Origin of the sequence: Planktotalea frisia, assembly GCF_001890925.1 — a bacterium.
Classification (GTDB): Bacteria; Pseudomonadota; Alphaproteobacteria; order Rhodobacterales; family Rhodobacteraceae; genus Planktotalea; species Planktotalea frisia.
Genome location: NZ_MLCB01000214.1, coordinates 1 through 57671, shown reverse-complemented (window position 1 = coordinate 57671; position 57671 = coordinate 1). Strand labels below are relative to the sequence as shown.

Genomic DNA, 57671 nt, shown 5'->3' with positions numbered 1-57671 from the left:
GCCGACCACAAGCGTGCCGAGTATCAAAGGTGTCGCCACAAGCACCGCATTCTCCGCCATCAACTGAAACATCGCCGCCAATGCCTCAAACGCGCCGTCATAGCGGTTGCGCATGGAGCGTTCGAACATCTCGATGGAAGCATGCGCGAGCGAGACCCACAAAAACAACATGATACCGCCCGTAAGGCCATTGTTGATTGCGGCCGCCATACCGCGCCCTGCCCGACTGCCAATCACTTGCCAGCCGACGACAAACGCAAGCACAAGATTGATCAAGTTGAAGTTGCCAAAGGGTTTGTCTTCTTCGAACAGCTCTTTGATTTGTTCCGAAACAATCCATGCTAAAACAGCGAGACAAAGAGCGGCGATAACGCGTGCGGCTGTGGGCATTGTATTTGGCTCTCTTGGCTTAACTTGGTTTGCGAATAGTGATCTGTGTTACGTCGCAGTTTCCGCTGTGAAAGGTCGATGCGCAAGAGGTGAGATAAAAGTTCCACATCCGGCGGAAGCGATCATCAAATCCCATCCCCGCGACAGTGTCCCATTTGTCGTTAAACGTCTCGAACCAACGGCGTAGCGTGATCGAGTAGCTCGCACCAAATTCTTTCGATCGGATCACGTCTAGACCTGCTTTGTGCACCTCTGCTTTCAGCGCACCGGGGCTTGGTAGCATACCGCCCGGAAAGATGTATTTCTGGATGAAATCCACACCGCGTTTATATACCTGCCAACGACGATCTGCGACGGTGATAATCTGTAGCGTTGCTTGCGCACCAGGCTTGAGACGTTCGCGCACTGTCTCAAAATAAACGGGCCAGTACTTCTCACCGACGGCCTCAAACATCTCGATAGAAGCGATACCGTCATAGACCCCTTTTTCGTCGCGGTAGTCTTGCAACTTGAACTCGACAAGGTCAGAAACACCAGCTTTTTCAATGCGTTGCTTAGCGTACTTGTACTGCTCTTCGCTGATCGTCAGACCTGTTACGCGAATGCCGCGTTCTTTGGCTGCGTACTCTGCAAAGCCGCCCCATCCGCAACCGATCTCAAGAACATGATCGCCTGCTTTCGCGCCCATTTCATCAATCATCGAAGCGTATTTGGCCGTTTGTGCATTCTCTGTGCTCTCTTGACCCGTCTCGAAAATAGCGGACGAGTAGGTCATCGTTTCATCGAGCCAAAGCCCATAAAACTCGTTACCCAAGTCGTAATGGTAAGAGATATTCTTGCGGGCCTGCTCTTTATGATTGCGCTGAAGCCAGAAGCGGAATTTCTCCATAAGACGCACTAAACCCATGCCCGGAAATCCGTCGTAAACATCCTCATTGTCCATATGGACGAGGTCCATGAACGCCTGCAAATCAGGGGTAGACCACCAGTCATCAAGGTAAGCATCGCAAAAGCCAAGGTCCCCTTCGCGGATAAGTCGCGCAAAAAGATCAGGGTTTTTGATGTGAATCTCTGCCACAGGGCCTGGATTCTTGCCCTCGGCGCGAAAAACGCGGCCATCGGGCAAGTGAAAATCAACGCTGCCATTGTTCATGTTGTTCGACATCGCGAACACCTGAGTAAAATAGCGCGGCAGGCCCTTTTGGCCGTCAGTGGTCGTCAGAATCATATCACCCCCCAATCGGTGAATCGGCACGTCTTTTCATAAAGGTAGCCCGTTTTTTTATCTTTGTAGTCTTAAAACCCTCGGGCTTGATAGGCATCAAGCGCACGCTGGCGACCTGTCGCTGCGTCAACGATTGGTTGTGGATAAATCGCATCAGGCGTCAGGGCCCAACTTTCAGGTATTGCTTTGAAGAAACTCAGCGCCGTGTCCGGCGGGTTTCGCTGCCCTTCAGCAATCCATGCACGCACGTAACTGCGCTCACGGTCAAATTTATCAAGCTGCGTGACAGGGTTGAACACGCGAAAGTATGGCGACGCATCGGGCCCAGAGCCTGCGGCCCATTGCCAGCCCATCGCATTACTCGCAGGGTCCCAATCGGTAAGGCACTCATCAAACCACGTTTGGCCCACTTTCCAGTGGGTCAGCAGATGCTTGGTCAAATACGAGGCCACGATCATCCGACCGCGATTGTGCATTTTACCCGTCACATACATCTCGCGCATGGCTGCATCGACAAACTCGATCCCCGTGCGCCCTTGCTTCCACGCAATCACATCTGGATGATCCGCATCTGTGTTCCACTTGAACTTGTCCCAATCGGGCTTCCAATTGCTATCAAGAATATGCGGTGTGTGATGCATCAAATGATAGGCAAACTCGCGCCAGACCAGTTCTTTCAAAAAAACCTCGGCATCGGCATCGCCCTCAAGCAGCGCGCGCATCCCTGCGTGCCAGCATTGGTGCGGAGATATTTCACCAAGCGCGAGGTTTTCGCTAAGACCAGATGTGCCAACTGTCGAAGGGATATCACGCATTTCGACGTATTTCGCTACATCTTGCTCTATAAACTCGGCCAAACGGTTTTGAGCCGCATGTTCGCCCACTTGGGCGTGCTGTTCGACAACTTCACCCCCACGACGCATTGCAGCGCCAAGTCGCCAATCCTGAAGCGCTTCGCTTTCGATCTTATTCGCAACCGTTATCTTTGACGGCACAGGGAGCGGCACCTCGACGTCACGATCTTTTACAGAGCGCCAGAACGGTGTGTACACTTTATACATACCGCCCATCTTCGTCTCGACGCTCCATGGCTCGAACATCAGATGCCCACCAAAGCTACGCGCCTCAACGCCGCCAGCCCGCAAGCTGGCCTTCACGTCGGTATCTCGTGCAACGCTTTGCGGATCATACAGTCGGGACCAATAAACACCCTGTGCGTTCGTCTCTTTGATCAAATTCTGAAGCACTTCAAGCGCGGGTCCACTGCGTAGAACCAGCTGCACGTTCAAATCAGCAAGCGTGCGTTCAAAAACCTCCAGCGCTTTGCCAAGACGCCATTTTGGCGCAGCGCCAAGCTTATTCACCAAATCATCTTTGATAAAAACCGCAATAACGGGCGCGCCGCTTTTGGCGGCTGCGTGAAAAGTGGGCTGGTCTGAAACGCGCAAATCACGGCGAAACCAGACAAGAATGGGTTGTTGTGTGCTCACCCGAGCCCCCAGTGTTTGTGTTCTGTGTTATTGTTTTATTAGTTTACGCGGCGGGCAGGTAATTAGATCAAAGAATATCGTCCAAGGCATTCAAAAGCTGATCAATTTCGCCCTTAGAGGTGTAGTGCGTGAAGCTTAGCCGCAGCACACCTTTGCTCAGATCCACACCCATCGCGCTAAGCGGTCTTTGCGCATAAAAATCGCCGCCCCCTGCCATGATGCCGTGTTTCACCAGCTGTTCTGCCAAATCTTCCGCATTGTCTTGGGATGCCAAGGCCACCGTCGGTGCGCGCGAAGAGGCCTGTGCAGGGCCGATGAGCCGCACAGAATTCTTTTCTGAAACATAATCAAGGAGCGGCTGCAACAACACCTCTTCATGCGCGCGCATCAAATCATGCACGCCTGCGCCTTTGTCGGCTGCATTTCCTTCAATCCCATGATGCCACGCCAAAGCGTCGATATAATCCGCCATGCCAGCACTCGCGGCGACCTGCGCATGATCCGGTCCCGCAGGGGTGAACCGCTTGTACAAGCTATCTCCGTTGAAGTGGTGCCCTTGGTTCGGCAACGTCATCCCCAACGCGCGGCGCATTACCATAATGCCCTGGTGCGGGCCGAAAGTTTTATAGGCAGAAAACAAATAAATATCAGGCCCGAGTTCGCCCACATTCGGGATGCCATGGGGCGCATAAGAGACGCCATCGACACAAACAAACGCGCCAGCGGCATGAGCAATTGCGGTAATCTCGGTTATTGGATTGATTTCGCCCACCACATTGGAGCAATGGGGAAACACAACTAGGCGCACCTTTTCGTCGAGCAAATTCGCAAGGGTTTCGGGATCAAGATGACCCGTCTCTGGATCAATCTGCCATTCGCGTATTTCAATTCCGCGCGCGGCGAGACGACGCCAAGGGCCAGAGTTCGCTTCGTGGTCTTGGTTGGTGACAACAATCGCTTCGCCCGGCTCCATAAACTCCGCAAACGCCTGTGCTAGAACATACGTGTTCTGCGTTGTGGATGGCCCGAAAGACACCTCATCCGTATCCACACCCATGATCGCTGCAAGACGCACACGCGCCTCATCCATCTCTTCACCAGCTAAGCGCGAAGCATCATAGGCGGAATAAGGCTGTACTTTGCGTTCGGTATAATACCGTGTCAAACGATCGATCACCGCGCCACATGTGTAACTGCCACCGGCATTCTCAAAAAACGCCTGACCTTGCAAGGAAGCCTGCGAAAAGGCCGGAAACTGCGCGCGCACGAAATCCAGATCGAGTGTCATATATCATCCCCAAAAAATCTTTGATTACACAAACGCAAAAGGCCCCGACGCGCAAGCTGTCGGGGCCTCTTAATCTTATTTAACGCATTGACTACTCTGCTGGCGTTGCCGCCGCGATTTCTGAATGCGTCGTTGGCACGCCGACAGCTTCACGACGACCATCGTTGTAGATCGCTTTGATAAGCGCGATGCACATCAAAACCATCACCAATGAGAACGGCAAAGCCCCGATGACCATCGCGGTCTGGATAGCGCTGGTACCGCCAGAGATCAGCAAACCGCCAACCACTAGCGCCAAAGCACCCCCCCCCAGAACAGGATATGCGGACGCGCCTTAGGGCCCTCATCGCCCGCCGCGTTGATTGTGTTCACGATCAACACCGCAGAGTCTGCAGAGGTCACCAAGAACGTCATCAGCAAAACAACGATCATCACCGCCATCATCCAAGACAAAGCCTGCGAAATCGGCTCGAGCATGAATGCCGTCATCGCAAAGATCTTATCGCCATTCGCAGCGTCCAAGAGTACACCGTTTGCATCACCGTTCAGCTCGAGATCAACTGCTGTACCGCCAGCCCATGCGAACCATACAAAGCACATCAGGGATGGAACGATCATCGCGCCAAGCACGAATTCACGGATTGTACGCCCACGCGAAATGCGCGCGAGGAACAGACCGACGAACGGCGCAAACACAATCCACCAAGCCCAGTAGAACACAGGCCACCAGCCCTGCCACTGTGCAAGTTTGAACGCTTCGGAACCCTCTACTCCATCAGACGCATAAACATTGAAGCTGAGCCAAGGAAGCGCCACGAGATAGTCCCAGATGCCGATGAAAAAGGCCGTCGCACCGAACCATGTCGCACCAAAGATGATGAAGAACCCAAGCAGCAGGATCGACAACACCATATTAATGTTGGAGATCCACTTGATGCCTTTTCCAACACCTGAAAGTGCAGACAGTGTAGACGCACCCATGATCACGACCAAGGCCACGATAATGCCGATTGTCGTCGCCGAACAGTCCTCTGTCGCGAGACCGCCAAAACCGATGCGTGTCAGGCCAGCAACGAATTGCTCAACACCAAAACCAAGCGTTTGCGCAACGCCCAAAATGGTCGCAACAACAGCTACGATATCAATGATGTGACCCAAGGTGCCGGACAAAGCTTTGCCAAACAAAGGCGTCAAAGCTGAGCGGATCGTAAGTGGCAAACCACGGCGGTAGCTAAAGAACGCAAGCGAAAGACCGGCCACCGCGTAACACGCCCAAGCCCCCAGACCCCAGTGAAGGTAAGACCAAACATAAGCCTCGCGCACGTTGTCTTGGCTCAAAGCTGAGTTCACGCCTTGAATAACCGCTGGGTTGTTTTTGAAATGCGCAATAGGCTCTGCGACAGCCCAAGTTAGCATCCCAAACACCGATACCGGCGCCAAACATCATCGAGAACCAAGAGAAGTTACTGAACTCTGGCTTTTCGCCATCTTGCCCAAGGTTCAGACGACCCGCGGTTGGCCAAATCGCAAGACCCAGACAAACGATCACGAAAAACGCAACGACCCAGATGTACCAAGCCGCAAAGTTGTTGAGAATTGCAGCATTCCAAGTGCTCAGCATCGCTCCCGCCTGTACAGGCCAGAAGATGCACCAGACTACGAGTACGCTGATGATTATTTTAGAGACAACGGTAACGTCGACGCTAAACCCGCCGTAAAAACCGGTATCTGCGGTTTTTATCGGAAGGTCCGTGAGAGGAGGCTTCATATGAACATGTGCCTATTGTTCGTTTTTTATTTTTTCGTGGAAAAAGGCTAACACAGCCTTCGTATTTTACGAAAAATTTCGAAACAACGCATAAACCCTTGAAATAAATCGCTTATGCACTGCAAGCAGGTCACTTAGATTAAGATTGATACACCTGCTACGTGCACTCTGTATCCAGAATCGCTCACGCCTCTGGTTGCATTACTTGATCGCCGCAGCAATCGCATCAGCATGGGCTTTGATCGCATCCATATCACCCATTTTACCTGCTGGACGCATCGAAACGCCTTCATGGCGCGGGTGAATGTGAAAATGCAAGTGAAACACTTCCTGCCCACCAGCCGCTTCAGAAAACTGCTGCAAAGTGATGCCATTGGCCCCAAACGCACTCATACACGCATTCGCCACTTTGTTCACAGTGGCCATGCACGCCGCGAGTTGCGCAGGGCTCGCATCCAGAATATTGCGGCACGGCGTTTTCGGGATCACCAAACAATGCCCGTCGCTGCGCGGCATGATATCCATGAAACAATAGGTGTCTTCGTCCTCGTACACCTTGAAACTGGGGATCTCGCCCTTGAGAATTTTGGCGAAAATGTTTTCTGGATCATACTGCATGTGAGGTCTCTTTTCAGAAATTGGGTGTCATGACTTTAGGGGTTGCTGTGCGCACACTGCAAGGGCAAGGCACGCATCATCTGGATCGCACCACCCGTTTCGCGCTCTTCAAAACCGATTTCTCGGTAAAAGCCTTGAGCATGAAGGTTGTGCGCCATAACGCCCAGCGTCAGCCCCGCACATCGATGCAGCGCCGCGTGTTCAGCTGCACTTTGCATCAGCGCGCGCCCGACACCCTGCCCGCGCATAGCGGCATCAACGAACAGATGCTGCACGTCCATCAAACGTCGCGCGAATTGCAACTGCACTTTCTTTTGCAAAGCCGCATAACCGACGATTTGTCCTTCACGCTCAGCGACGATCAGCTTGAGCCAAGGTGTTGGACCAAAACAAAGGAATACAAGATCCTCCACCTCGATCTGTGCAAGATCATCGTGATGCTGCGCCAGATGCGCGATCATTTCCACAATGCGCTGTGCATCGCACGCGCGCGCCTCTCGTGTAGTAATTTGTTCCATACTGTCTCTCTTCTCAAAACCAGAGAGGCATATGCTCCACAAAAAAACCGCCCCTCTGGGCGGTTTCATTCATGCTCAAATGTAGATTAACCAGCCTTGCTATATTGCAAAGCGATAAAACGAATTCATGTGAGCGGTCTGTGTCATGGGTGTTGGATAAATCATCCGCAAGCACCGCGCAAGGGCGATGCTCGCAGTGTGTTTTTACGCGTTCACATCAACAACGACACGGCCTTTGACCTGACCTTTAAGAATATCGCGACCCAAAGCTGGCAAATCAGAGAGCACAGCTGGCTGCACCATTGCTTCCAATTTATCCATTGGCAGGTCCTTCGCAACACGCTCCCACGCGCGCAGACGGTTCTCATAAGGTTGCATAACACTATCGATGCCAAGCAGGTTAACACCGCGCAACAAGAACGGAATAACCGTCGCTGGCAGACCCGCACCACCGGCAAGACCGACAGCGGAAACCGATGCGCCATACTTCATCTGACCGAGTACGCGCGCAAGCATCTCGCCACCGACAGCATCCACACATCCGCCCCACACTTCTGCTTCAAGCGGACGCTTCACCGTCTCGTTCAACTCTTCACGCGCCACGATCTGCGTCGCGCCAAGGCCGCTCAAATACTCAGCAGTCTCTGGACGCCCCGTGACCGCTGCAACCTCATGACCCAAATGCGCCAGGATCGCTGTCGCGACTGAACCAACACCGCCTGCAGCCCCTGTCACCAAAACAGGTCCGTCTTTGATCCCGTGATCCTCAAGCGCCATCACAGCGAGCATGGCGGTGAAACCAGCAGTTCCAACTGCCATCGCTTGGCGCGTGTCCAAACCGCTTGGCAGGGGCACAAGCCAGTCGCCACTCACGCGTGCTTTCTGGGAATAACCGCCCCAATGCGCCTCGCCGACGCGCCAGCCTGTCAAAACGACCTTGTCGCCCGCTTTGTAACGCGCATCATCAGACGCTTCGACAGTGCCCGCGAAATCGATGCCTGGAATATGCGGGTAATTACGTACCAAGCCGCCACCGGGCCCAATGCAAAGCCCGTCTTTATAGTTCACTGTAGAGTACTCCACCGCAACCGTCACATCACCTGCTGGCAGATCATCAAGCGTGATCTGCTCCACAGCCGCGCTGGTCTTACCTTCTTCATTCTTGTTCACGATCAATGCATTAAACATCTCTTATCCCTTCATCTTTCCACTTAAACTTCGGGGTTTGGGGCTGGCCCCAGTCCGACCTCGATCAAATCCAAAACGTCTCCCAAACCGTGACAGGTTGAATGCCTGTCGGCGTGACAACATCCAATTCACTTCCCGCATCCCAATGGGTCATGCGCACCATTCCGATCGCGACGTTCGTCGCAAAATCTGGTGAATACGCCGCAGAACTCACAGTTCCAACCTGACGATCTCCATCCATCAAGGGCCAAAGCCGATCACAGGTTGGAACTGCGTCGCCGTGTATCTCAATTGGGCGTAACTGCTTCACAGGTCCTTCTTTCGCAACCCGCAAAAGCGCATCGCGACCAACACAGCCAATCGCCGTGGACGTGTTGCAGAACTTTCCAAGCCCGCATTCATGGGGCGTGTTGTCGTCGTTCATGTCGTTGCCGTAAGACAGCAAGCCACCCTCGATCCGCTCGATCAGGTTGGGACAACCAGCATACACATCCAAGTCCTTGCCTGCTTCCATAAGTGCATTCCACAAAGGCATGGCAATGTCAGAGCCTTCGACGTAAATCTCGAATCCGCCTTGTTTGGAATAGCCAGAGCGCGCCACAACCAACTGACGGCCTTGAAATTCGAACATGCCATAGCGGAAAAACTTCACGTCTTTCACACCGTCGCCAAAGACACGCGCCATCAGCGCTTCTGCTTTCGGGCCTTGCACAGCGAGCGGCGACACATCGGGCTCATCCACCAACACATCCAAGCGATAGCCGTTAGCGATGCCCTTTACCCACAATAATAGATCACTGTCAGCAATCGAAATCCACCAGCGATCCTCGGCAAGTTTCACCGCGACTGGATCATTGAGCATACCGCCCGTCTCATCAACGATAGGCACGTAATAACACTGCCCCGCATTCATCCCGCGCAAGTCGCGTGGCGTCAGCATTTGCATCAAGCGCGCGGCATCAGGACCGCGCAATTCCACCTGACGCTCGACCGCAACATCCCAAATTTGCACTGCAGATTTCAGGTGGTGATAGTCTTCCTCGACAGAGCGAAAAACCGTCGGCAAAAGCATGCGATTATAAACGGTATAAGCTTTGACGCCTGCGGCTTCGACTCCGTCCGAAAACGGTGTGCGCCGCAAACGGCGCGAAGGAGAGATAAGAGCCATAGGGGCTACTCCGGTAAAAATGGGATATCAGTAGTGTACATCGGCGCGTCAGCGGCGCCGAGCATAGCATGGACCTGTCCACGATGATGGGTTTGGTGATTGAACATTTGCACAACGCACATGGCGCGCGGCTTGCTGATATCGGCCTGAATAGCGCCAGAAAACCACGTAAGGTCGCCCGTCAGATCAAGATGCGTCACACCTTTCGCCCAAGCCACAAAACGCGCATCCGTGCGAAACCGCTCTGTTGACCATTCGGCCAGCGTTTTCGTCGTGTCCGTTGTGTCGGTCTTGGTCAAATCGGTCTCTGCGGGGCCCATGCCACCATCAAAGCGCGAAATCCAAAGCGTATCCCCCCAAAGCAAATGGTTTACTGTGCGAAAGATAGAACCGAAAAACGCGCCGCGATCTGCGCGTAGATCGGCATCTGTCATGCTCTCAAGTGACTTCAAAAGCTCTGCGTTTTGCCAGCGATTGTAGCGCGCCATGAGCAAGCAATACTCAGGCGAGATCATTTTTTGTCACTGCCCCAGTCGATCGGGCAAATCTCGGCAGACTTGCCGCCAAAGTCCCAGATACGACCAAAATCACGGACCTTAGACTTGATGCCTTTTGCAGCAATAATATCCGGCCCCATCCAGTACTTTGAATTCGAAATCATCACCGGATGATCAGGGTTCGCGCCTGTAATCATCTCGATTTCGCCTTGGATTTTACGCCCGATATAGAGACCACGCTTCTTGCCATCGCGCACGATTTCGACCTTCTCGCGCTCTGCATTGACGATGTCGCTGACCAACATCGTGAACAGACCAGTCGTGCCACCTGCGGCGCCAGAGAAAATCTGCAAGAGGCCGTTATACGCTTTGCCAGAGGCGCGCTCGTCCACGTAAGCGGCGACTTTCCAGCCACCTTCCGCCATGCGGCCTGGAATTTCGACCATCAAACCGACGTTGAGGCCGTTCAGGTCTTCACCCTCGTAGTGACCTTCATCAATCGCAATCGCCATCCATGCGTTGCAGTGGCCTTCTGTGGGAGGGTGCGCGCCAAGCGAGACAACGCAAGGGCAGAACAATTCGCACGAGCAGTTCAAGAACAATTCGCCCTTGATCGCCCAATCCGTATGCGATGCCGTGCGCCGCTTTGGGTTGCTCATCCGGCTGTCGATGCGCTGGCTGACTGGCAAACGATCCGCGTCGGGTTTCTTTTTAACTGCCATGTGATCTCATCCTCCCATGAGCGGGGTCCAAAGCAGCACCGCCGCTCCGGCTGCGATCAAGATCGCCCCCATTGGTTTTGTTACGTAATGCCCGATCTGGGGCAGTTTTTCGATGACCATAAAGAACGTAGCGAGGCCCATCCACAAGAGGCTCATCACGCCTCCAACAAAGCCAAGCGCCATAAATCCCCAGCAACAGCCCACGCAGAATGCGCCAAGCCCGAGGCCCATTTTGAGACCGCCGAAGTATCCTGTCTGCCAATGCCCCAAGAAGTAGTTCATCGGACTGTGGCAGACCCCGTGGCAGACTTCCTTGGCTCGGGTGAACTGAAACAAGCCAACGACAATCAGCAATCCACCTGCAAATAACGTAGAATTGGGAATGCCAAGCATATCAATCACGCCGCCGAACAGTAGCGCGAGTTGTACGGCAGCGATAAGGGCCGCAAAGGCCACCCAAGCAATCATGTAGCCAGACAAAATACCCAACCACCCTGCCCGCGTGCCATCTGCGGACGTCATCAACATCTCGTAAGCGCGCAAGGTTGGCACCATCGTCGGCAACATCATAGCCGCCATCATGATCGCCCACATGGAAAATAGCGGGCCAAATTCAGCCATGGGCATTTTCATGTCCATGCGCGGATCCATCGCCGCCATCCGCGCGCCCATTTCGCCCGGACGCCCCAAAAGATCGAGGTCCATCTGCATCGCCATCATATACATCATCCACCACGCAAGGAGGATGATCGTAAAAAAGCCAAGCCAAAGAGTAGAACGGACCATAGCGTGCGGAATCACTTTTAGGTTTCGGTTGCGTTTTTAATGTCAGACATTTAAACGTCAGACAAATGAAAATTGATCCAAATTCCAAATCCGATCTCTCTGCGCAGATCGCCAAAGCGATCCGCGATGCGATTGTGAGTGGCGCGTTGATTGTTGATGAGCGCTTGCCCTCTGAAGCTGAGCTCTCCGAGCAATTTGAAGTGTCACGCGCGACCGTTCGTGAAGCTTTGAAACGCTTGGCCGCGCAAAGTCTGATCCGCACCCAGCGCGGTGCGTTTGGTGGGGCTTTCGTTAATCGGCTGAGCTTTGAAGAAGCGTATGGGCAGCAGATCACAACATCGACGCTTTTGCTGTCGATGAACGCAGTGAGTTTCGAAACAGCGTGCGAGGCACGGTTTGCATTAGAGCGCGCCTGTGCGCCGCTTTGCGCAAAGCGGCGCACACCTGACCATCTAGCAACGATGCGGGCCGAGATTTTTCGCCAATCCCAACCCGGTCTGAGCGATGAAAGTTGGTGCGCGAGTGATGTCGCGTTTCACCGTGCATTGGTGGATGGTGCCGGCAATCCGGTTCTGTCCTATCAACTCGCAGGCGCTGTCGAGGCGATGCAACCTTTGATGAATATGATCACGTTTACCGCGCGATCACGCGAACGCATAATAGCACTGCACACAAAAATCGCTGATTTTTGCGATGCAGGAGACGGCCCTGCAGTTGATCAAACTTTAGAAACGTTGGCAGCTTACACATTGCAGTTGGGTCAAGAAATGGCCGATAAAAAAGCAAACCGTTAAAGCCGCAGTGCAGACAATTTTTTCTAGAAAAATTGCGTGCGCCCTTTGGAGACTTCAATGATTGAAATCATCAATATCATCGTCGCATTGATGACCATCGCATTTGGCGCGTTTGGCTTTCTTGCTCCACGCTATACAGCCTCTGCGCTAGATCTGGGGATCGGCCCCAGCAATATGGGGCTGAGCGAATTGCGCGCATCTGTGGGCGGATTGTTTGTGGCCATGGGGATATTCGCAATCTGGTCAGGCATCCCAATGGCCTATGCGATGTTGGGTGTCGCTTATACAGGTGCCGCAGTCGGACGCTTGGTGTCGATTGTTTTGGACAAACCCCCGTTCAAGAAAGCAATGCTCTATTTTTCACTCGAAGCCGGCCCCGCGGCGTATCTGCTCTTGGCAAACCTTTAAGCGCTACCTATATATGAGATGTCCGCAAGGACTATGGACATAAACGCGCCCGTAATAAGCGGTTCGGACCCGGGGGCGGTACCCGGCGACTCCACCAATCACCCGTTCATTTGACGGCGGAGGGGGTCGAAATAGGATCGACGAACGTCTAAAGGGGTTAGCTTTGTTTCGGCTGGGTGCCACCGTATCGGCCCAAAATGTACAATTGCAAATGACAATCGTGCTCCAATGGCGATGGCAGCGTAAGCTACCGGAACTATTGAAAACTTAAGCCCTACGGTTTAGCGACTTTAGGCGGGGTTCGCAGGTACCTGGCAACAGAAACCTGCACTACTTTTCCCTCTTTTTGGGGCTCTGCCCCCGTCTGATCAAAGATCAGCCTCCCCCGGGATATTTAAGAAGAAGGGAAACAAGCAGGTTAGCGCCCTTCAAAATCGGCGGTGCGTTTGTCGAGGAATGCAAGGACGCCTTCTTTGAAATCGCGCGTTTGACCGCATTTGCCTTGGAGTTTTGCCTCTAGCGTGAGTTGATCTTCAAGCGAGTTTTCAAAGGACGCGCGGATCGCATGTTTGGCTTCGGCATAAGCCGCGGTAGGACCATTGGCCAGATGCGTCGCGCGGGCTTTCCATGTCGCGACGAACTCTGCCTCTGGCACGGCTTCCCAGATCATGCCCCAGCGTTCTGCCTGCTCAGCAGAGATTTTATCCGCAAACAAGGCTGCGCCCATCGCTTTCGCCATGCCCATTTGGCGCGGCATGAAGTAAGTGCCACCCGCATCAGGGATCAAGCCGATCTTGGTGAACGCCTGCATAAAGAACGCTTTTTCAGACGCAATCACCACATCCGCACCAAGGGCGAGGTTGGCGCCCGCGCCAGCGGCCGCTCCATTCACAGCGCTGATGGTGGGCACAGGGCAATCGGTGATCGCCGCAAGCATGGGTTGGTATTCATCGCGCAACGTGCGTTCAAGATCGACGTTACCTGCGTTGGCGCGATCACCCAGATCCTGCCCCGAGCAAAACGCGCGCCCTGCCCCAGTGAGCACCACACAACGTGCTTCGCGCCCACCTGTGCGCACGGCATCGGTGAGTTCCGCGCGCATCTGAGTGCTCAGTGCGTTCATAACGTCTGGACGATTGAGCGTTATAACCGCGATATTGTCCGCGACTGCGTATGTGATTGTTTGATAGTCCATGCTCGTCCTCATATTCAAAACGCGGCGGTGTCACTCGTCTTTGAGCAGCTCAGCCAATCTGTTCTTTTCCGTGTCACTAAGTGCGACAACTTCGGGCTCAGACGCGCCTTGACGCGTGCGCAGATACCCAAAGCCAATCGCGCTGGCTAACAGCAGCATGAGCGGACCCGCGGCCCAAAGCAACCAGTTCGAGCCTGTGACGGTGGGTCGAAGCAACACATATTCGCCGTAGCGGTCCACGATAAAGTCAATCGCTTGCGAGTCACTGTCCCCACCCACCAGTCGCTCGCGCACCAAAAGGCGCAGATCACGGGCCAAGGGCGCTTCGCTCTCATCAATGGATTCATTTTGACACACGAGACAGCGCAACCCTTTCGAGAGGTCGCGCGCGCGTTGTTCCAGCACAGGGTCGTCCAACACTTCATCCGGTTGTACCGCGCTCAAGGGCAGCGCGATGACCATCAAAAGGATTGCAAGCGCCTGTCTCATTGCGCAGGCACGTGTGTTTCACGACGCTTGCGCGCGCCCGCAGCAACGCGGAACCTGCGATCAGACAGGCTTAGGAAACCTCCCAAGGCCATAAGCAACGTCCCTGCCCAAATCCAATTCGCTAAAGGTTTGATATAGGTGCGCAGCGTCCAGCCACCGCCCTGTTGCGGATCCCCGATAACCACATAGACATCACGTAAGAAACGATAATCGATCGCGGCTTCGGTCGTCGGCATTTGCGCGACAGGATAGTTGCGCTTTTCAGGGTTGAGCAGTGCGATATCAACACCATCCTGGCGCAAGATCACATCGCCCATCGTCGAGAGATAATTCGGACCTTGCACTCGTTTTACACCTTTGAGTTCCAGCTCGAATTGTCCAACGGTGAAGGGTTCATCAATCTTGGCGACGCGAATATCCTCGACCTGCCATGCCAAAAGACCTGCAATGCCAAACATCGTCACACCAAGGCCAGCATGGGCAACCGCCTTGCCCCAATCCGCACGCGGGAGACGCAACAAGCGATCCAATTTGCGTTGCGCGCGCATCCAAAGATCAAGAGCAGCGCCAAAGACCACCCAAGCGCCAAGGAACAAACCAAGGGGTCCCATAAGCGAGCGACCCGTTTGCATAACCCAAACCAGCAATGCCAAAGCCAGCGCAAGTCCGAAGACATAGCGCATTTGATGCACGGCCCGCCCGATCTTGCCACGTTTCCACGCAAGTGTTGAGCCAATCGGAAGGATCAAGCCTAACGCAATCATGAACGGCGTGAAGGCCATATTAAAGAACGGCGGCCCGACGGAAAGTTTGCGATCAAAGAACATTTCCGCAAACATTGGCCAAAGGGTTCCGACGAAGACCACAAAACACGAAACGGCGAGCAAAATGTTGTTGCTGACTAACGCACTTTCGCGGCTGACAACGCTAAACACACCTTTCGCTTCCATCGTTGAAGCACGCATCGCGAACAAGATCAAAGCGCCACCTGTGAAAAAGGCGAGGATCATCAGAATGAAAACACCGCGCTCTGGATCGTTGGCAAAGGCATGCACAGAAGTGAGCAGGCCTGAACGTACAATGAATGTACCGATCAGCGAAAAGCCAAAGGCGAGGATCGCAAGCAGGATTGTCCAACTCTTCAGGCTCTCGCGCTTTTCCACGACGATAGCAGAATGCAGCAAGGCAGCCGCCAAAAGCCAAGGCATAAAGGATGCGTTTTCGACCGGATCCCAGAACCAGAAACCACCCCAACCCAACTCGTAATAGGCCCACCAAGAACCAAGCCCGATACCAATCGTCAAGAATACCCACGCCGCGAGCGTCCAAGGACGCACCCAACGGGCCCAAGCCGCATCGACGCGGCCTTCGAGCAAAGCAGCGACCGCGAACGAGAACGCCATCGAGAGACCAACGTAGCCGAGGTAAAGGAACGGTGGATGGAAGGCCAAGCCCGGGTCTTGCAAGAGCGGGTTGAGGTCTTGGCCATCAAACGGCGGGACCGCGAGGCGTAAGAACGGGTTAGATGTGAAGAGAATGAAAGCGAAGAACGCCACTGCGACAGAGGATTGAATTGCTAAAACGCGGGCGCGCAACGTAGGTGGCAGATTGTCGCCAAACCACGCAGCACAAGCGCCAAAGAGTGTCAGAATAAGCACCCAAAGCAGCATGGAACCTTCGTGATTGCCCCAAACGCCACTGACTTTGTAAAGCATCGGCTTGGCGGAATGCGAATTCAACCAAACAAGGCGCAAGGAAAAATCAGATGTCACAAATGCATAGGTCAGCGCCGCAAAGGCAAACGCCGTAAACAAAAACTGCATCTTGGCAGCAGGTTCGGCCACGGCCATCCAGCCGTACCAGTGTTTGTGCGCGCCGATCAGAGGCACAACCGCTTGCACGATTGCGATCAAAAAGGCGAGGATGAGGACGAAATGTCCGAGCTCTGTAATCATAGCCCAAACTATAGGGCGCGCCTTGCATATCGCCAACCGTTTTCGAGCGGAATTGCGGTTCACATTGTCGCGGGTTTAGCCGCGTGTGTTGGCCCAATCCTGCAAAGCCGCGTTATTGGGGAATGCGGTTGTGAGCGGCGGCTCGGATTTGGCGCGTTTTGGCCGTGAGGCGGGCGCGTCTTTCATCGCGTCCAACGCTATGAGATTGCTCAGAACAGTTGGTGTCTGCGCCAGCGAAGCCTCGATTTACTTGTGGAACTGCTGGTTCTTTAACTGATGTCGCGCACCAAAGTAGAACGACACGATTGCCCCTAAAAGCCACCATAGCGGTTCAGGCACCAGTGCAATGCCTTGCATACGCGACGCAAACCAAATCGGGTCTGTTATTGCAGAGACAAACAGCGCGAGCGTTCCAAGCGCCATCGCCGGGCGCGGAATACGGTTCAGTGCATCCATAAAGCGATCAAACAGCCCGCGTTGTTGCAGCGCAAACTCGCCTGCGAACTGCGCCAAAGCATCACCGCGCATCACCGCTTCGCGCGCAGCGCCTTTTTCAGCGTTCTCGACAAAAACTTCTGCGGTGTCACGGATCAGGTTATTCCCGCCACCAAAGACCATCCCAAAAATACGATCAATCAAGCCCATGTTGAAATCCTTTGCTGAAATTCCTGCGATGTAAGGTGATATTTGGCGGACAAGAAACTCTCGGCTCGGGTGATCCAACCGCCTTTTCCCCCTGCCCGAGTGCGCGCATATTTACGGCTCGCCGCGCGTTTATCGGCCAAACGGAAATAATAATTGCGCCGCTCAATCGCATAAGCGTCACTCAAATGATCAGGGGCAGAATCATGCGCGCGCACCGCTGCCGCAATCGTTTGCGGGCCTATGGCACCATCTGCGTTGCACTCAAACCCCATTTTGGAGAGCATGCGTTGCAATATTTTTACCGCATTGCTGCCCGCGTTCACATACATATCAAACACGCTGGCTTGCATTGCATTAGGCAGTTGCGCGATGCGCGGCTTGTCAAAGTAATGCAGGATGAAAATATCAACTGCTTGCGCTTGGCTGAGACGCTTCACATCCGCCTCGCTCACGCGTCCATCGCCGGTCAGATCAAGACCAAGACGGCGCATGGTGTGGATCGTCACACCAAAATTCGTGGCACCACCCAGATCGCTCGGGTCATTCACATAGCCCCCCTCGCGCTGCACAATTTCAGCCGCCAAAGCGCGCACGTCATCGTTTTCGACTTTCGGCATATGCCACATCCCCCATCCTCAGACTCAACTGAAAATGCAGGGTGTATGGTTAATAGAATGCTACAAGTACGATCGCTCTATGCGTCAGGTTCTTGATAAACCCCTTGCGCCTTGAGCGCATCGACAACCTCTTTGGGCATGTAGGTTTCATCATGTTTGGCAAGTATTTCAGACGCTTCAAAGACGCCGTTGATGAATTTACCTTGACCAACCATACCTTGGTTTTCTTCGAATAGATCAGGAAGGACACCTGTGTAGGTCACTGGAATGCTTGCCCCGCCATCGGTCACGGAAAAGCGGATAACCTCACCCACGCCGCGCTGAATAGAGCCTTCTTCGACTAAACCACCAATACGAAACACCTCGTTCGGCTGCGGTGGTTCCGCGATAATCTGGCTCGGCGCGCGAAACAGGTTGATCCCGTCGCGCATCGCATACCCGATAAGCGCCGTCGACAAAGCCAGTGCGACAGTAGCAAGGGCCACTATCTGAATGCGCCGCTTTTTCTTGAGACCTGTCATTGCCATATCGAAAACTCCGAGCCGTTTACGGGAAGCACGGCGCAAGCATCAGCCCGTCCGTCTCAGGCAGACCTAACATCAGATTTGCGTTCTGCAAGGCCTGTCCACTGCTACCTTTTGTCAAATTATCCAAAGCTGCAACAACAATCGCACGTCCTTCGATGCGATCCGAGGCAACACCGATATGACAAAAGTTCGATCCGCGCACATGATGCGTGCTTGGTGTTTCGCCCATGGGAAGGACTTCGATAAATGGCTCCGCTGCGTATTGCGCAACAAGTGCCTCATAAACCGCGCTCGCATCACCAGACACATAGCAAGTCGCCAGAATACCGCGATTCACAGGCAACAGATGCGGCGTAAATTGAATGCGTACCTCGCGGCCAGCTAGTTTGCTAAACTCCTGATCAAACTCACCAAGGTGGCGATGCGTACCGCCAACGGCATAGGCATTATACCCTTCGGACAATTCCGCGTGCAGCAGGTTTTCTTTCAAGCTCCGCCCTGCCCCGGACACCGCGCATTTGAGATCCAGAATGATATCATCCAAGCCGATCACGCCCGCCGAAATCAAAGGGCGCAGGATAAACTGGCCCGTCGCCGCATTACAGCCCGTTCCGGCCACCAAACGCGCTGACCTAATCTCTTCACGGTAAAATTCAGACAGGCCATAGACCGCTTCTTTCTGAAGATCGACGGCGCTATGAGGATTGCCATACCACTCTGCGTAAGCCTCAGGATCACTCAAGCGGAAGTCCGCAGACAAATCCACGATCTTTAGATCACGCGGCAATTTCGCGATTACTTGTTGGCTTGTCTTATGCGGCAATGCGCAAAACGCGAGATCGATGTCGCTGAAATCAATATCCGCGATCTTCACCAGATCAGGCAAATCAAGATGGCGCAAATGCGGGAACACCTGAGCAAGCGGCTGACCTGCTTTGCGTTCCCCCGAGAGCGCTTTGATCTGCATGCTCGGATGCGTGGCGATAAGCCGGATAAGTTCAGCGCCAGTGTAGCCAGAGGCGCCAAGAATTGCGATATTCTGTGTCATGTCATTGGTCTTTCTTAAGAAACTCTGTTCGATCAAGCGGGTTCGAAAGAAATTTCTCGTCGCATAAATTGTGTCGCACGATCACTGACCCGCGCAGGGTCGCCGCTGGTAAAGTAACGATGCGTTTTGCCAGTTCCGATAAAATCAGGACGCCGGTCGATATAATCCGCAAGGCTTTCGGCCACAAGATTGGCTTGTGAATATACTTTCACGCCCTCGCCCAAAGCCGCTTGGAAATGCGTTTCCATCAACGGGTAATGAGTGCACCCCAGAATCGCAGCTTGCGGCGCGGGCATTTTGCGCTTCAACGCGTCCACATGGGAGCGCACCAAAGCTTCCGCCAAAATCATATCACCGTCTTCAATCGCATCGACGACGCCACCGCAGGCCTGCGCTTCGACGTCCACACCAATCGCGCGAAACGCAAGTTCGCGTTGAAACGCTCGGCTGGCCACGGTTGCGGGGGTCGCAAACACCGCGACTTCAGTCACAGCAACTTCGCGCGGTGGCGAGTTATCGCCCCATTCGCGTTCGGTCAAAGCTTCAATCAAGGGAACAAACACACCCAACACCCGTTTACCTGTCGGCACGCCTGCTTCTTGCATTCGGCGTAGCGCAGCGGCAGAGGCGGTGTTGCAGGCCAAGATCACCAAATCGCAGCCGTTGTCCCACAAATATTCCACCGACTTTTTCGTCAGTTTATAAATATCTTCGGAATCGCGCACGCCATAGGGCGCATGGGCGCTATCGGCATAATAGACAAACGGTACATCAGGCAAACGCGCACGCGCAGCATCCAGAACGGTCAGACCGCCAAGGCCACTGTCGAAAATCCCTACTGCCATGATATAACTCCATCAAATGCGCCGTACCTTGAGCGTTCTAATACGCCCGCACCGTTCAGAAATCCATATGGTTATTCTGCCGCTTGTGCCATGTCCGTACCGCCTGCGTTGATAACGCTCAAAAGCTCTTCACGTCGCTTTGCCGCTTTTCGCTCATTGGCTTCTTTTACCATGCCAAACCCGCGGATGGACAAAGGGAGCTCAGCGAGTGCTACAACCGCATCCTGTGTGTGCTCTGTGAGTTTCGGCAAAACCGCTTTCAGATCGCCCTCGAACTGTTTGATCAAAGCGCGCTCCATCTTGCGCTCAGCCGTGCGGCCAAACGGATCAAACGGCGTGCCGCGCAGGCGTTTCATTTTGGCCAACAGCTTGAAACCGCGCAGCATGCCTGCGCCATATTCCTTTTTCATCGGACGCCCATCTGCCCCGATCTTTGTCATCATCGGCGGAGCAAGGTGATAGGTCAGTTTCAAATCGCCTTCAAACGCGGCGGCGGCTTTCTCTGCAGTGCTCAGATGCAAACGCGCGACCTCATACTCATCCTTATACGACAAAAGCTTGTGATAGCCTTTGGCGACCGCCTCTTTCAATGTCAGATTGTCAATTGCATCCACCAGTTTGCGGTATCGATTCGCAAGGCGTTTACCTTGGTATTGCACCAAATGATCCGCGCGAAAGGCTATCTTTTCATCAAGTGTTTTAGGGAGTGAAATAACATTCGGGGCAAGCAGATTATCCACTTGTTCTGGATAAAGCACAGCCCAACGACCTACATCAAAGGCGTAGAGGTTCTTTTCAACCGCAGCGCCATTCAAGCGGATCGCACCTTGCATCGCTTCCAGCGTTAAAGGGATCAAACCACGTTGCCACGCAGCACCAAAGATCAACATGTTCGAGAAAATCGCATCCCCGAGCACAACGCGTGCAAGGTCAGAGGCATCAAACAGGTCAACCCGCTCGCGCAAACGCGCAGTGAGCGAGAGTTGGAGTTGTTCCGAAGGGAGTTTGAATTCCGTGTTGCGCGTGAAATCGCCTGTGATGATCTCGTGGCTGTTCACCACCGCACCCGTCTGGCCTTCTTTGGTGAGACCTAGCGTGGCAGACCCAGCACTCACCACCAGATCGCCCCCGATAAGCGCATGCGCTTCACCCGTCGCGACACGAATGGCCGAAATATCCTCTGGCCGATTGGCAAGGCGGCAGTGAATGTGCACCGCGCCCCCCTTCTGAGCGAGGCCCGCCATCTCCATCATGCCAGCACCCTTGCCATCAAGCTGTGCCGCTTGCGCAAGGACCGCGCCAAGCGTCACAACACCCGTGCCGCCAACACCCGTGATCACGACATTATGCGTGCCGTTGATCAACGGAAGGTCCGGCATGGGCAGATCAGGAAGCGTGAGTTCTGTTGTGGCGGCTTTGCGCGGCGTTGCGCCTTCGACCGTTACAAACGAAGGGCAGAAGCCTTTGACGCATGAGAAATCCTTGTTGCAGCTTGATTGATCAATCGCGCGTTTGCGGCCCAACTCGGTTTCATGAGGCACAATCGAAACGCAGTTTGATTGAACACCACAATCGCCACAGCCTTCGCACACATCAGGATTGATGAACACGCGCTTGTCGGGATCAGGGAACAATCCCCGCTTGCGACGACGACGTTTTTCAGCCGCACAGGTTTGCACATAGAGAATGACAGAGACGCCTTTGGTCGCGGCAAAGCGCTCTTGCACTGTTTGCAACTCGGCGCGCTCATGCATCGCCATCCCGCTCGGAAAGGCGCTTTTGTCGACGTCCTCTTTGTCGTCATAGACAACTGCGACGTTCTCGACCCCCATCGCTGCGATTTCGCGGGCGATACGAGGCGCATCAAGACCACCGTCGTTGCCCTGCCCACCTGTCATTGCGACCGCATCATTGTAGAGGATCTTGTAGGTCATCGTCGTACCTGCCGCGACGGCCGCACGGATCGCCTGGATGCCCGAGTGATTGTACGTGCCATCGCCAATGTTCTGAAACACATGTTCGCGCGTGCTGAAGGGGGCTTCGCCGATCCAATTCGCACCCTCACCGCCCATATGGGTAAAGCCGAGCGTGTCGCGATCCATCCACTGCACCATGAAATGACACCCGATGCCTGCATATGCGCGGCTGCCCTCAGGCACTTTGGTTGAGGAGTTATGCGGACAGCCCGAGCAAAAGTACGGCAAACGCGCTGCAAGCTCTGGTGCATTGTCCGCGCGTCGCGCCTCTTCCAGCGCTGCAAGACCCGCTTTGATACCCGAGGTTGAGCACCCTTCATCTAGCAAAATATCGCCCAAGTTCTGCGCAATCATCATCGGATCAAGTGCTCCGCGCACTGGAAACAACTCTTTGCCGTCGCGCTTTTCACCATAAACGCGCGCGCGTTTGGGATTATCAAACAGCGCCTCTTTTATCTGCACTTCAATCAGTTTGCGCTTTTCTTCAACGACAACGATCAAGTCGAGATCAGCGGCCCATTCGTTAAACCCCTTCATATCTAGCGGCCAGGTTTGACCAATCTTATAGGTGCTTAGACCAATGCGTTTTGCCTCGTCTTCGTCGATATTAAGCAATGACAGCGAATGAATGAGGTCGAGCCAATTCTTGCCAGCTGCAACAAAACCGATTTTGGCACCTGTTTTGCTCCACACCTCTTTGTCCATTTTGTTGGCATAGCTAAACGCTTCAGCAGCTTGGCGTTTGTAATCCGTCAAACGCGCCTCTTGCACATGCCGATCATCGACGAGACGAATATTAAGACCGCCCTCTGGCATCTCAAACTCTGGCTCTACAAAGCTTAAGCGATGCGGATCACCGTTAACGACAGAAGTCACTTCGACCGTGTCTTTCATCGTTTTCAGGCCAACCCAAACACCTGCAAACCGCGACAAAGCATAGGCATAAAGGCCAAAGTCCATCATTTCTTGCACACCCGCGGGGCTGACAATGGGCATATACGCATCAACCAATGCGAATTCCGATTGATGCAGAACCGTGCTGCTCTCGCCCGTATGATCGTCCCCCATAGCCATGATAACGCCACCGTTCTTCGACGTGCCCGCCATATTTGCGTGGCGCATGACGTCGCCTGTGCGATCGACCCCCGGCCCTTTGCCGTACCATAGTCCAAACACGCCGTCGTATTTGCCTTCACCGCGAAGCTCTGCCTGCTGCGCACCCCAAAGGGCGGTCGCTGCAAGGTCTTCGTTCAATCCTTCTTCGAATTTAATGTTGTTTTCGGCCAGCGGCTTTGCCGCGCGTGTCATCTGAAAATCAACAGCTCCTAGCGGTGAGCCACGATAGCCCGTCACATATCCTGCGGTATTCAACCCCGCCGCTTCGTCGCGTGCCTTTTGCATAAGCATCAAGCGAACGAGCGCTTGCGTGCCATTCATCAAAACCTGAGTTTTCTCCAGATCAAACTTATCGTTCAAAGACGTTGTTTGCAGGCTCATATCAGTCCCTCCCAAGACAAATCAGGTTCATTTTTAACCACACGATAGGTCACAATAGCTGACCTTACTAGCAAAATCTCAAGTGACGGCGCGTTGATAAGCTCGGCGCGCTCGTCTAGGAGTGTATAATGCCAGTGAATTTGTACCAGACAGAAAGTTGCCGCAATGGATTGGGATAAGCTGAGAATATTTCACGCTGTTGCGGATGTCGGAAGTTTGACCCACGCAGGGGACAAGCTGCATTTGTCGCAATCTGCGGTATCGCGTCAGGTTCGTGGCTTGGAAGAAAGCTTGAACACAACCCTGTTTCATCGCCACGCGCGTGGATTGATCCTGACGGAGCAAGGCGAGCTGTTGTTTGATGCGACCTCTGCCATGATAAAACGTCTGGATGCTGCTGAGGCGCGGATCAAGGATAGTGAAGAAGAAGTCTTTGGTGAATTGCGCGTGACCACAACAACCGGCTTTGGCTCGCTCTGGCTCGCGCCGCGCCTGCCTCATCTCTACGATAAATATCCCGATCTTAAGATCGATTTGATGCTCGAAGAAAAGGTCTTGGACCTTCCCATGCGCGAAGCCGACGTTGCAATCCGTATGAAAGAACCAAGCCAGGCAGACCTTATTCGCAAACGTTTGATGACCGTTCACATGCAGCTCTATGCGTCGCCCGATTATGTCGCAAAACACGGCATGCCCGAAAGCGTCGAAGATATTGGAAACCGCCGCTTAATCTGCCAGAACCCGAGAACCGTGCAAGTTGGTGCCGGCTTGCAGCTGGTGCAGCATTTGTTGGCCTATGATGTGCCCTCGATGTTGACTGTGAATAACTACTTTGGCGTGCTTCAATCTGTAGTGCACGGACTTGGGATTGGCGTTTTGCCTGACTATGTAACCCAAGATTTTCCGGACCTCGTGCGCGTTTTACCTGACCTGCGCTCTAATGAGGTTCCTGTGTTTCTGGCCTATCCCGAAGAGCTGCGCCAATCCAAACGCATCCAAGTATTTCGCGATTTTGTTCAAGATGAAATCATCGCATTTCGCAAAGCTCAGCGTAGTTCGGCGGAAAACAGCTGAGCAAATTACCCACTTAACCGTTTTAAAACAAAGCCTTACGCAAGCAATTAAAAGTTGAGCAATTGTAGCCTTCCTTTTCCCATGCCGCTTAAGAACACCCCGCATATCCTTGCCATGTTAACGAGTAACTAGGTGAGTATATAAAATGACACGTAAGAAAACGATCGCCGCTTTGGCGTTTTCACTCTGTGCCAGCACGCTTTCGGCACAAACGACGACAGCGCAAAGCACTGTTGTAGGCCAGTCGGGCGACGTCCAATATCCCGTAGAGGTCGTAGGCGCGAACGGCGTGAACTACCTTTGCGAAACAGGGACAAGCGTTGTAAATTCTAACGTTGTGCGTCTTTGCCGCCGTTCTGTGAACGTCACACCGACAGGCGGCACGACTGCTGGCATCACTGGCGGTATAACGGGTGGCGCAGGCCTCGGCGGTCTGGGAACGATCGGCAGCATTGGCGCGGCCCTTGGTGCTGCTGCGGTGATCGGTGCGATCACATCCGCTGGCTCAACATCTGGCACGAACTAAACTAAGTTCAATGTACCATCAAACCTTCGGTTTTGCATGCAAAGCTATCAAGGCACCCCTCGCCTTGATAGCTCATTTTTACTAGGACCTCCGCTCCTATGATCCGTCGTTATTATCTGACGTTGCGCGTAAATGACGCTTCACCCTGCACGCACGCTGTTGCATAAGACGCAAGAAGATCACCTCACGAGGACATTGGACATGCACGACATCAAGGCCATCCGAGAAAACCCGACCGCTTTTGACGGCGCGCTCTCCCGCCGCGGTGACGCTCCTATGTCTGCGTCTTTGCTTGAGGTCGACGCCGCGCGTCGCGCGAAAATTCAAGCCGCCGAAGAAGCGCAAGCAGAACAGAACAAAGCCTCGAAGCTTGTTGGTGCGGCCAAAGCATCCGGCGATGAGGCAGAGTTTGAACGCCTCCGTGCCTTGGTTGCGGAAAAGAAAGCCGCAGTTGCCCAGCTTAACGAAGAAGCCAAAGCTGAAGACGCAAAGCTGACGGACATGCTCGCGCGCATTCCAAACCTTCCGGCGAGCGATGTGCCGGAGGGCGCAGATGAGGACGACAACGTCGAGGTAAGCCTTTGGGGCACACCGAGGAGCTTTAATTTCGATGCCAAAGAGCATTTCGAGCTCGCTGGCGTCTCTGCATCGATGGATTTCGACACGGCCGCCAAGATTTCCGGTGCGCGTTTCGTGATGCTCAAAGGCGCCGTCGCACGAATTCACCGCGCGCTCGCGCAGTTCATGATCGACACACATGTGGATCAAAACGGCTTACTCGAAGTGAACAGCCCCGTGCTTGTGCGCGATGAGGCGATGTATGGCACTGATAAACTTCCCAAATTTGGCGATGACAGCTATCAAACCACCAACGGTTGGTGGTTGGTTCCCACATCAGAAGTCCCTCTGACCTATTCTGTCGCGGGCGATATACTCGAACAAAGCGCACTGCCGATCCGTATGACGGCGCACACGCTTTGTTTTCGCTCTGAAGCGGGCAGCGCTGGTCGCGATACCTCTGGCATGCTGCGTCAACACCAGTTTGAAAAAGTCGAAATGGTCTCGGTCACGCATCCTGACGAAAGCGACGCGGAACAAAAGCGCATGCTTGGCTGTGCTGAGGGTCTTTTGGAAGCGCTCAAAATTCCTTACCGCACGGTTGTGCTTTGCACCGGCGATATGGGCTTTGGCGCGCGCCGCACCTACGACATCGAAGCATGGCTACCGGGTCAGAATGCTTATCGTGAGATCAGTTCCGTCTCGACAACTGGTGATTTCCAAGCACGCCGCATGAATGCGCGTTTCAAGCCAGAAGATGGTGGCAAGCCGCAGTTTGTGCATACTTTAAACGGCTCAGGCCTTGCGGTTGGGCGATGTTTGATTGCTGTGCTCGAAAATGGTCAGCAAAGCGACGGGTCGGTTATATTGCCAAACGTTCTCGCACCATACTTAGGTGGCAAAACCACACTCACAAGCGCAGGTGTTCTCGCGTAACTGCTTGAAAAGACTAAGGCGACGGCTAGTTATCTGTTCATGATGAAAATAACAGCCGCCGCCATTGCCGTTTTGAGTGTCGCCTTTGCGGTCTCGCCTGCGCTCACCGCTCCGTTTTCGGGGTTCACACCAGATCAACTACCGATTCCGCAGGTGGATCCGCCAATCCAACCTGAGGGATATGCGTTTGCGATTTGGGGCGTGATCTATCTTTGGTTGATCATTTCCGCACTATTCGGCCTTTGGAAGCGCGCCGATGACGCTAATTGGCATGAAGCGCGCAAACCTCTTTTTGTCAGCCTCCTCATCGGGGTCCCTTGGATCGCCATCGCAAACGCGAGCGCCATTTGGGCGACCGTTACCATTATCCTCATGGCAATTTGTGCGATTTTGGCACTCATCCGCGCCCCCAAGACGGATCGCTGGCTCTTTCAGGCACCCGTGGGGATCTATGCAGGCTGGCTCACGGCAGCGAGTTGGGTGTCGATTGGCACAACGTCAGCCGGATATGGGATTGTTATCGGGTCATTCGGCTGGGCCTTTGCTGGCATCTTGGGCGCGCTCATTGCAGCGCTGTTTGTATTCCGAATCAGACCAGCGCCAGAATATCTACTCACCGTCGTTTGGGCGTTGGTTGGAATCATTGTCGCCAATAACACGAGCATCATGTCCATCAGCGCATTTGCGGCACTCGGGATAGCAATACTAGTGCAGGCAATACTCAGACGGCAGCGCGCTTAGCGCTGACGTTCTGTGTTTGATTTCATGTGCTTGCGCAGTTTAGACGGCCCAGCCTTCTTACGTCCTTTGAACGGATTAGAGTCGTTCTGCGAGCGCATATATAGCCGGATCGGAGTGCCGGGCATGTTAAAGTCCGCGCGTAAACCATTCACCAGATAGCGCGAATAACTCTCGCTCATTTTGTCAGGCAGTGAACACATCACAACGAAACCCGGTGGGCGCGTTTTGGCCTGCGTCATGTAGCGCAGCTTGATGCGTTTGCCTGCTGGCGCGGGCGGCGGGTGCGCTTCAACCATTCCCGCCAGCCAGCGGTTCAGTGCAGCCGTAGGCACACGCGTGTTCCATGTCTCGTAAGCGCGCATAATGGCGTCATGCAAACGATCCAAGCCACGGCCTGTTTTCGCGGAGACTGTCACCAATGGCGCGCCGCGCAGCTGTGGTAAGAGACGCTCAAAACTCTCGCGTAGCGCACGCAGCTTGTCCTGCTTGTCGTCTTCAATGTCCCACTTGTTCACCGCAACGATCACAGCGCGGCCTTCGCGCTCGGCCAGATCGGCAATGCGCAAATCCTGTTGCTCGAAAGGGATTGCAGCATCCAGTAAAACCACAACCACTTCAGCAAATTTAACAGCGCGCAAACCATCAGACACAGAGAGCTTTTCAAGCTTGTCCTGCACCTTGGCCTTTTTGCGCATGCCTGCGGTGTCGAAAATGCGGATATGCGTGCCAAGCCACTCCGTACGCAGTGAAATCGCATCGCGCGTGATTCCGGCTTCGGGGCCTGTTAGCAAACGATCTTCACCCAAAATCATATTAATGAGTGTGGATTTACCCGCGTTCGGGCGACCCACTACTGCGATTTGCATTGGCTTTTTCGCCGTCGGCATCACAAAGGGCGCGTCTTCGTCCCACTCATCATCTTCGTCCAAACTGACATCAACATCAGGCGCTAGCTCTTGGGCGCGTTCAGCAAAGCCATCGGCGATTGGCATAAGTTGCGAATAGAGATCATTCAGACCTTCGCCATGCTCTGCGGAGAGGCGGATAGGTTCACCAAGACCAAGCGAATAAGCCTCGATCACACCAGCATCCGCCGCGGACCCTTCGCCCTTGTTCGCAGCCAGAACAACATGTGCCGAACGTTTACGCAGAATTTCTGCAAAGACCTGATCCGCTGGGGTCACCCCTGCCCGCGCATCAATCATAAACAGGCAAATATCTGCCATATCGACAGCGCGTTCTGTCAATCGACGCATACGGCCCTGAAGGCTTTCGTCCGTCGCTTCTTCCAAACCCGCAGTATCAATCACGGTAAAGCGTAAATCCGCAAGACGCGCTTCGCCTTCGCGCAAATCGCGTGTGACACCCGGTTGGTCGTCCACAAGTGCGAGACGTTTGCCAACAAGGCGATTGAACAGCGTGGATTTGCCCACATTCGGGCGGCCCACAATGGCGAGTGTAAAGCTCATGAAAAGCTCCAAAGGAAGGTTCAGAGCGCCGCTCTAACCTAGAACGGTGCCTTATAAAAGGGGGCTCGTGAGATGCGTGATGTCAAACATCGCCAGATTAACGCAGTGCGTGCAGCACGCCTTTGGCTGAAACAACATACAAAGTGTTGCCTGCAACCACAGGATTCGTCGTCACGCCACCTGGCACAGCAACCGAGCTCAGCAGTTCACCAGACACAGGGTCATAGCTGCGCACCACGCCATCGTTAGAGCCGACGATCACACGGCCACCTGCAACAACAGGGCCATAGTGCGCAACAATCTCAACACTGCGACGGCGTACTTCTTTGGTGAAGAACGGCAGGCGCGTGCCCCAAATCCGCTCACCCGAACCCGCATCAAGACGCACCAGTTCGTTGCGATCCGTGACCGCAAAGACTGAGCCGCCCGCAGGCCAGACAGGACCAAGTGCGCCGTCTTTGGCGGTCCACAAACGCGCGCCGCTGTCTCTATTCAGCGCAACAATACGACCTGAATAGCTGCCCGCGTAGATCGTATTTCCATCAATCACCGGATCGCCCGTGATATCGCTGACAGTCGTTGCAGCAATACCGCGTCTGCTTCCTGCGACGGTCGCGTCCCAACGTCGTGTGCCGCCTTGGCGGAATGCCGCTTGAAGCTCACCGGTTCCATAAGCGAATACCACAAGGTCCTCACCAACCGCAGGTGCAGGACCACCAGAAACGCGTGCAATGCCGTCAGACCCTTCAAGTTGCCACTCAACACGACCCGAGTCCGCGTTGACGGCCCAGGCGACGTTGTCACCGCCAACCACATAAACCAGCCCGCGCGAGACCGCGGGAGTTCCAGTTGTCGCAGCTAGTAAATCTTGTTCCCAGAGGGTGGCACCGCTTGACGGATCAAGCGCGCGCAACATGCCGAAACCGGAGGTGACGATCAATTTCCCATCACCATACGCAAGTCCACCGCCGCCGGCATCGCTTTCGCGATCACGCTCTGGCGTTAAGTTAACTGACCAAAGCGGCGCTCCGCTCAAAGACACTGCTGTGACGGTGCTTTTCGAATCCATCACAAAAATGCGCCCGTCCGCGATCACGGGATCGGCTGTGATACGGTGGCGGCGACTGTCGCCTGCACCGATTGGCGTGGACCATTGAATGCCTGTCAACTGGCTCGCAAGTGCCGGATGTGGCGTGCGGGTGGCAGGCGTTCCGATACGCTGTTGCCAGTTCGCATTTGCACTTTGGCTTGGTAGCGAAATCCGTTGTGCGACATTCTCTGTCAGCACTCGTTGCTCCGACGTTTCACCGAAGGGCGCACGCAGATCTTCGCGTTTGCCAGGAAGAATAGTGTCATTCTCACCGCAGCCTGCCAGTACAGCAGCCGTCAGCCCTGCCATGATTAGTTTTGCATGTGTCACTGCTCAAAGCCCCCTTTGATAGTGCGACCCGTCTGATGCGGGCTTTTTATGATCGGCGACAAAGCCGCCGAATGCTCAATTTTGTCCGCTCAGAACCTCTGGCTCTGCGCCTAGTGCGATAATGAGTTGAGTTGCGCGTTGACGCAAGCCCGCTGTGACTTCGGCATCAACAACGATGCCTTGAAGCTTTTCAAGCGCAGCTTCGGTGTCTGCGGTTTCAATGTCGATCAGCGCAAGCTGCTCGGTTGCCAACAGCCGCAAGGACGTGCCCGGTGCGCTTAACGCTTCGAGGCGAATTCGGCGATCTTCAACGCTGAGCGATCCGTCGCTCTGGCTTGCCGCTTTGAACGACGCGATCTGGCGGTAAATCTCAGGCAAGCTGCCATCGACTGCGATCTTCTCAAGAGCGGCTTGCGAACCGGCTGCATAATCTGCAGCACCTTGCTCTGCGGCTTGCATCAATGAAACAACGGCTTTTGCGCCTTGGGTTATGTCCTGCCCACGCACCGCTTCAAGGGCTGCGACACGCGCGTCTGGCTCGTCTGCCTCAAGTGCAGCAAGGATTGCATCCCCGGCGGTTTGTGCTTTCGCGCGCGCTTGGGCTTTGCTGTATTCGTTGTAAGCCGCACCACCCACAAGCGCGAGAATTGCCAAAACTGCAATCCAACCATACTTGCGCATATAGCCATAAAGACGGTCACGACGGACCTCTTCGCTGACTTCTTCAATAAAACTATCGGTGTCGCTCATGCGCCTGCCCCCAACTTTTTGCCTCTCATATCGCGATGTCACAGCCCTGCCAAGGGGCCGTCACACCCTTGCCATGTCATGCGCGCACTTTGGCGCAGTGACCCTCGACGCCGAGCTACATATAATATGTTGCGAATGCGCCGCGAAAAAAACTAATCTGAACTCGCGAGTTTAGCGTATAGCCTATAAGACATTGCACTTTGCAAGAACAAGCCTATGTCGGACGCAGATGCCGACGTTGTTTAAAAAGATCGATTTGAGGATAGCCTGCAGATGAAACTCATTCCCTTGATCACCGCAATTTTGGTGACCGGATTTCTTTATTTTCTGGTCTTCGAGCGCGAAGAACTGCTTGCATTTGCTCAAACAGGTACGCCTGAAGCGGCAAAAGAGACGGACGCGACGCCCGAAGCGACGGATGAGGAAAACACATCAGCAATCCGCGTTTTCGCGGTAAAATCGCAAGCTCGCATGGTCGATAGCGCAGTTATTTTGCGCGGTCAGACTGAAGCTGCCCGTTCTGTTGAGGTGCGCGCGCAAACGTCTGGGCAGGTAATTTCCGAGCCGTTGCGAAAAGGAAATTATGTCAACGCAGGCCAGTTGCTCTGCCAGATCGACTTTGGCACCCGCGAAGCATCCCTCGCCGAAGCAAATGCGCGCCTTGCAGAGGCCCGCGCCCGCGTCCCTGAAACACAAGCGCGTTTGGATGAGGCACTCGCCCGTCTTGATGAGGCAAAAATCAATAACAATGCAGCCACAAAACTCAGCGCAGGCGGCTTTGCATCTGAAACGCGCGTTGCTTCGGCACAAGCCTCTGTGCGTGCGGCGGAAGCTGCCGTTGCCTCTGCGACAAGCGGATTAGAGAGCACAGGTGCAGGCATTCAAAGCGCAGAAGCGGCGATCGCCAGCGTTCAGAAAGATATTGATCGTTTGCAGATCACGGCGCCTTTCGAGGGGCTGTTGGAAACAGACACGGCAGAACTCGGCAGTCTTTTGCAGCCCGGAACGCTCTGCGCGACGGTCCTTCAGCTTGATCCAATGAAACTAGTAGGCTTTGTGCCGGAGACGGACATAGACCGCGCCGAAATTGGTGCTCTGGCGGGCGCACGGCTCGCAGGTGGGAAAGAAGTTCAAGGGCGCGTGACGTTCCTGTCCCGCTCAGCTGATCAAACAACGCGCACTTTCCGCGTTGAAATTCAGGTGCCGAACACTGACCTGAAAATCCGCGATGGCCAAACTGCCGAAATTATTGTCGCCGCAGATGGCGCGAGCGCGCATTTGCTGCCGCAATCTGCTTTGACGCTCAATGATGACGGTGACCTTGGCGTGCGCTTTGTGGATGACAACAGCCTTGCTCAATTCGCCAAACTCACCTTGTTACGCGACACATCCGAGGGGGTATGGGTTTCAGGCCTACCTGAAACAGTCAACGTGATCACTGTGGGACAAGAGTATGTCGTTGACGGCGTGCCAGTACTGCCAACCTATGAGGAGCCAAAGCAATGACAGGTATCGTTGACTGGGCAGCCGAACGCGCCCGCATGGTTATCGCCTTTATCGCCCTTACGCTCCTTGCGGGGGGCTTTGCATATTGGGGGCTGCCCAAAGAGGGCGAGCCTGACATCGAAATTCCAGCGCTCTTCGTTTCAGTCCCCTTCCCTGGCATTTCTGCCGCTGACAGTGAAACCTTGCTGGTCAAACCGATGGAGACCGAGCTTGCTGATCTCGACGGTTTAAAATCGCTCTCGGGCACCGCAGCCGAGGGCTACGCGGGTATCGCGATGGAGTTCGAGTTCGGGTGGGACAAGACCAAGGTCATGGCGGACGTGCGCGACGCAATGAATGCCGCGCAAGGTAAATTCCCGCAGGGAGCCGAGACCTATTCTATCAACGAGATCAACTTTTCCGAGTTCCCAATCATCATTGTGAACCTCACAGGAAACGTCCCTGAACGCACTATGGCGAAGACCGCCAAAGACTTGCAAGAACGCATCGAAGCACTTGATGCTGTGCTAGAAGCAGGGATTGCAGGCAATCGCGATGAAATGCTAGAAGTGATCATCGATCCGCTTCGCCTTGAGGCCTATAACGTCACCGCAGGCGAGTTGATCAGCGTTGTTCAAAATAACAACCAACTGATCGCAGCGGGCGAGATTGAATCAGAGCAAGGTTCTTTCGCCGTCAAGATCCCCTCCTCTTTCAATGATCAACGCGATGTTTACGGCCTACCTGTGAAGGTCAACGGCGACCGCGTTGTGACGCTGGGCGATCTTGCAGACATTTCTCTGACCTTTGAGGACCGTGTTGGAACAGCTCGTTTCAACGGTCAAACATCCGTGGCTTTGCAAGTTGTGAAGCGTAAGGGTTTCAACCTGATTGATACGGCTGAGCTGGTAAAAACCACTGTCGAAGAAGCGCGCGCAGAGTGGCCCGAAGCGCTGCAAGCCTCTATCGATGTCGGTACATCTAATGACCAATCGCGCACCGTTGGCTCGATGGTTAGTCAGCTCGAAGGGTCTGTTCTGACCGCTATCGCACTTGTTATGATCGTTGTTCTAGCAGCTCTTGGCACGCGCCCTGCTTTGCTTGTTGGCTTCGCGATTCCAACGTCTTTCCTTTTGTGTTTCGTATTCCTCGCGATCATGGAGGTCACCATTTCCAACATCGTGATGTTTGGCCTGATCCTCGCAGTTGGCATGCTCGTTGATGGTGCAATCGTCGTGGTCGAATACGCCGATAAACGTATCGCCGACGGGACTGGCCCAATGGATGCCTACGTGGAAGCAGCCAAGCGCATGTTCTGGCCTATCGTGTCATCCACTGCGACGACGCTTTGTGCGTTCTTGCCGATGCTGTTCTGGCCCGGTGTTCCCGGTCAATTCATGGGCATGTTGCCTGTGACGTTAATCTTCGTTCTTTCCGCATCGCTTGTTGTTGCGCTCGTTTACCTTCCCGTCATGGGCGGTGTCACTGGTCGCCTCAGCCGCGTGTTCGGAAAAACCTCTGACGCGCTGCGTGCAAACACACCTTGGATCGTGCGCGCGCTTTTGGTTCCGCCTGCGCTCTACACGGTGTTCCTTGGCGCGATGCAGGTCTTGAACCCTGGTTATCTGTTCGGTGGCACGCCCATTGCCGAAGGTTTCGTTGGCGCGCTTCCGGGCGTTGCGCTTTTCCTCTTTGGTGCCTTCGCCGCCTCCGTTACTCTGGGTGCTGCCAAGATCGAACGTCAGCGCACCAAGATCAGAGCAGGTCATCGCCGCACGCTATTTGGTCTGCTGATCAAAGGCATCACCGGTAATCCGATTATGCCTCTTGTGAGCATTGCTGCTGTCGGCTTCTTCGTGATGAGCACATTCAGCTACTTTGGTGAGAACAACAATGGCGTTGAATTCTTTGTGGAAAGCGAGCCTGAGCAAGCGATCGTTTACGTTCTTGCACGCGGCAACCTTTCGCTTTCTGAAAAAGATGCTCTTGTCGCAAGAGCGGAAAAAGTTGTTTTGCAGCATCCCGGTGTTCAAAGCGCATTCGCTTTCGCGGGTGAAGGCGGTCTGAATACTGATGCCTCAGGTGCTGCGACGCCTAAAGAAACCATCGGACAAATTCAGCTTGAAACTATCCCTTGGGAAGATCGCCGTGATCGCCCGGAACTTGATGGTGACTTGGTGATTGCAGAGCTTACCGAGGAATTGCAGAAAATTCCGGGGATCGAGATTGAGATTCTTGCGCAAGCGCGTGGTCCTGCCTCTGGCAAGCCTGTGCATTTGCGCCTGAAAGCTGACAATTGGGATGACCTTTTGAACGCGACGGCGCTCGCACGTGCGCAGTTCAATCAGACCGAAGGTCTCAAGCTGATCGAAGACACGCGTCCCCTACCCGGCATCGACTGGCAGATCGACGTGGATGTGCAAAAGGCTGGTCGCTACGGCGCGGATGTGGCCACTGTTGGCGGCATGGTTCAACTTGTGACGCGTGGTTTGCTGCTTGATACCATGCGTGTGGACAGCTCGGATGAAGAGATCGAGATCCGTGTACGCCTGCCCGAAAAAGATCGCGTTCTTAGCACCCTTGATACGCTCAAAGTGCGCACGCGTGATGGTCTTATCCCACTCAGCAACTTTACAACACGCAAGCCCGTTCAGAAACTGGCAGAGATCAACCGCATTGATCAAAAGCGGTACTTCGACGTGAAAGCAGCTGTGGAAAGTGACCTCACGAAAGAAGTCATCGGCGAAGATGGTGAAACATCTGAAGTTCCAATCAACGCGAACGAGCGTATTGGCATCCTGACAGAATGGCTTGAAACCAACCCGTTCCCCGCAGGTGTGGATTGGGAATGGACAGGCGATCAAGAGGATGAGGCAGAGAGCCAGCAGTTCCTCTCAACCGCTTTTGCAGGTGCGTTGGGTCTAATGTTCATTATCTTGCTGGCTCAGTTCAACAGCTTTTATAACTCCGTTCTCGTTCTGCTTGCTGTGATCCTGTCTACGACGGGTGTTCTGATTGGTATGCTGGTTATGGATCAAGCCTTCTCTGTCATTATGACGGGTACGGGCATCGTCGCGCTTGCAGGGATCGTGGTGAACAACAACATTGTTCTGATCGACACCTATCAAGAATACTCGCGCTACATGCCGCGTCTTGAAGCGATTGTGCGCACTGCAGAAGCACGTATCCGCCCGGTTCTGTTGACAACCATCACGACAATGGCAGGTCTGGCGCCAATGATGTTCGGCCTTAGCCTCGACTTTATTGGCGGTGGTTTTTCAGTGGATAGCCCGACGGCGCTGTGGTGGAAGCAACTTGCAACTGCTGTGGTCTTTGGCCTTGGTATCGCGACGGTTCTCACACTGGTGTTCACGCCTTCGATGCTCGCACTGCGCGTATGGGCGACAACATACATACAGTGGATCGCTCGCTTGCTTGCAAAGCTCTCTATGGGTCGCTCCAGTGCTGCGGCACGTGATTGGGCACTTCAACGCGAAGCACGCCGCGTGAAGTCGCCTATGATCCTGTGGGATGAAGATGAGGACCCAGAGGACGACTATGCGCCAGAAGCGGCACCAAGCATGATTATGGTCTCGCCGCTCAAGGCTGCGGAGTAAGACAAAATTGTAGGGCGCGTGGCTTTGTGCGCCCTACTCTAAATCCAAAGAAAACGCGGCGTCTTTTCTTTGTAAGCAAGATACTCATCGCCAAACCGCGCCTCTAGCCACGGCTCTTCGAGAAAGGGCGCAAGGATATAGAGCACAGCCCATAGCAACAGTGGCAAAACGATCGCGGCATAGGGCAACAAAACTGCCCAACCGAGCATTCCAAACATTGTCGCGACATAAACAGGGTTGCGCGAATACGCGTAAACGGACGTGGTCACCAGTCCTTCAGCAGAGCCAAACGCCTGTTTCCAACCCAATTTACCAGTGAAAAGCAAAGCGCAGCCAAAGCCGAGGATGAGTAAACCACATCCTACAAATGGCAGTGCAAACCCAATTTCCCGCCCCAAGATCGCGCTTGCGGCGACTAAGGGATATACACCCACGCGGAACAGCGCGCGAAAGCTTTGGTGTTGCCAACTCGCTGTTTCTTCAGGTGGCCAATACGAGCCAAGACCCAAACGTGGACCAATCAGCGAAAGCCCTAAAATAGTTAGGAACCCAAGCGACGAAAGCGCGCTCAGGCCCCAAATCATGCCGCCTCTTCGGATTGCTGACGATGCCACAGGCCTGCATAGCGCCCTGACATTTCCAACAGTTCCGCATGGCTGCCCTGCTCTGCAATCTGCCCATCTGCAAGCACAACAATGCGGTCCGCATCCGCAATCGTAGAGAGACGGTGCGCAATCGTGATCACTGTGCGCCCTTCAGCAGCTTTGGCCAAAGCATCCTGTATTTCATGCTCTGTCCCGCTATCAAGCGCTGATGTCGCTTCGTCCAGCAACAAGATCGGCGGGTTCTTCAAGAGCGTGCGCGCAATGCCCACACGCTGCTTTTCACCACCAGAAAGCTTCAAGCCACGTTCGCCCACAGTCGTCTCATAGCCATCGGGCAGCGCCATGATAAAATCATGGATCTGCGCGGCACGCGCGGCATCTTCAATCTCGCTATGGCTCGCGCCATCTTTGCCATACGCAATATTGTAGCGGATCGTGTCGTTGAACAGCACTGTGTCTTGGGGCACCACGCCAATAGCATCATGCAAGCTGGTCTGCGTGATATCGCGCACATCTTGGCCGTCGATCTGCAGGCTCCCGCCTGTGACATCGTAAAAGCGGAACAACAAGCGGCCAATCGTGGATTTACCAGACCCCGATGGCCCGACAATCGCGATATTCTGACCCGCCGGCACATCCAGATCGACACCCTTCAAAATCGGGCGCGTGGTATCGTAGCCAAAATGCACGTCTTTCAGCGACACATGTCCACCAGTAATGTTCAGATCCTTTGCGCCGTCTTTGTTCGATACTTCTGGCGGTTGCTCAAGCAGATCAAACATCTCGCCCATATCCACCAAAGCCTGACGGATTTCGCGATAAACCGTCCCAAGGAAGTTCAACGGCATGGTGATCTGTATCATGTACGCGTTGACCATCACGAAATCACCGACACTCATGGAGCCGTTCTGAACCCCCATCGCCGCCAAAACCATGACGACAACCAAGCCCGTTGTAATCAAGAATGACTGACCAAAGTTCAAAAACGCCAAAGAGTACGACGTCTTCAATGCCGCTTCTTGATAAAGCGCCATTGCGCTGTCATAGCGCCGCGCTTCTCGGGCCTCAGCGCCGAAATATTTCACCGTCTCAAAATTCAAAAGGCTGTCGATCGCCTTTTGATTGGCGTCAGTGTCTTGGTCGTTCATCTGCTTGCGCAGCTTCACACGCCACTCGGTCACAGCAAATGTGAACCAGACATAAAAGGCAATCGTGACAAAAACCGCAGCAAGATACCAAACATCAAACAAGTAGAACAAAATACCCGCGATCATCAGCAGCTCAAGCACCAATGGTCCGATCGAGAACAGCAAAAAGCGCAGCAAAAAGTCGACGCCTTTGACACCGCGCTCGATGATACGGCTCAGACCACCGGTCTTGCGACCAATGTGATACCGCATCGACAATCTGTGAATGTGTTCAAAGGTTTGCAACGCAAGTGCGCGCAACGCGCCCTGTCCGACCTTCGCAAAAACCGCATCACGCAATTGCTGGAACCCGTTCGACATAAGGCGCGCGACGCCGTAAGCGACTGTCAATCCAACAGCGCCCACTGCCAGATCAGGCGCACCGGCATCTGACAAAGCATCGACTGCACGCGCGTATATTAGAGGCGTTCCAACCGCGACAATCTTGGCAATCAAAAGCATCGCCAAAGCGATCACAACGCGTTGTTTAACCCAGAGTTTGTCATCGGGCCAAAGATAGGGCGCAACTCGGCGAATAACCCGCCAGCCTGAAACCCGTTGCTCTTTAGAAAGAGCGGCATCTGTGGGGGTCAATCGTCTCATATCGCGGCGTCCTCAAGTATGGACCTTACAAATAAGCGCGCTGACGCGGAATGACCAGTGAAGGTCAGTCCGGAACTGTGAAAACTTGTCCTGGGTAAATCAGATCAGGGTCCTTAATCGTGTCCGAATTCGCCTCGACAACCCGCGCATAAAGCGTTCCGCTGCCATAACGCTCTTGTGCGATAGCCCAAAGCGTGGCTCCGGGCTGCACGGTCACCGCTTGGATCAGCTTTTCGGGGGCCGTTGCAGCGGCCAAAACCTCGGGCTCTTCGCGTTTAAACGGCGTCTCGACGCGCGCGACCACGTCGCCCGCTTTGTTCAACTCATCCACTCGCAGCGTATAAATACCTGTGTCGACAGCAGGCAAACCCGCTTGCCAATCGCCACTTGCCTCGATTTGTGACGTCGCAACAGGACGGTTGTCCAAATAGACCCGCACGAACTCACCGCCGCCAGTTCCTGTCAAAGCAACATCACCAGCATCATCATATGAGATTGACCCGAGCAAAGCTGTCATCGCATCGGGCTTTGGCGCGTTAGGAGCCTGCAACACGCGCACGCCCTCATCCGTTGCCAAAAGCACGACGGGTCGCTTTGGTTCAGGTTTTGATCCAAGATTAGTTTGCGCAACGATCACAGGTTCTGGCTTCGCTTCCTGCTCCTGAACAGGTTCTGCCTGTGCGGGCTGCTCAATCGCGTCAATCTTTTCGGGAACTTCGGTGATAACGATGGGCGCAAGCACGGCTTTGGGAACATCATTGCTTTCAACCTTAGCAATCACTTCCTCCATAGGCTCCGCTTCAACCTCGACCTTTGGCACACTCGTAACCTCAACAGTTTCAACGGTCTTCACTTCAACGGCCTCGACCTCAACCGCTTCAACGTCCTCAACTTTAGCAACAACGTCAGCAACCACCTGCGGCACTTGCTCCACTACAATTGGCGCGATTATCACTTGCTCGCGCGGTGCCTCGTCAGAGCCATCATCCAACGTCAAAACCTGCGCGTCTTCACTTCCGGGCAACGACACGAAACTCGCAAATTTACCAGATCCGTCCGCTTTAACTTGAGCGACGACATCTTCGTTCAAACGAATGGAAACTGTGCTGCCCGCCTCGGCACTGCCCGCAATCATCGCCGCACCGTCGGTTTCGACCCGCACAACATCAAACTTTGGCGTCTTGGGAACCGCAGCGACGTTGGCCACCTTCGGTGCAACCAATTCCGGTTCAGGCGCAACCACTGCAACTTCAACCTGATCTTCGCTAGCAATCGGCTCGGGCGTAAACGCCCCACTCACATATCCAGCGACAGCAAACGCGCCGACCAAAACAGTCCCCGCCCCGACAGTGATACCCGTTCCCGATGTCAGGAAAGCAAGCTTACTCATTGTAACCCATCTCCGATATGCCCGCTTTTGCAGCAGGATTTGCGCGTGTATAGCAAACATGACATGAGCGGTCAAAACACTGAAAATAAGGATCACGTGATGCATCAACGTTCAATTTGTGTCTTTTGTGGCGCATCCGATGGAAATAGCCCTGCCTATGGCGCGGCGGCTGAGCGACTTGGCACACTGATTGCGGAACACAAAATGCGCCTTGTTTATGGTGCTGGTGATGTGGGGCTTATGGGTCGCGTTGCCCGCGCGGCACAAGCAAACGACGCCAATACCTTTGGCGTAATCCCACAACATCTGGTGAATTGGGAAGTCGGTAAAACCGATCTTACCTCATATATCGTCACCGAAAACATGCATGAGCGTAAGAAAGTCATGTTCATGAATTCAGACGCCATCGCTTTGCTTCCCGGTGGTGCAGGCTCGCTCGATGAATTCTTTGAAGTGCTCACATGGGCGCAACTCGGGCTGCACAGCAAGCCAATCGTGCTGATCAATACCAACGATTACTGGGATCCGCTCCTTGCCCTTCTCGATCATGTAATCGCACAAGGCTTTGCCAAAAACTCCGTCAAAGACTTCTTCAAAATCGCTGCAATGCCCGAGGAGGCAATCAAACTGTTGCTCTGATTTGCCGCCTTCATCTTTCCAAATAAACTTCCCGCGGAGCGTCCCATGCGCACAAAAAACGCCGCCCGAATGTTTCGAGCGGCGTTTTTCAGTTCACAAAAGAATACCGGTCTCACATACGTGAGGCAACGTTCTCCCAGTTGACCAGGTTGTCCATAAAGTTGGACAGATACGCAGGACGCTTGTTGCGGAAATCGATGTAGTAGGAATGCTCCCAAACATCACACCCAAGCAACGCTGTCTGGCCAAAGCAAAGCGGGTTAACGCCGTTTTCTGTTTTTGTCACAGCCAAACCACCGTCAGCGTTCTTCACCAACCATGCCCAGCCAGAACCGAACTGACCCGCGCCAGCCGCAGCAAACTGCTCTTTGAACGCGTCAACAGAGCCAAAGCTCTCCTTGATCGCTGCTTCCAACTCGGATGGCATCGAGGATTGTCCAGGCCCCATCATCTCCCAGAACTGGTTGTGGTTCCAAAGCTGGCTGATGTTGTTGAAGATGCCATTCTGCGCAACTGAGGACGCATCATACGTGCCAGTGATGATCTCTTCGAGGGATTTACCCTCCCATTCCGTGCCCGCAATCAGCTTGTTGCCGTTGTCGACATAGGCTTTGTGGTGCAGATCATGGTGATACTCCAGCGTCTCTTTGGACATGCCAAGATCCGTCAAAGCGTCATGTGCGTATGGGAGTTTTGGAAGTTCGAATGCCATTTTAAGGGGCCTTTCAATTTGAATGTCTCTGGGATCAGATAGAGAGCGCGCAGCCCGTAAGGTCAAGGGCTGGTTCGCGTGTTTCGTCGATATACAGCAAAGCAGTACTGATTAGAAGACGTCCACCTCGGACCCTGTCTGCGCCGCCACGCTGAGCAAATCGAACATGTATTCGCCAACAGAGCGGAAACACACGACGCGGAACGCGTCCTCGTCGCTCATCCAGAAGGCCGCGGGCACCTGAGCCATGCGCGAGCGCCGAAACATCCCCATCTCGAACGCATCCGGCGCGAAATCGACAGGTGCAAGTTTCGCCATCACGTCACGTGCGTATGGCCCAGACACTTCAAACACAGCACGCGCATCAGACACATTCGCCGCCAAGAAATGCGTGCCGTTCAACGCCGAATTCAACGTCTCAACTGTGCCAAGTGCGTCGCTGTGCGGCACCATCAGCAACAGCTCATCAAGGCTCATCCAAGCCGCGCCAGCGTCACCTTTTAATGCAATCTTGCGCTGCTCTGGCATCGCGCCGGCAACCGCTTTCACTGCTTTGATCAGCTTTTTATCACTCAGATCACCGCGCAACGTGATCATTCCACGCAGGCCCAACTCACGAACCTCAGCGATCCCATCGCTAAAGGCAGCACCCTGCAACGCGCTCACAGCATTAGACATTTTGCTTCGCCCCCTCTGGGTCATATATCACAGGATCGACAATCTTTGCCTTGATGATTGTGCCATCAGTTTTTGGAAACTCAATCACCTCACCCATGCGGTCAGGTCCATTCTTCACCAAACCCATCGCAATCCCGCGCTCTAGGTTCGCAGAATAGTAGGTCGAGGTCACGCGCCCAAACATGTTGCGTTGACCGTTGGCGTTCACGCCCTCTTCCACCGCATAAGCGCCATCAGGCAACACCGACTTATCCACAGTCTCCAGCCCGACCAGCTTCCAACGATCCGTGTCCGCCATATGGCTACGCTGATGCGCGCGTTTGCCAAGGTAGTCTTCTTTCTTCTTGGACAAAGCCCAGTGCAAGTTCAGGTCCTGCGGGATAACCGTCCCGTCAGTCTCGTCCCCGATCATGATGAAGCCTTTTTCAGCGCGCAGAATATGCAGCGTTTCCGTGCCATAAGGCATCGCGCCGAACTCTTCCCCTGCTTCAATCAACGCTTCCCAGAACGCCAATCCTTGGCTCGCGGGGACCGCAATCTCATAGCTCAACTCACCCGAGAAAGAGATACGGAAGACACGCGCATCAAAGCCGCCAATCGTGCCGTCAGCCCATTCCATGAATGCCAATGCCTCTTTCGAGACATCCATGCCACCAAGCTTTTCCAAGACCTTGCGCGCGTTTGGACCAACGACCGCGATCTGCGCAAACTGCTCTGTAACATTGGCAACGTAAACGTTCCAATCCCACCATTCTGTTTGCAACCACTCCTCCATGTGACCATGGATCGTGTCGGCCCCACCGGTCGTCGTGTGGCACAGGAATGTTTCCTCATCGAGCCGCGCAACAACGCCGTCATCAATCAAGAAACCGTTCTCTGAACACATCAACCCATAGCGGCATTTGCCCACCTTCAACGTGCTCATCATATTGGTGTAGAGCATGTCGAGAAACTTACCCGCGTCCGGTCCTTTGACAATCAGCTTACCCAGCGTTGATGCATCCAGCAGACCCAAGTTCTCGCGCGTGTTCTTCACTTCGCGGTTCACTGCATCATGGACACTTTCACCAGGCTGCAAATAAGCGAACGGTCGACGCCATGCACCAACGGGCTCCCAGTCGGACCCATGTGTATCGCTCCACTCATAGAGCGGTGTTTTGCGCAAAGGCTGGAACACCTTTCCACGTGCTTCGCCGCCAATCGCACCCATAGAAATTGGTGTATATGGGGGGCGGAAAGTGGTTGTTCCAGTCTGCGGAATAGGTTGACCCAATGCATCAGAAAGGACCGCCAGACCATTGATGTTACTCAATTTACCTTGATCCGTTGCCATTCCCAAAGTCGTGTAGCGCTTGGCATGCTCGACGCTCTCGAAACCTTCTTGCGCAGCCAGTTGCACATCCGAGACCTTTACGTCGTTCTGATAATCAAGCCATGTCTTAGAACGCAACTTTATTCCGGCACCTTGCGGCATTAACCAGACCGGCTCGACTGGGTTTTCAGACGTTGGCGCGCCCTCTGGAATAGTTGCTTTTGCAGCATTCCCGCCAGCCGCACGACCAGCTGCAAGACCTGCGCCGTGCGCGTCACCAATCAACTCAGCAAGCTGCAAATGACCGTTCGCAGACCCCGCGACAGAAACGAAACCCTCGCCAGTGGCACCCATTGGCGGACGCTCTGCATCAGGGCGGAAATGGCTTTGCTGTTCGTCCCAAATCAGCTTGCCACCGCAATGGGACCACAGGTGCACAACAGGCGACCAACCGCCCGACATTGCAACCGCATCACATGCGATTTCTTCCAGTTCAGCGCCTTCACCAGCTTGTACGCAAAGCGACACGCCTGTGACGCGCTTGGTGCCTTTGACCTTTGCGATGGCCTTGCCGTTTTCGACACGTATCCCAAGCGCTTTCGCGTCTTCGGCCAAAGCACCACCGCCGCCTGCGCGCGCATCAATGATGCATGGGACGTCAAGGCCGAGCCCTTTGAGCGTGATCGCAGTACGATAAGCATCATCATTGTTGGTCACAACAACCGTGCGATCCCCGATGGAGACACCGAAGTTCACCGCATAATCACGCACAGCCCCTGCGAGCATCACGCCAGGCACATCATTTCCTGCAAAACTCAAAGGCCGCTCAATTGCGCCTGTCGCCGTGACGATCTGAGCCGCGCGAATGCGCCAAAGGCGATGACGTGGGCCAATCTCGGCAGGCTGATGATCGCGCAAACGCTCGTATCCGAGCACATAGCCATGATCATAAACGCCCGCGCCCATCATCCGTGTGCGCATTGTGACATTGTCCATCGCGCTCAGCTCAGCGACAAGGTTATCCACATAGTTACCCACAGGCAGGCCATCGACCTCACCGCCATCCACAGGCGCGCGTCCGCCCCAATGGGCAGTCTGCTCAACCAGCAAAACCTTCACACCCGTGAGCGCCGCCGCATAGGCCGCTTGCAAGCCCGCGACACCGCCGCCAACCACCATCACATCGGTGAAATGATAGAAATGCTCGTAGGTGTCGGGATCACGATCCTGCGCGCGCGGCGCTTTGCCGAGACCTGCGGATTGGCGAATAAACGGCTCATAGACATGCTTCCACAAAGGACGCGGATGGATGAACATTTTGTAATAAAAGCCAGCAGGCAAAAAGCGGCTCAGATGCTTGTTAATCGCGCCGATATCGAACTCAAGGCTGGGCCAATGGTTCTGCGACGTGATCTTCAGACCGTCAAACAGCTCTGTCACCGTCGCGCGTTGGTTCGGCTCGAAATCATCCGTGCCGCCCATGTTGAACAGCGCGTTCGGCTCTTCACCACCTGAGGCCACAATCCCACGCGGACGGTGGTATTTAAACGACCGCCCCACCATCATCTGATCATTGGCGAGCAAGGCAGAGGCAAGCGTGTCTCCCTCGACACCCTTCAGTTTTTTTCCATTGAAATCAAACGAGAGCTGCGCGCCGCCGTCCGTGAAACGACCGCCAGTCTTTAAACGTGTGCTCATGAGAAGTTCCTCCAAGACCAGCCGGGCCGTTTGGCGCTGATCGCATCCTTGATCTCTTGGGGTGGCTCATAGGTCTGCGCGGGATATGTGCCAAACACCTCGAGGGTCATCGTGCAGCGCGCCGCGTGAAACCACTTGCCGCAACCATTGTTATGACGCCAGCGTTCCAGATGAACGCCACGCGGGTTTTCCCGCATGAACAGATACTCTTCGAATTGATCATCCGTAGAGCCAACCGAGTGCCGCTTGAGATGCGCCTCGCCTCCCGCATGGAATTCCGTTTCTTCGCCTGTAACGCCGCAGCATGGACATTCTAGGATCAGCATGGGCAGGCCTCCAGCTTGATTTTCTTCGGGTTCACGCGCAAGATGGTGGCATGAATATATTGTATTGGGTCATTGGTGGTGTGTTCGTTTTGGGCATTAGCATGGCCCTTTATGAACGCCGCAAGGGCAAGGTTCTTTTGAAGCATGACTTTAACCAGCTTGGTACTGAAACCGAGACTGATCGCGCGGCGACCCGTGTGCAGGACGAAATGGCCGCGAGAACTGCGTTTACGCATCTCAAACATTAGTGAGCCACCCCCGCAGCAACGCTCTCATCAATGAACTTGCCCTCTTTGAACCGCCACATGGAAAACTCTTCCGTCAAAGGAGACTCCCCCTTCGCCATCAATTCCGCCATGGCCCAGCCAGACCCCGGAATGGCTTTGAAACCTCCCGTGCCCCAACCGCAGTTCATGAACATGCCCTCAACTGGCGTCTTCGTGAGCATAGGCGAGCGATCCCCCGTCACATCGACAATCCCGCCCCATTGGCGCAGCATTTTCAGGCGGGATAGCATCGGGAACGTCTCAATAAGCGCGCGCACGGTTTCTTCCACGTGATGGAATGATCCGCGCTGTGTATAATTGTTATAGCCGTCCGTGCCGCCACCGATGACCATTTCGCCCTTGTCTGACTGGCTCAGGTAGCCGTGCACGGTGTTGGCCATGACCACGATGTCCATCGCGGGTTTGATCGGTTCTGACACCAGCGCTTGCAAGGCGACACTTTCCATTGGCAAACGGAAGCCCGCCATTTCGGCCAGCACGGATGAATGTCCCGCAACCACGCCGCCAAGCTTATCGCACTCAATCGCACCTTTGGTGGTGTCGACGCCCACGACTTTACCGCCCTCGGTGCGCACGCCTGTAACTTCACATTTTTGAATGATGTCCATGCCCATGTCCGAACACGCCCGCGCATAGCCCCACGCCACCGCATCGTGGCGCGCTGTGCCGCCGCGTGCTTGCCAAAGGCCACCAAGGACCGGATATCGCGGGCCGTTGAGTTCAATGATCGGGCAAATCTCTTTCACTTTGCCCGGCTCGATCCATTCTGTCGGCACGCCTTGCAAAGCATTCGCATGGGCTGTGCGTTTGTAGCCGCGAATTTCGTGTTGGGTTTGCGCCAGCATCAAAACGCCGCGCGGTGAGAACATGACGTTGTAGTTCAGGTCCTGCGACAAGGTCTCATAAAGTGAGCGCGACTTTTCATAGATCGCCGCAGACGGGTCTTGCAGGTAGTTCGAGCGAATGATCGTGGTGTTGCGCCCCGTGTTCCCGCCGCCAAGCCAGCCTTTCTCGATCACCGCAACATTGGTGATGCCGAAATTTTTGCCCAAGTAATACGCGGTCGCCAAACCATGCCCACCTGCGCCGACAATGATCACATCGTATTTCGCCTTTGGCTCTGGGGATCGCCACGCGCGCTCCCAACCTGTGTGGTGACGCAAAGCTTCGCGCGCGACGGCAAAGGCTGAATAACGTTTCATAGTGGGCACCCTCAAGGTTAGATAAAACGGCGGTAGGTTCGGCTTGGGCAAACGGATTCGCTCCATGCTTTGGTTTTGGGCCTGATGGCGGAAAAGAGGATACTCGCACCGACAAAAAAGCACGCGAAAACGACCAAGCCCGATAATCCTGATCTAAGTCAGCACAGAGCGAATGCAAAGCCCCAGCACGCTGAGGCCTGCGACAAAAACCGCAATCTTATGGTTTCGCGACAGCACATGCGCGCTGGCTCTTTTTTTCGCGGCCATTGCAGACTAGATGTGTGGCGAAAGAGGAGATGTCATGACCTTTTGGCTAATAACATTTGTCTTGGCGGCTGGGGCCTGCAGCTTGCTCGCGTTTGCTTTGTGGCGCGGTCATGAAGGGGCACGTCCTGCGGCAGAGTTTGATCTTAACGTGTACCGCGATCAACTGTCCGAGGTAGAGCGCGACCGCGCGCGCGGTGTGATCGACAATGACGATGCAGAGCGTCTTTCCAATGAGATCTCACGGCGCATTCTGGCCGCCGACAAAGCACTTCAAGAAGATCACGCAGACCTGCGCAGCCCTGTGGCGATGCGCTACGGTGCAATTGCAGTGCTTGGCGCGGTTCTGGTTGGTGGCTCTTTCTATCTTTACCGCGATCTTGGCGCACCGGGGTACGGCGATCTTGCTCTTGCGACCCGCATCCAAGCCGCTAAAGTCGCGCGTGCTGAACGTCCGAGCCAAGAAACCGCAGAAGCGTCCCTGCCCGCAGCTGGCATCGACCCGAACGCGCCCAAATCTTACATCGAGCTCATTGAAAAGCTGCGCGAGGCCGTGCAACAGCGCCCAGACGATATTGAAGGCGCGAAACTTTTGGCGCTACACGAAATGCGTCTTGGCAATGCAGCAGCTGCGCATGTTGCACAGGCCGATGTGATCCGGCTCAAGGACAGCGACGCCACTGCTGAAGATTACGCAACATACGCAGATATGCTTGTGATTGCGGCGGGCGGGTATGTCTCCCCTTTGGCAGAGCGCGCATTGGCGATGACGTTGCAAAAGGATCCCAAGAACGGCGTTGCGCGCTATTATTCCGGCCTGATGATGCTGCAAGTGGGCCGCCCCGATGTGGCCTTCCGCGCATGGGCGACATTGCTGCAAGAAAGCCCTGATGATGCGGGATGGGTTCCACCTATTCGCGAACAGATCGAGGAACTCGCGTTCCGTGCGGGTGTGGAATATGAACTCCCACCTTTGCGCGATGCATCCCTTACTGGGCCTAGCGCTGAGGACATTCAAAATGCTGAAGAGCTGAGCGAAGAAGATCGCCAAGATATGATCCGTGGCATGGTCTCGCAACTCTCTGATCGGCTTGCGACTGAAGGTGGTAGCCCAGAGGAATGGGCGCGTTTGATTTCGGCCCTCAGCGTACTCGGCGATGCGGATCAAGCGGCACTCATCTGGCAAAACGCAAAAGACGTGTTTGGCGATCGCCCTGACGCCTTGGCCATCGTGCACGAAACCGCGCGTAGGATCGGGGTAACCCAATGATCTATGAAGACGTCGAAACCTTTGCCAGCACGCTCCAACAAGGACGCGCGCTGATTGGTCTCGACCTTGGCACCAAAACGATTGGGGTGGCTGTAAGTGATGGCTTGCTCTCTGTTGCCTCCCCTTTGGAGACGATCAAACGCACCAAATATACTGCCGATGCCGCGCGCTTGAGCGAGATCATCGCGGGGCGCGAGATTTGCGGCATTGTGCTTGGCCTGCCGTTTAATATGGACGGCTCCGAAGGGCCACGATGCCAATCAACACGCGCGTTCGCGCGCAACTTTGCGCGGCAGTCCGAACTCCCGATTACTTATTGGGACGAACGCCTGTCTACCGTCGCCGCAGAACGCGCCCTGCTCGAGGCAGATGCGTCAAGAAAACGGCGTGCCGAAGTGATTGATAACATCGCTGCAGCCTACATTTTACAGGGTGCTTTGGATCGCCTGTCACACATCAAACGCGAGGCCACGCTATGAGCGTTCCTGTCTGGACACGCAACGAAATCGACAGTCCATGTATGCAAATATGCGTGGTGCATCCTGAAACGCGACTGTGTACCGGATGCAATCGCTCGATTGATGAAATCGCAAAATGGTCAAAAATGACGCCCGCAACGCGCGCATCAATCATGGCAGAATTGCCCGACCGTCAAGCCGTCCCCAAAGGACGTCGTGGTGGTCGCGCGGCACGTCTTAAACGCTAAAGCCCAAGCTTAAAGCTTGGTGAAACGACGACCCAAACGCGCGGTCTGACGCAAACGTTGCTTGTCTTGCTGGATATCGGCGCTTTGTTGCGGGTCATCGGTATTGCGCCCTTTGCGCTTGGCCATTTGATCCACGCCAGCGTTTATACCTTTGTTGATCGCGATGCTCATCACGCGACGGATCACCATATTGATGATGGAATTCATATTCCATGGATTTGCTCCCGTTTGTGCCTCAATACACTACTTAGTGCTCGATTGTGCAGTTTTCAGGGCATTCTCCCCAATTATTCTTCAAAAAGCTCAGTCTGATCCTCATCGCCCTCTTCTTCGTCGCCATCAAGGGCCGCTCCAAGACTTGGAGGTGGGCGATTTTCCAAAAGCCCCGCAGAGCGTAGTTCTTTGAGACCGGGCAAGTCACGCGCGCTCTCAAGGCCGAATTGATCCAGAAAATCAGGCGTCACCACAAACGTCACAGGCCGCCCCGGTGTCATCTTGCGACGCCCAAAACGGATCCACTCCATTTCCAGCAATTGATCGACCGTGCCACGCGACACGGACACCCCGCGAATTTCTTCGATTTCTGCGCGCGTCACAGGCTGATGGTATGCAATAATCGCGAGTGTTTCGATCGCGGCCCGCGAGAGTTTACGCGTTTCAACCGTTTCTTTTTGCATCAGAAAACTAAGATCACCCGCCGTGCGCATCGCATACGCATTGCCCGTTTTCATCAGCGTCACCCCGCGTCCTTCATAACGCTTTCGCAAATGCACCAGCGCTTCTGCCGCATCACAGCCATGGGGCATACGCGCGTTCAAATCTGCCACCGTCACGGGCTCTGCGCTGGCAAATAAAACTGCTTCTACCATGCGCTCTTGTTCGCCCATGGGCGGTGCTTCAAACAGGCTTTGCTCAATCTCAAGCCCATCTTCATTCGCTTTTTGCAACTCACTCACGCTGCTCTCTCCGTCGTAATTCTATCGGCTCGAACATCGCGCTTTGGCGAATTTCTGCCTTGCCTTCTTTCACCAACTCCAAAGATGCCGCGAAAGTTGCAGCCGTCGCAGAGCGGCGCTTAATCGGGTCATTCTGCCAACCCTCTGGCAAATATGATGAAATATCTGTCCATGTCCCCGCGAACCCAATCAAACCACGCAAGTTCCCCAACGCTTCCTCCATCGTGTAAACCGCGTCGCGGTCCATCACAAAGGGGCGAAATTCATCGCGGGTTCTGATGCGCGCGTAACCTTGCATAAGGTCCAGCAATGTCGCGGAATAGGTGACTTTGCGCACACGCTCGACCACTTCGGGAACGCCGCGCGCAAAGAAATCGCGCCCCAATCGGTCCCGCGCCATAAGACGTGCGGCGACATCGCGCATAGCTTGCAAACGCTCGAGCTGAAATGCGAGGTGCGCCGCGAGTTCTTCGCCAGAGGGTCCCTCTTCTGTCGGATCAGGCGGCAAGAGCAAGCGCGACTTAAGGAACGCCAACCAAGCCGCCATCACAAGATAGTCAGCCGCCAATTCCAAACGCAGTTCCTTCGCGCGCTCCACAAACAACAAATATTGTTGTGCAAGTTGCAGGACCGAAATCTTGCGAAGGTCTACTTTTTGCGTACGCGAAAGCGTTAAAAGGATGTCGAGCGGACCTTCATACCCGTCCACATCCACGATAAGCGCTTCTGCCGCCATACGTTCCTCAACAGACAAGCGGCTGTGCGCGTCCGTGTCAAAATCGTCCTTAGTATCCGTGGTGTCAGGCGTCATGTCCTGCCTCATTTGCCAGCGCTTCAAGCTGCGCGTGCAAATGAGAAATGTCAACAGGATCAGGTGTGCGTCGGCACGCAAGTGCTGCGTCCGCGCGGCTTTGGCTCTTTTCGCTCATTTTGCCAGACGCGGCGACGACTTCTTCCATTTCAGCCATATCGCCGTTGCAATGCAAAACAATATCACACCCCGCATCGATCGACAGACGCGACAATTCCGTCAGCGATCCAGTCAAAGCTTTCATCGTGATATCATCGGTCATGATCATCCCGTCAAAGCCGATATCTTCGCGGATCAAGCCCATCATCTTAGGCGACAACGTTGCAGGGCGATCATCAAAAGCGGTGTAGGTAATATGCGCAGTCATGCCCATCGGTAGGTCATTCAAGGCCGCAAAGGCCGCGAAATCACTTCGGCGTAGAACCTCGCCGTTCGTGTCTACAATCGGCAGATCTAGGTGGCTGTCAGCAACGGCGCGCCCATGGCCTGGAATGTGCTTTAGAATCGGCAGAACACCGCCATCAAGCAAGCCGCCCGCGACGGCGAGACCCACTTTAATAACATCTTCTAAAGTGCTGCCATAGCACCTATTTTTCAGAAATTCATGCGTTTCATCGCTGGCAATATCCATCATTGGTGCGCAGTTGGAATCAATCCCCAGAGAGAACAACTCATCTGCAATAATGCGGTAGCGCAGGTACATCGCACGCGGTGCATTTTCGCCAAAACGCTGCACATCATCAAGCGGTGGCAACCACTGATGCGCGAGCGGCGGGCGCAAACGCTGAACGCGGCCCCCCTCTTGATCAATTGTGATCGGCGCATCGCGCCCGACGGCGTCGCGCAAGCTATCGCAAAGCGCGCGGATCTGATCCGGAGTTTCCAAATTGCGATCAAAGACGATAAAGCCAAAGGGATCTGCCTCTCGAAAGAAGCTTACTTCGCTCGCGCTAAGAGTCGGGCCAAGACAGCCGAGGATGGTTGCCCCGTTTGCCATCAGCGTGTGACCACAGGAATGCAGTCGGTGTTCTGTGCTGTCAAAGCAGAGCAGAAACGCCGTGCGTCCGCGAGATCGCTAAACCCATGGGCGCGCAAACGATAAAAAGTGCGTCCGCCGCTTGTGGCCTTTTGTACAACACGATCTTTACCAGCCATGTAGTCAACGAAACGTTGTGAAAAGCGCTCCCATTCCTGACGCGCAATCTCGGGGCTTTCATAGGCACCGAGCTGCACAAGTCGCGTGCCCGCGGGGATGGTTGATGGATTAATCTCTTTCGTGCCACTCGCGCTCGTAGCAACGGCACCAAGCGACGCGGTGCGCACACCATCAGGGCGCACTTTCGGGCGCAATGAAATAGTCACTCCAGGCACGCTTGCGGCAATCGCATCTTGGCTCAGGACAAGTGGCGCAGGTTCAGCGCGTGTTGGCGCAGCAACGGGTTGGACATTCGAAATCGAAGTCACAACTGGCGTGCTTTGCACTTGGCCCTGCTGGGTTAACGGCGTGGCCCCCGCAGCGATTTGAGCAGCCAAAGCTTCAATCGACGCCATCTTCGGATCCGCTGCCGTCGCGACCTCTTGGACAGGTGCGGTCAACGTCAGCGTGTCCGAGTTACTATCACTCGGCGCAAAGCGCGGTTGTGCAGCTGCAAGCTGATCAATAAGCGCCGTATCTTCACTCGCAAGGTCAATGGGCTCTGGCGCCAGCACGACGCGATCTGATGGACCTGCGGTGCCGCCAGCGGCCGCAACATTGTTAACTGAAAGCCCTTGGTTTTGCGCCTCCGCGCCACCGGGATCAGCGGGACGGATACGCATTTCGCCCTGCACAGCGCGCACAACGGGCACACCCGCCACATCGCGTGCAATCAATTGATAGCTCCAAGCACCAACACCCACGAGCAAGGCAAGCGAAATACCTGCCCCCGCCAACGCAGCAGCAGCGCGCACAGAATTATTCGTCGACTGCGCGGGCGGACCAGCTGGGGGCTGCTGATAGCCTTGATACGCTTGATACGATCCGGCCTGAGGCGCATACCCGCGCCCGTTCATTGGAAAATCTGCCATTTTGCCTCACATCCGTGCCCGCGATACCGTGCCGCGTACATCTTTTGCCTACTCAAGTCCGGCGTGAGGAATGTCGTTTATCGCATTTCTTCAACCGGTTCGACACCCAAGATACCGAGGCCAGCGCAAATCACAACCTGCACGCAACGTGCGAGGGCAATTTTAGAAATAGATGTGGCTTCTGAGTCGTCTTGCAGGAATCTGAGCTCCGGCAGATCGTTGCCGCGATTGTAGAGTGCATGAAATTCGCTTGCTAAATCATAGAGATAGAATGAAATCCGATGCGGTTCATTCGTGCGAGCCGCAAGTGCTACCATACGCGGCCATTCAGCCAGCTTCTTGGCGACAGCGATCTCTGCTTCGTGGTCCAACTGGCTCAAGTCAGGCGTAGCGTTCAGATCAAACCCTGCGTCACGCGCTTTGCGCAACACGGAATTCACCCGCGCGTTGGCGTATTGAACGTAAAAAACTGGATTGTCTTTGGACTGCTCGAGCACCTTGTCGAAATCGAAATCAAGCGGCGCATCATTCTTGCGAGTGAGCATATGAAACCGCGTGGCACCGGGGCCGACTTGATCCACCACATCACGCAAAGTAACGAACGTCCCTGCCCGTTTGGACATTTTGAACGGCTCACCGTTTTTGAACAATTTCACCAATTGAATCAGTTTGATATCGAGCGGAACGCGTCCGTCAGAAAGCGCGGATACCGCCGCCTTCATCCGCTTGACGTAGCCACCGTGATCTGCGCCAAAGACGTCGATCAACATATCATAGCCGCGCGAGACTTTGTCGTAGTGATAGGCAATATCAGGTGCAAAGTAAGTCCAAGCACCATCCGATTTCATCACAGGGCGGTCCACATCATCGCCATGCTCTGTGGATCTGAACAAAGTCTGCTCGCGCGGCTCCCAGTCCTCAGGCTTCTTACCCTTTGGCGGCTCAAGCACGCCCTCATAGATCAAGCCCTTCGATTTCAGCGCCTCGATCGCCGCTTCGATCCTGCCTGTTCCATAGAGAGATTTCTCTGAATAAAACTTATCCATCTTGATGCCAAGCGACGCCAAATCTGCCCGCACGAGATCCATCATCTTCTCAGTGGCAAATTCACGCACCTCGGCCAGCCAGAATTGCTCGCCTTTGTCTAAAAACGCTGCGCCCACCTTGTTTTTCAGCTCAACACCGACGGGGATCAGATAGTCGCCGGGGTATGTTCCATCCTCGAACGCGACCTCTTGGCCATGCGCCTCCAAGTAGCGTAAATAAACAGAACGCGCGAGAACATCGACCTGCGCGCCACCATCGTTGATGTAGTATTCGCGCGTGACGTCGTAGCCCGCGTAATCCAGCAAGCTCGCCAAAGCATCGCCAAACACAGCACCTCGCGTGTGGCCCACGTGCAAAGGCCCTGTTGGGTTCGCAGAAACATACTCGACGTTAACCTTTTTGCCCTGCCCCATGTCGGAACGGCCAAAGGCAGCCCCTTGTTCAAGCACAGCTGCGAAAACGTCCTGCCAAAGCGTCACTGCCAAACGCATATTCAGGAAACCGGGCCCTGCCACCTCAGCGCTTTCGATCCGCGCATCACTTACCAAATGCACCGCCAAAGCATCTGCAATATCGCGTGGCTTCATCTTGGCAGGCTTGGCCAAAACCATCGCAGCGTTCGTCGCCATATCCCCATGCGCCGCATCACGCGGTGGCTCAACCGCGACGTTGGCGAAGTCAAGATCAGCAGGCAACTCGCCAGCGGTTTGCATCGCCTCGAGAGCGGTCAAAACGGCGGCGCGGATATCGTCAAAAAGGTTCATCGAACAAGTCCCAATAGGTTTGGAGCGCTCATATCATGCGTGGCGCAACATTCAACGGTTTAGCCAATAAGGCGGTCATGTTCTTGCTGTGCAAAACGATCTGTCATGCCTGAAATATAGTCCGCCACGATCCGCGCAAGCTCGGTCTCGCTCTGTGCGCGCTCCACATCTGCGCGCCATTCAGTCGGTAGTAAGTCAGTTTGCTGCATGAACAATGGAAACAATTCTTCCACCACAGAGGTCACCCTAGCACGCATTTCCACTACAGATGGGGCGCGATACATGCGGGTGAAAAGGAAAGTGCGGATCACTTTCAGGTCTCGCCATAACTCTTTGGAAAACAACACCGTTGGCGCTCCAAGATCCCGAATGTCTTGCGCCGTCTGCACACCGCTTTGCGCGATATTTTCGCGGCTCGTCGCGATCACATCGGACACCATTACCCCGAACACACGACGCAGTGCTTCGTGCATGCGCCGTGAAGGATCTAGCGTTGGATAGAGCCGATCCACCTCAGCGAATGCAGCACCCACTATCGGCAACTCGCAAATGTCATCCTGCGTGAACAAACCTGCGCGCAGCCCATCGTGTAGGTCATGATTGTTGTAGGCAATATCGTCTGAGAGCGCCGCAACCTGTGCTTCTGCACTCGCATGTGTGTGCAACTCTAGATCATGACGCGCGTTATAATCGCTGAGCGCATGGGGCAAATCGCCGATCACCGGGCCATTGTGCTTGGCCAAGCCCTCAAGCGTTTCCCAGGTCAGATTCAACCCGTCAAACTCTGCATAATGCCGCTCTAAAGCGGTCACGATCTTGACCGCCTGTGCGTTGTGATCAAATCCGCCGTATGGCTGCATCAACGCATCCAAAGCATCCTCGCCCGTGTGCCCGAATGGCGTATGTCCTAAATCATGTGCCAAAGCGATCGCTTCGGTTAGCTCTTCATTCAAGCCCAATGCGCCTGCCATGGTGCGCGCCACTTGGGCCACCTCAATCGAATGTGTCAGGCGGGTGCGAAAGTAATCGCCCTCATGTTCGACGAACACCTGGGTCTTATGTTTCAGTCGCCGAAAGGCACTCGAATGAATGATCCTGTCGCGGTCGCGTTGAAAACACGTGCGATGCGCGCTTTCTTCCTCAGCCACGAGCCGGCCGCGCGTAAGCGCCGGATCACAAGAATATGTTGCGCGCATGAAGTCCCGTCCTTGCCGCTTGTCCCATGCGCGCTTATATTGGGGTTAACCGAAAAAGCCCACAGGCGGATACGCAGATGAACTTGCCACCCAAAGTGACCCCGCGCGCGTTTGAGCGTCTCTCCGAAATTGGCGCGGCCGAGCAAGGGCAAGCCTTGCGCGTCGCCGTCGAGGGCGGCGGCTGTTCCGGTTTTCAATACGAGATCAAACTCGATGCCCCTGCGGGCGATGATTTGGTTCTAGAGGGCGCTGGTGAGAAAGTCGTTGTGGACTCCATGTCGCTGCCATTTCTAGAGAACGCGGTTATCGATTTTTCTGAAGAATTAATCGGTGCGCGCTTTACCATAGAGAATCCAAATGCTAGTAGCTCGTGCGGCTGTGGAACTAGCTTTTCGATGTGAAATCAAACAGTTGAAGTGCGTTGCTGACCCAATCGAAACCCCGTTGTTTCGATCAATAGGTATATCCCAGCTAAGATAATAACGCTTGCGCCAATGATCAGGTTCAAACTGGGCAGCTCTGCAAATACCACTGCGCCAACCACGATCATCACCACAAATTGCAAGTTCATCAAGAGCGTGGCGACATAAGCTTTCATGTGCGTAAGCGCGACCACCAATACCCAGCGTGCAAGGAATAGCAGGCTCGCATAAGACGCGATCAAGAGCATATCCAAACCGCCCATCGGCCTATAGACAAACGGCAAAACGCAGCCCATTACCAGAAACAACGCAAAGTTCGGATAGAAGACTTGCAACAGCGCATTATCCTCGTCACGACTGATATGACGCGCAAGCACCATCGCAGCGGATCCACAAAGAGCGCCCAAAGCTGCGCTGGAATGCGCAAACGTCAATTCGGCAAGCCCATCAGGGTAGAGCAGAAACATACCCGCAACGCCTGCGCTGAGTGCAATCCAGCTTTTCCAACCCACCGGTTCGCCTAAAATCGGACCACTCAAAAGCGCTGCGAATATTGGGACTAACGCAATGAACACAAAGACTTCTGCGAACGGCAATGAGCGAAACGCAAAGAAATAAAACACAGATGCTGCAATAAAGAGCATCGACCTCAACGCAAGCGTGCGTGGCCGCTTTGAGCGAAGCGACGTCACCTTGCCCTCTGTTGTAGTCCGGCACATTAACCAGCTTAACACCGCGACGATCCCACCTGAGAAAAAGAACAACTGCGGCGCCTCAAAGCTCTGCGCGACAGTTCTCGTGATCGCATCCGCTCCCGTCGCCAAGACGCAATAGAGCAGGATCAACATTAGGCCGCCGAAGGCGCTGCACGCAAAGACAGAGAAACGCTCGCCGCTCATGTCGCGCGTTCCAATCTATTGGGTATTTGCGAGCGTTCAGGCTGTGCACCAGCACGCGCAAAGTATTGAAAGAACGCCGCAAATTCCGTCGTCGAATTCACAACATCGTATAAATGTGACGCGACATTATCAGGCAATGACGCGAAAACACGGTACTGCATCAAATCCCAACTGACGCTGCGCGCTCCGTCCCAATGCAGCAGCGTTTCTGAGATTATGCCCAACGCACCCAGAGGTTGTACCTGGTTATAAAACCCCATCCCCGTTTTCGTATAATCCCCTTTAAACGCCTGCTCACCCATCTGAGCGCAGGCCCAATTAGACACGAAATATTCGTGGTATACCGCTGCTACCCCAAAACCCGAATTTTTTCATGGGTTATGACGCGGAAATTGTCTGA

General features: G+C 54.4%; 53 protein-coding genes, 1 other RNA gene and 2 pseudogenes (1 of these 56 running past the window's edge). 15 read left to right on the top strand and 41 right to left on the bottom strand.

All coding sequences use genetic code 11. The features are described 5' to 3' along the window. From PFRI_RS19790 to PFRI_RS19735, 12 genes and pseudogenes are all read right to left on the bottom strand, one after another. Window positions 1-390 carry the 5' portion of a TrgA family protein gene (locus PFRI_RS19790; RefSeq protein WP_072632422.1) on the bottom strand. Its footprint begins 51 nt before the window's first position, so the window shows 390 of its 441 coding nt (coding positions 1-390); it begins with the start codon at window positions 388-390; its stop codon lies off the left edge, out of view. Window positions 391-409: 19 nt separating this feature from the next. Next, window positions 410-1618, bottom strand: a complete 1209-nt coding sequence (locus tag PFRI_RS19785; RefSeq protein ID WP_072632421.1) for an SAM-dependent methyltransferase — start codon at window positions 1616-1618, stop codon at window positions 410-412. Window positions 1619-1686: 68 nt separating this feature from the next. Then, complete coding sequence (locus tag PFRI_RS19780; protein ID WP_072632420.1) at window positions 1687-3105, bottom strand: cryptochrome/photolyase family protein; 1419 nt, start codon at window positions 3103-3105, stop codon at window positions 1687-1689. 67 nt (window positions 3106-3172) lie between these two features. Further along, window positions 3173-4393: an aminotransferase class V-fold PLP-dependent enzyme gene (locus PFRI_RS19775; protein ID WP_072632419.1), complete on the bottom strand. Its 1221-nt coding sequence runs from the start codon at window positions 4391-4393 to the stop codon at window positions 3173-3175. A gap of 91 nt (window positions 4394-4484) precedes the next feature. After that, window positions 4485-6161 (bottom strand): annotated as a pseudogene (locus tag PFRI_RS19770) (BCCT family transporter). A gap of 201 nt (window positions 6162-6362) precedes the next feature. After that, complete coding sequence (locus tag PFRI_RS19765) at window positions 6363-6779, bottom strand: HIT family protein (protein ID WP_072632418.1); 417 nt, start codon at window positions 6777-6779, stop codon at window positions 6363-6365. A gap of 35 nt (window positions 6780-6814) precedes the next feature. Then, window positions 6815-7297 carry a GNAT family N-acetyltransferase gene (locus tag PFRI_RS19760; RefSeq protein ID WP_072632417.1) on the bottom strand — a complete coding sequence of 161 codons (483 nt, stop codon included), beginning with the start codon at window positions 7295-7297 and terminating at the stop codon, window positions 6815-6817. Between the two features lie 204 nt (window positions 7298-7501). Next, window positions 7502-8485, bottom strand: coding sequence for an acryloyl-CoA reductase (gene acuI, locus PFRI_RS19755; RefSeq protein WP_072632416.1), 984 nt, complete (start codon window positions 8483-8485; stop codon window positions 7502-7504). Window positions 8486-8549: 64 nt separating this feature from the next. Continuing rightward, a complete protein-coding gene (locus PFRI_RS19750) occupies window positions 8550-9653 on the bottom strand; it encodes a dimethylsulfoniopropionate demethylase (protein ID WP_072632415.1) in 1104 nt (367 codons plus the stop codon). 5 nt (window positions 9654-9658) lie between these two features. Then, window positions 9659-10168: a DinB family protein gene (locus PFRI_RS19745; RefSeq protein ID WP_072632414.1), complete on the bottom strand. Its 510-nt coding sequence runs from the start codon at window positions 10166-10168 to the stop codon at window positions 9659-9661. Beyond that, window positions 10165-10872: a DUF1326 domain-containing protein gene (locus PFRI_RS19740; protein ID WP_072632413.1), complete on the bottom strand. Its 708-nt coding sequence runs from the start codon at window positions 10870-10872 to the stop codon at window positions 10165-10167. The genes PFRI_RS19745 and PFRI_RS19740 overlap by 4 nt, the downstream gene beginning before the upstream one ends. A gap of 6 nt (window positions 10873-10878) precedes the next feature. Then, on the bottom strand, window positions 10879-11658 hold the full coding sequence (locus tag PFRI_RS19735; RefSeq protein ID WP_072632412.1) for a DUF2182 domain-containing protein: 780 nt from the start codon (window positions 11656-11658) through the stop codon (window positions 10879-10881). Window positions 11659-11723: 65 nt separating this feature from the next. Between PFRI_RS19735 and PFRI_RS19730 the strand changes: the two genes are divergently transcribed. The 3 genes from PFRI_RS19730 (at window position 11724) to ssrA (ending at window position 13192) form a co-directional block, all read left to right on the top strand. Further along, a complete protein-coding gene (locus PFRI_RS19730; protein ID WP_072632411.1) occupies window positions 11724-12452 on the top strand; it encodes a FadR/GntR family transcriptional regulator in 729 nt (242 codons plus the stop codon). A gap of 57 nt (window positions 12453-12509) precedes the next feature. Next, entirely contained in the window at window positions 12510-12860 is a 351-nt protein-coding gene (locus PFRI_RS19725) for a DUF4345 family protein (RefSeq protein ID WP_170124837.1), read from the top strand. Then, window positions 12842-13192, top strand: a transfer-messenger RNA (tmRNA) gene (ssrA, locus tag PFRI_RS19720). The genes PFRI_RS19725 and ssrA overlap by 19 nt, the downstream gene beginning before the upstream one ends. A gap of 86 nt (window positions 13193-13278) precedes the next feature. Here the strand turns inward: ssrA and PFRI_RS19715 are convergent. From PFRI_RS19715 to PFRI_RS19675, 9 genes are all read right to left on the bottom strand, one after another. Next, the gene (locus PFRI_RS19715; protein WP_072632410.1) at window positions 13279-14055 is read right to left on the bottom strand and encodes an enoyl-CoA hydratase-related protein; all 777 of its coding nucleotides are present in this window, start codon (window positions 14053-14055) and stop codon (window positions 13279-13281) included. A gap of 30 nt (window positions 14056-14085) precedes the next feature. Further along, complete coding sequence (locus PFRI_RS19710) at window positions 14086-14544, bottom strand: cytochrome c-type biogenesis protein (protein WP_072632409.1); 459 nt, start codon at window positions 14542-14544, stop codon at window positions 14086-14088. Then, on the bottom strand, window positions 14541-16499 hold the full coding sequence (locus PFRI_RS19705) for a heme lyase CcmF/NrfE family subunit (RefSeq protein WP_072632408.1): 1959 nt from the start codon (window positions 16497-16499) through the stop codon (window positions 14541-14543). The genes PFRI_RS19710 and PFRI_RS19705 overlap by 4 nt, the downstream gene beginning before the upstream one ends. A gap of 246 nt (window positions 16500-16745) precedes the next feature. Continuing rightward, window positions 16746-17144: a holin family protein gene (locus tag PFRI_RS19700; protein WP_342742270.1), complete on the bottom strand. Its 399-nt coding sequence runs from the start codon at window positions 17142-17144 to the stop codon at window positions 16746-16748. Then, entirely contained in the window at window positions 17135-17761 is a 627-nt protein-coding gene (locus tag PFRI_RS19695; protein WP_072632431.1) for a holin-associated N-acetylmuramidase, read from the bottom strand. The genes PFRI_RS19700 and PFRI_RS19695 overlap by 10 nt, the downstream gene beginning before the upstream one ends. A gap of 77 nt (window positions 17762-17838) precedes the next feature. Further along, window positions 17839-18282, bottom strand: a complete 444-nt coding sequence (ccmE, locus tag PFRI_RS19690; protein WP_072632430.1) for a cytochrome c maturation protein CcmE — start codon at window positions 18280-18282, stop codon at window positions 17839-17841. A gap of 25 nt (window positions 18283-18307) precedes the next feature. Further along, entirely contained in the window at window positions 18308-19336 is a 1029-nt protein-coding gene (gene argC, locus PFRI_RS19685) for an N-acetyl-gamma-glutamyl-phosphate reductase (RefSeq protein ID WP_072632407.1), read from the bottom strand. 32 nt (window positions 19337-19368) lie between these two features. After that, window positions 19369-20181, bottom strand: coding sequence for a glutamate racemase (locus tag PFRI_RS19680; RefSeq protein ID WP_072632406.1), 813 nt, complete (start codon window positions 20179-20181; stop codon window positions 19369-19371). 71 nt (window positions 20182-20252) lie between these two features. Continuing rightward, on the bottom strand, window positions 20253-23654 hold the full coding sequence (locus PFRI_RS19675) for an indolepyruvate ferredoxin oxidoreductase family protein (protein ID WP_072632405.1): 3402 nt from the start codon (window positions 23652-23654) through the stop codon (window positions 20253-20255). A 165-nt stretch (window positions 23655-23819) separates the two neighbouring features. On the opposite strand from PFRI_RS19675, the gene PFRI_RS19670 reads away from it, so the two are divergent. The 4 genes from PFRI_RS19670 to PFRI_RS19655 all read left to right on the top strand — a co-directional run bounded on the left by PFRI_RS19670 (window position 23820) and on the right by PFRI_RS19655 (window position 27489). Further along, entirely contained in the window at window positions 23820-24728 is a 909-nt protein-coding gene (locus tag PFRI_RS19670) for a LysR family transcriptional regulator (protein ID WP_072632404.1), read from the top strand. Between the two features lie 145 nt (window positions 24729-24873). Continuing rightward, window positions 24874-25254 carry a hypothetical protein gene (locus PFRI_RS19665; protein WP_072632403.1) on the top strand — a complete coding sequence of 127 codons (381 nt, stop codon included), beginning with the start codon at window positions 24874-24876 and terminating at the stop codon, window positions 25252-25254. A gap of 201 nt (window positions 25255-25455) precedes the next feature. Continuing rightward, window positions 25456-26748 carry a serine--tRNA ligase gene (serS, locus tag PFRI_RS19660; protein ID WP_072632429.1) on the top strand — a complete coding sequence of 431 codons (1293 nt, stop codon included), beginning with the start codon at window positions 25456-25458 and terminating at the stop codon, window positions 26746-26748. Window positions 26749-26787: 39 nt separating this feature from the next. Then, window positions 26788-27489, top strand: coding sequence for a TspO-related membrane protein (locus PFRI_RS19655; protein ID WP_072632402.1), 702 nt, complete (start codon window positions 26788-26790; stop codon window positions 27487-27489). Here the strand turns inward: PFRI_RS19655 and der are convergent. From der to PFRI_RS19640, 3 genes are all read right to left on the bottom strand, one after another. Then, window positions 27486-28958, bottom strand: coding sequence for a ribosome biogenesis GTPase Der (gene der, locus PFRI_RS19650; protein ID WP_072632401.1), 1473 nt, complete (start codon window positions 28956-28958; stop codon window positions 27486-27488). The genes PFRI_RS19655 and der overlap by 4 nt on opposite strands. A gap of 97 nt (window positions 28959-29055) precedes the next feature. Further along, entirely contained in the window at window positions 29056-30378 is a 1323-nt protein-coding gene (locus PFRI_RS19645; protein ID WP_245812494.1) for a PQQ-like beta-propeller repeat protein, read from the bottom strand. Window positions 30379-30453: 75 nt separating this feature from the next. Then, window positions 30454-31128 (bottom strand): tetratricopeptide repeat protein, encoded by a 675-nt coding sequence (locus PFRI_RS19640; protein ID WP_072632399.1) that lies wholly within the window; start codon window positions 31126-31128, stop codon window positions 30454-30456. 273 nt (window positions 31129-31401) lie between these two features. On the opposite strand from PFRI_RS19640, the gene PFRI_RS19635 reads away from it, so the two are divergent. Next, on the top strand, window positions 31402-32634 hold the full coding sequence (locus PFRI_RS19635; protein WP_072632398.1) for an efflux RND transporter periplasmic adaptor subunit: 1233 nt from the start codon (window positions 31402-31404) through the stop codon (window positions 32632-32634). Then, window positions 32631-36230, top strand: a complete 3600-nt coding sequence (locus PFRI_RS19630) for an efflux RND transporter permease subunit (RefSeq protein WP_072632397.1) — start codon at window positions 32631-32633, stop codon at window positions 36228-36230. The genes PFRI_RS19635 and PFRI_RS19630 overlap by 4 nt, the downstream gene beginning before the upstream one ends. Window positions 36231-36268: 38 nt before the next feature. Here PFRI_RS19630 and PFRI_RS19625 read toward each other — a convergent pair whose 3' ends face one another. The 3 genes from PFRI_RS19625 to PFRI_RS19615 form a co-directional block, all read right to left on the bottom strand. Then, window positions 36269-36814 carry a methyltransferase family protein gene (locus PFRI_RS19625; RefSeq protein ID WP_072632396.1) on the bottom strand — a complete coding sequence of 182 codons (546 nt, stop codon included), beginning with the start codon at window positions 36812-36814 and terminating at the stop codon, window positions 36269-36271. Beyond that, a complete protein-coding gene (locus tag PFRI_RS19620; protein WP_072632395.1) occupies window positions 36811-38625 on the bottom strand; it encodes an ABCB family ABC transporter ATP-binding protein/permease in 1815 nt (604 codons plus the stop codon). Before PFRI_RS19620 ends, PFRI_RS19625 begins: the two co-directional genes overlap by 4 nt. A 64-nt stretch (window positions 38626-38689) precedes the next feature. Then, window positions 38690-40015, bottom strand: a complete 1326-nt coding sequence (locus PFRI_RS19615; protein ID WP_072632428.1) for a LysM peptidoglycan-binding domain-containing protein — start codon at window positions 40013-40015, stop codon at window positions 38690-38692. A 99-nt stretch (window positions 40016-40114) separates the two neighbouring features. On the opposite strand from PFRI_RS19615, the gene PFRI_RS19610 reads away from it, so the two are divergent. Continuing rightward, the gene (locus tag PFRI_RS19610) at window positions 40115-40654 is read left to right on the top strand and encodes an LOG family protein (protein ID WP_072632394.1); all 540 of its coding nucleotides are present in this window, start codon (window positions 40115-40117) and stop codon (window positions 40652-40654) included. A gap of 112 nt (window positions 40655-40766) precedes the next feature. Here PFRI_RS19610 and PFRI_RS19605 read toward each other — a convergent pair whose 3' ends face one another. The 4 genes from PFRI_RS19605 to PFRI_RS19590 all read right to left on the bottom strand — a co-directional run bounded on the left by PFRI_RS19605 (window position 40767) and on the right by PFRI_RS19590 (window position 45380). Further along, complete coding sequence (locus PFRI_RS19605; protein ID WP_072632393.1) at window positions 40767-41366, bottom strand: superoxide dismutase; 600 nt, start codon at window positions 41364-41366, stop codon at window positions 40767-40769. A gap of 111 nt (window positions 41367-41477) precedes the next feature. Beyond that, complete coding sequence (locus PFRI_RS19600; RefSeq protein WP_072632392.1) at window positions 41478-42044, bottom strand: sarcosine oxidase subunit gamma; 567 nt, start codon at window positions 42042-42044, stop codon at window positions 41478-41480. Then, entirely contained in the window at window positions 42037-45054 is a 3018-nt protein-coding gene (locus PFRI_RS19595) for a sarcosine oxidase subunit alpha family protein (RefSeq protein ID WP_072632391.1), read from the bottom strand. Before PFRI_RS19595 ends, PFRI_RS19600 begins: the two co-directional genes overlap by 8 nt. Next, complete coding sequence (locus PFRI_RS19590; protein WP_072632390.1) at window positions 45051-45380, bottom strand: sarcosine oxidase subunit delta; 330 nt, start codon at window positions 45378-45380, stop codon at window positions 45051-45053. Before PFRI_RS19590 ends, PFRI_RS19595 begins: the two co-directional genes overlap by 4 nt. Window positions 45381-45430: 50 nt before the next feature. On the opposite strand from PFRI_RS19590, the gene PFRI_RS19585 reads away from it, so the two are divergent. Then, window positions 45431-45628, top strand: a complete 198-nt coding sequence (locus PFRI_RS19585) for a hypothetical protein (RefSeq protein WP_072632389.1) — start codon at window positions 45431-45433, stop codon at window positions 45626-45628. Here the strand turns inward: PFRI_RS19585 and PFRI_RS19580 are convergent. Further along, window positions 45625-46869, bottom strand: a complete 1245-nt coding sequence (locus tag PFRI_RS19580) for a sarcosine oxidase subunit beta family protein (RefSeq protein WP_072632388.1) — start codon at window positions 46867-46869, stop codon at window positions 45625-45627. The two genes, PFRI_RS19585 and PFRI_RS19580, sit on opposite strands and share 4 nt — an antisense overlap. A gap of 301 nt (window positions 46870-47170) precedes the next feature. Here PFRI_RS19580 and ccmI point away from each other — a divergent pair, with 301 nt between their 5' ends. The 3 genes from ccmI to PFRI_RS19565 are packed head-to-tail and all read left to right on the top strand — an operon-like array spanning window position 47171 to window position 49109. Beyond that, window positions 47171-48403 carry a c-type cytochrome biogenesis protein CcmI gene (ccmI, locus tag PFRI_RS19575; RefSeq protein ID WP_072632387.1) on the top strand — a complete coding sequence of 411 codons (1233 nt, stop codon included), beginning with the start codon at window positions 47171-47173 and terminating at the stop codon, window positions 48401-48403. Continuing rightward, a complete protein-coding gene (gene ruvX / locus PFRI_RS19570; protein WP_072632386.1) occupies window positions 48400-48882 on the top strand; it encodes a Holliday junction resolvase RuvX in 483 nt (160 codons plus the stop codon). Before ccmI ends, ruvX begins: the two co-directional genes overlap by 4 nt. Continuing rightward, window positions 48879-49109 (top strand): DUF1289 domain-containing protein, encoded by a 231-nt coding sequence (locus PFRI_RS19565; protein ID WP_072632385.1) that lies wholly within the window; start codon window positions 48879-48881, stop codon window positions 49107-49109. Before ruvX ends, PFRI_RS19565 begins: the two co-directional genes overlap by 4 nt. 9 nt (window positions 49110-49118) lie before the next feature. Here PFRI_RS19565 and PFRI_RS19560 read toward each other — a convergent pair whose 3' ends face one another. The 7 genes from PFRI_RS19560 to PFRI_RS19530 all read right to left on the bottom strand — a co-directional run bounded on the left by PFRI_RS19560 (window position 49119) and on the right by PFRI_RS19530 (window position 55950). Beyond that, the gene (locus PFRI_RS19560) at window positions 49119-49316 is read right to left on the bottom strand and encodes a hypothetical protein (protein ID WP_072632384.1); all 198 of its coding nucleotides are present in this window, start codon (window positions 49314-49316) and stop codon (window positions 49119-49121) included. Window positions 49317-49396: 80 nt separating this feature from the next. Then, window positions 49397-49996 carry an SMC-Scp complex subunit ScpB gene (scpB, locus tag PFRI_RS19555; protein ID WP_072632427.1) on the bottom strand — a complete coding sequence of 200 codons (600 nt, stop codon included), beginning with the start codon at window positions 49994-49996 and terminating at the stop codon, window positions 49397-49399. 61 nt (window positions 49997-50057) lie between these two features. Further along, window positions 50058-50876, bottom strand: a complete 819-nt coding sequence (locus tag PFRI_RS19550) for a segregation and condensation protein A (protein ID WP_072632383.1) — start codon at window positions 50874-50876, stop codon at window positions 50058-50060. After that, on the bottom strand, window positions 50866-51873 hold the full coding sequence (locus PFRI_RS19545) for a glycoside hydrolase family 3 N-terminal domain-containing protein (RefSeq protein WP_072632382.1): 1008 nt from the start codon (window positions 51871-51873) through the stop codon (window positions 50866-50868). The genes PFRI_RS19550 and PFRI_RS19545 overlap by 11 nt, the downstream gene beginning before the upstream one ends. Continuing rightward, window positions 51873-52943, bottom strand: coding sequence for an SPOR domain-containing protein (locus tag PFRI_RS19540; protein ID WP_245812492.1), 1071 nt, complete (start codon window positions 52941-52943; stop codon window positions 51873-51875). Before PFRI_RS19540 ends, PFRI_RS19545 begins: the two co-directional genes overlap by 1 nt. Window positions 52944-53020: 77 nt before the next feature. Then, complete coding sequence (argS, locus tag PFRI_RS19535) at window positions 53021-54754, bottom strand: arginine--tRNA ligase (protein ID WP_072632381.1); 1734 nt, start codon at window positions 54752-54754, stop codon at window positions 53021-53023. 59 nt (window positions 54755-54813) lie between these two features. Beyond that, a complete protein-coding gene (locus tag PFRI_RS19530; RefSeq protein WP_072632380.1) occupies window positions 54814-55950 on the bottom strand; it encodes a deoxyguanosinetriphosphate triphosphohydrolase in 1137 nt (378 codons plus the stop codon). 77 nt (window positions 55951-56027) lie between these two features. Between PFRI_RS19530 and PFRI_RS19525 the strand changes: the two genes are divergently transcribed. After that, window positions 56028-56351 carry a HesB/IscA family protein gene (locus PFRI_RS19525; protein ID WP_072632379.1) on the top strand — a complete coding sequence of 108 codons (324 nt, stop codon included), beginning with the start codon at window positions 56028-56030 and terminating at the stop codon, window positions 56349-56351. A 2-nt stretch (window positions 56352-56353) separates the two neighbouring features. Here PFRI_RS19525 and PFRI_RS19520 read toward each other — a convergent pair whose 3' ends face one another. Both PFRI_RS19520 and PFRI_RS19515 read right to left on the bottom strand, forming a co-directional pair. After that, window positions 56354-57271, bottom strand: a complete 918-nt coding sequence (locus tag PFRI_RS19520) for a DMT family transporter (protein ID WP_072632378.1) — start codon at window positions 57269-57271, stop codon at window positions 56354-56356. Further along, a pseudogene (locus tag PFRI_RS19515) lies at window positions 57268-57603 on the bottom strand (DUF6902 family protein); the annotation flags it as partial. The pseudogene PFRI_RS19515 and the gene PFRI_RS19520, both read right to left, overlap by 4 nt. Window positions 57604-57671 lie beyond the last annotated feature (68 nt).

Coding starts and splice junctions, on each gene's coding strand:
- PFRI_RS19785 (WP_072632421.1), bottom strand. CDS start 1,618: ATGATTCTGACGACCACTGACGGCCAAAAGGGCCTGCCGCGCTATTTT.
- PFRI_RS19775 (WP_072632419.1), bottom strand. CDS start 4,393: ATGACACTCGATCTGGATTTCGTGCGCGCGCAGTTTCCGGCCTTTTCG.
- PFRI_RS19765 (WP_072632418.1), bottom strand. CDS start 6,779: ATGCAGTATGATCCAGAAAACATTTTCGCCAAAATTCTCAAGGGCGAG.
- PFRI_RS19760 (WP_072632417.1), bottom strand. CDS start 7,297: ATGGAACAAATTACTACACGAGAGGCGCGCGCGTGCGATGCACAGCGC.
- acuI (WP_072632416.1), bottom strand. CDS start 8,485: ATGTTTAATGCATTGATCGTGAACAAGAATGAAGAAGGTAAGACCAGC.
- PFRI_RS19750 (WP_072632415.1), bottom strand. CDS start 9,653: ATGGCTCTTATCTCTCCTTCGCGCCGTTTGCGGCGCACACCGTTTTCG.
- PFRI_RS19745 (WP_072632414.1), bottom strand. CDS start 10,168: ATGATCTCGCCTGAGTATTGCTTGCTCATGGCGCGCTACAATCGCTGG.
- PFRI_RS19740 (WP_072632413.1), bottom strand. CDS start 10,872: ATGGCAGTTAAAAAGAAACCCGACGCGGATCGTTTGCCAGTCAGCCAG.
- PFRI_RS19735 (WP_072632412.1), bottom strand. CDS start 11,658: ATGGTCCGTTCTACTCTTTGGCTTGGCTTTTTTACGATCATCCTCCTT.
- PFRI_RS19730 (WP_072632411.1), top strand. CDS start 11,724: ATGAAAATTGATCCAAATTCCAAATCCGATCTCTCTGCGCAGATCGCC.
- PFRI_RS19725 (WP_170124837.1), top strand. CDS start 12,510: ATGATTGAAATCATCAATATCATCGTCGCATTGATGACCATCGCATTT.
- PFRI_RS19715 (WP_072632410.1), bottom strand. CDS start 14,055: ATGGACTATCAAACAATCACATACGCAGTCGCGGACAATATCGCGGTT.
- PFRI_RS19710 (WP_072632409.1), bottom strand. CDS start 14,544: ATGAGACAGGCGCTTGCAATCCTTTTGATGGTCATCGCGCTGCCCTTG.
- PFRI_RS19705 (WP_072632408.1), bottom strand. CDS start 16,499: ATGATTACAGAGCTCGGACATTTCGTCCTCATCCTCGCCTTTTTGATC.
- PFRI_RS19700 (WP_342742270.1), bottom strand. CDS start 17,144: ATGGGCTTGATTGATCGTATTTTTGGGATGGTCTTTGGTGGCGGGAAT.
- PFRI_RS19695 (WP_072632431.1), bottom strand. CDS start 17,761: ATGCCGAAAGTCGAAAACGATGACGTGCGCGCTTTGGCGGCTGAAATT.
- ccmE (WP_072632430.1), bottom strand. CDS start 18,282: ATGACAGGTCTCAAGAAAAAGCGGCGCATTCAGATAGTGGCCCTTGCT.
- argC (WP_072632407.1), bottom strand. CDS start 19,336: ATGACACAGAATATCGCAATTCTTGGCGCCTCTGGCTACACTGGCGCT.
- PFRI_RS19680 (WP_072632406.1), bottom strand. CDS start 20,181: ATGGCAGTAGGGATTTTCGACAGTGGCCTTGGCGGTCTGACCGTTCTG.
- PFRI_RS19675 (WP_072632405.1), bottom strand. CDS start 23,654: ATGAGCCTGCAAACAACGTCTTTGAACGATAAGTTTGATCTGGAGAAA.
- PFRI_RS19670 (WP_072632404.1), top strand. CDS start 23,820: ATGGATTGGGATAAGCTGAGAATATTTCACGCTGTTGCGGATGTCGGA.
- PFRI_RS19665 (WP_072632403.1), top strand. CDS start 24,874: ATGACACGTAAGAAAACGATCGCCGCTTTGGCGTTTTCACTCTGTGCC.
- serS (WP_072632429.1), top strand. CDS start 25,456: ATGCACGACATCAAGGCCATCCGAGAAAACCCGACCGCTTTTGACGGC.
- PFRI_RS19655 (WP_072632402.1), top strand. CDS start 26,788: ATGATGAAAATAACAGCCGCCGCCATTGCCGTTTTGAGTGTCGCCTTT.
- der (WP_072632401.1), bottom strand. CDS start 28,958: ATGAGCTTTACACTCGCCATTGTGGGCCGCCCGAATGTGGGCAAATCC.
- PFRI_RS19640 (WP_072632399.1), bottom strand. CDS start 31,128: ATGAGCGACACCGATAGTTTTATTGAAGAAGTCAGCGAAGAGGTCCGT.
- PFRI_RS19635 (WP_072632398.1), top strand. CDS start 31,402: ATGAAACTCATTCCCTTGATCACCGCAATTTTGGTGACCGGATTTCTT.
- PFRI_RS19630 (WP_072632397.1), top strand. CDS start 32,631: ATGACAGGTATCGTTGACTGGGCAGCCGAACGCGCCCGCATGGTTATC.
- PFRI_RS19625 (WP_072632396.1), bottom strand. CDS start 36,814: ATGATTTGGGGCCTGAGCGCGCTTTCGTCGCTTGGGTTCCTAACTATT.
- PFRI_RS19620 (WP_072632395.1), bottom strand. CDS start 38,625: ATGAGACGATTGACCCCCACAGATGCCGCTCTTTCTAAAGAGCAACGG.
- PFRI_RS19615 (WP_072632428.1), bottom strand. CDS start 40,015: ATGAGTAAGCTTGCTTTCCTGACATCGGGAACGGGTATCACTGTCGGG.
- PFRI_RS19610 (WP_072632394.1), top strand. CDS start 40,115: ATGCATCAACGTTCAATTTGTGTCTTTTGTGGCGCATCCGATGGAAAT.
- PFRI_RS19605 (WP_072632393.1), bottom strand. CDS start 41,366: ATGGCATTCGAACTTCCAAAACTCCCATACGCACATGACGCTTTGACG.
- PFRI_RS19600 (WP_072632392.1), bottom strand. CDS start 42,044: ATGTCTAATGCTGTGAGCGCGTTGCAGGGTGCTGCCTTTAGCGATGGG.
- PFRI_RS19595 (WP_072632391.1), bottom strand. CDS start 45,054: ATGAGCACACGTTTAAAGACTGGCGGTCGTTTCACGGACGGCGGCGCG.
- PFRI_RS19590 (WP_072632390.1), bottom strand. CDS start 45,380: ATGCTGATCCTAGAATGTCCATGCTGCGGCGTTACAGGCGAAGAAACG.
- PFRI_RS19585 (WP_072632389.1), top strand. CDS start 45,431: ATGAATATATTGTATTGGGTCATTGGTGGTGTGTTCGTTTTGGGCATT.
- PFRI_RS19580 (WP_072632388.1), bottom strand. CDS start 46,869: ATGAAACGTTATTCAGCCTTTGCCGTCGCGCGCGAAGCTTTGCGTCAC.
- ccmI (WP_072632387.1), top strand. CDS start 47,171: ATGACCTTTTGGCTAATAACATTTGTCTTGGCGGCTGGGGCCTGCAGC.
- ruvX (WP_072632386.1), top strand. CDS start 48,400: ATGATCTATGAAGACGTCGAAACCTTTGCCAGCACGCTCCAACAAGGA.
- PFRI_RS19565 (WP_072632385.1), top strand. CDS start 48,879: ATGAGCGTTCCTGTCTGGACACGCAACGAAATCGACAGTCCATGTATG.
- PFRI_RS19560 (WP_072632384.1), bottom strand. CDS start 49,316: ATGAATTCCATCATCAATATGGTGATCCGTCGCGTGATGAGCATCGCG.
- scpB (WP_072632427.1), bottom strand. CDS start 49,996: ATGGGCGAACAAGAGCGCATGGTAGAAGCAGTTTTATTTGCCAGCGCA.
- PFRI_RS19550 (WP_072632383.1), bottom strand. CDS start 50,876: ATGACGCCTGACACCACGGATACTAAGGACGATTTTGACACGGACGCG.
- PFRI_RS19545 (WP_072632382.1), bottom strand. CDS start 51,873: ATGGCAAACGGGGCAACCATCCTCGGCTGTCTTGGCCCGACTCTTAGC.
- PFRI_RS19540 (WP_245812492.1), bottom strand. CDS start 52,943: ATGGCAGATTTTCCAATGAACGGGCGCGGGTATGCGCCTCAGGCCGGA.
- argS (WP_072632381.1), bottom strand. CDS start 54,754: ATGAACCTTTTTGACGATATCCGCGCCGCCGTTTTGACCGCTCTCGAG.
- PFRI_RS19530 (WP_072632380.1), bottom strand. CDS start 55,950: ATGCGCGCAACATATTCTTGTGATCCGGCGCTTACGCGCGGCCGGCTC.
- PFRI_RS19525 (WP_072632379.1), top strand. CDS start 56,028: ATGAACTTGCCACCCAAAGTGACCCCGCGCGCGTTTGAGCGTCTCTCC.
- PFRI_RS19520 (WP_072632378.1), bottom strand. CDS start 57,271: ATGAGCGGCGAGCGTTTCTCTGTCTTTGCGTGCAGCGCCTTCGGCGGC.